Origin of the sequence: Thermoactinomyces sp. CICC 10521 (assembly GCF_016055135.1) — a bacterium.
In the GTDB taxonomy this organism is placed as follows: Bacteria; Bacillota; Bacilli; order Thermoactinomycetales; family Thermoactinomycetaceae; genus Thermoactinomyces_A; species Thermoactinomyces_A daqus.
Genome location: NZ_JAECVZ010000012.1, coordinates 55,497 through 96,547, shown reverse-complemented (window position 1 = coordinate 96,547; position 41,051 = coordinate 55,497). Strand labels below are relative to the sequence as shown.

Annotated in this window: 39 protein-coding genes and 1 other annotated feature (1 of these 40 only partly in view); of the genes, 3 read left to right on the top strand and 36 right to left on the bottom strand. The window is 41.9% G+C overall.

The features are described from left to right. Window positions 1–196: 196 nt before the first annotated feature. Complete coding sequence (locus I8U17_RS10480; protein ID WP_198059368.1) at window positions 197–328, bottom strand: sporulation protein YjcZ; 132 nt, start codon at window positions 326–328, stop codon at window positions 197–199. A 533-nt stretch (window positions 329–861) separates the two neighbouring features. On the opposite strand from I8U17_RS10480, the gene I8U17_RS10475 reads away from it, so the two are divergent. Further along, window positions 862–1,182: a hypothetical protein gene (locus tag I8U17_RS10475; RefSeq protein WP_198059367.1), complete on the top strand. Its 321-nt coding sequence runs from the start codon at window positions 862–864 to the stop codon at window positions 1,180–1,182. 1,436 nt (window positions 1,183–2,618) lie between these two features. Here the strand turns inward: I8U17_RS10475 and I8U17_RS10470 are convergent. The 12 genes from I8U17_RS10470 to I8U17_RS10415 form a co-directional block, all read right to left on the bottom strand. Further along, window positions 2,619–3,083 carry an SMI1/KNR4 family protein gene (locus I8U17_RS10470; RefSeq protein ID WP_198059366.1) on the bottom strand — a complete coding sequence of 155 codons (465 nt, stop codon included), beginning with the start codon at window positions 3,081–3,083 and terminating at the stop codon, window positions 2,619–2,621. Between the two features lie 35 nt (window positions 3,084–3,118). After that, window positions 3,119–4,774 (bottom strand): HNH endonuclease, encoded by a 1,656-nt coding sequence (locus I8U17_RS10465; RefSeq protein WP_198059365.1) that lies wholly within the window; start codon window positions 4,772–4,774, stop codon window positions 3,119–3,121. 254 nt (window positions 4,775–5,028) lie between these two features. Next, window positions 5,029–5,760, bottom strand: a complete 732-nt coding sequence (locus tag I8U17_RS10460) for a M48 family metallopeptidase (protein ID WP_232331022.1) — start codon at window positions 5,758–5,760, stop codon at window positions 5,029–5,031. A gap of 9 nt (window positions 5,761–5,769) precedes the next feature. Further along, window positions 5,770–8,871, bottom strand: a complete 3,102-nt coding sequence (locus I8U17_RS10455) for a type I restriction endonuclease subunit R (protein WP_198059364.1) — start codon at window positions 8,869–8,871, stop codon at window positions 5,770–5,772. A 35-nt stretch (window positions 8,872–8,906) separates the two neighbouring features. After that, window positions 8,907–10,205 carry a restriction endonuclease subunit S gene (locus I8U17_RS10450; protein WP_198059363.1) on the bottom strand — a complete coding sequence of 433 codons (1,299 nt, stop codon included), beginning with the start codon at window positions 10,203–10,205 and terminating at the stop codon, window positions 8,907–8,909. Window positions 10,206–10,706: 501 nt separating this feature from the next. Continuing rightward, window positions 10,707–12,239, bottom strand: a complete 1,533-nt coding sequence (locus I8U17_RS10445; RefSeq protein WP_198059362.1) for a type I restriction-modification system subunit M — start codon at window positions 12,237–12,239, stop codon at window positions 10,707–10,709. After that, the gene (locus tag I8U17_RS10440; RefSeq protein WP_232331020.1) at window positions 12,236–12,835 is read right to left on the bottom strand and encodes a restriction endonuclease subunit S; all 600 of its coding nucleotides are present in this window, start codon (window positions 12,833–12,835) and stop codon (window positions 12,236–12,238) included. Before I8U17_RS10440 ends, I8U17_RS10445 begins: the two co-directional genes overlap by 4 nt. A 386-nt stretch (window positions 12,836–13,221) precedes the next feature. Further along, window positions 13,222–13,764, bottom strand: a complete 543-nt coding sequence (locus I8U17_RS10435) for a GNAT family N-acetyltransferase (protein WP_198059361.1) — start codon at window positions 13,762–13,764, stop codon at window positions 13,222–13,224. Then, entirely contained in the window at window positions 13,721–14,401 is a 681-nt protein-coding gene (locus I8U17_RS10430; RefSeq protein ID WP_198059360.1) for a Type 1 glutamine amidotransferase-like domain-containing protein, read from the bottom strand. The genes I8U17_RS10435 and I8U17_RS10430 overlap by 44 nt, the downstream gene beginning before the upstream one ends. Window positions 14,402–14,624: 223 nt before the next feature. After that, entirely contained in the window at window positions 14,625–14,870 is a 246-nt protein-coding gene (locus I8U17_RS10425; protein WP_198059359.1) for a hypothetical protein, read from the bottom strand. A 144-nt stretch (window positions 14,871–15,014) separates the two neighbouring features. Next, entirely contained in the window at window positions 15,015–15,245 is a 231-nt protein-coding gene (locus tag I8U17_RS10420; RefSeq protein ID WP_198059358.1) for a hypothetical protein, read from the bottom strand. A 107-nt stretch (window positions 15,246–15,352) separates the two neighbouring features. Next, complete coding sequence (locus tag I8U17_RS10415; protein ID WP_198059357.1) at window positions 15,353–15,910, bottom strand: AAA family ATPase; 558 nt, start codon at window positions 15,908–15,910, stop codon at window positions 15,353–15,355. Window positions 15,911–16,246: 336 nt separating this feature from the next. Then, window positions 16,247–16,498 (top strand) — a binding site (T-box leader). Between the two features lie 39 nt (window positions 16,499–16,537). Here I8U17_RS10415 and I8U17_RS10410 point away from each other — a divergent pair. After that, entirely contained in the window at window positions 16,538–19,189 is a 2,652-nt protein-coding gene (locus tag I8U17_RS10410) for a valine--tRNA ligase (RefSeq protein ID WP_198059356.1), read from the top strand. Between the two features lie 245 nt (window positions 19,190–19,434). On the opposite strand, the gene I8U17_RS10405 is transcribed toward I8U17_RS10410, so the two are convergent. The 11 genes from I8U17_RS10405 to I8U17_RS10360 all read right to left on the bottom strand — a co-directional run bounded on the left by I8U17_RS10405 (window position 19,435) and on the right by I8U17_RS10360 (window position 29,586). After that, the gene (locus I8U17_RS10405) at window positions 19,435–20,778 is read right to left on the bottom strand and encodes a UDP-glucose dehydrogenase family protein (RefSeq protein ID WP_198056115.1); all 1,344 of its coding nucleotides are present in this window, start codon (window positions 20,776–20,778) and stop codon (window positions 19,435–19,437) included. Window positions 20,779–20,801: 23 nt separating this feature from the next. After that, window positions 20,802–21,647 carry a sugar phosphate isomerase/epimerase family protein gene (locus I8U17_RS10400; RefSeq protein WP_198059355.1) on the bottom strand — a complete coding sequence of 282 codons (846 nt, stop codon included), beginning with the start codon at window positions 21,645–21,647 and terminating at the stop codon, window positions 20,802–20,804. Window positions 21,648–21,673: 26 nt separating this feature from the next. Next, complete coding sequence (locus I8U17_RS10395) at window positions 21,674–22,570, bottom strand: shikimate dehydrogenase (RefSeq protein ID WP_198056117.1); 897 nt, start codon at window positions 22,568–22,570, stop codon at window positions 21,674–21,676. A 13-nt stretch (window positions 22,571–22,583) separates the two neighbouring features. Then, window positions 22,584–24,116, bottom strand: coding sequence for a hypothetical protein (locus tag I8U17_RS10390; RefSeq protein WP_198056118.1), 1,533 nt, complete (start codon window positions 24,114–24,116; stop codon window positions 22,584–22,586). Between the two features lie 64 nt (window positions 24,117–24,180). After that, a complete protein-coding gene (locus I8U17_RS10385; protein WP_198056119.1) occupies window positions 24,181–25,722 on the bottom strand; it encodes a radical SAM/SPASM domain-containing protein in 1,542 nt (513 codons plus the stop codon). 27 nt (window positions 25,723–25,749) lie between these two features. Next, a complete protein-coding gene (locus I8U17_RS10380) occupies window positions 25,750–26,430 on the bottom strand; it encodes a cyclase family protein (RefSeq protein ID WP_198056120.1) in 681 nt (226 codons plus the stop codon). 109 nt (window positions 26,431–26,539) lie between these two features. Beyond that, window positions 26,540–27,820: a serine--tRNA ligase gene (gene serS / locus I8U17_RS10375; RefSeq protein ID WP_198056121.1), complete on the bottom strand. Its 1,281-nt coding sequence runs from the start codon at window positions 27,818–27,820 to the stop codon at window positions 26,540–26,542. Between the two features lie 294 nt (window positions 27,821–28,114). Beyond that, window positions 28,115–28,312: a VVA0879 family protein gene (locus I8U17_RS18785; RefSeq protein WP_370589238.1), complete on the bottom strand. Its 198-nt coding sequence runs from the start codon at window positions 28,310–28,312 to the stop codon at window positions 28,115–28,117. Continuing rightward, the gene (locus I8U17_RS10370; protein WP_198059354.1) at window positions 28,309–28,572 is read right to left on the bottom strand and encodes a hypothetical protein; all 264 of its coding nucleotides are present in this window, start codon (window positions 28,570–28,572) and stop codon (window positions 28,309–28,311) included. Before I8U17_RS10370 ends, I8U17_RS18785 begins: the two co-directional genes overlap by 4 nt. Window positions 28,573–28,624: 52 nt before the next feature. Then, window positions 28,625–28,936 (bottom strand): hypothetical protein, encoded by a 312-nt coding sequence (locus tag I8U17_RS10365; protein WP_198056123.1) that lies wholly within the window; start codon window positions 28,934–28,936, stop codon window positions 28,625–28,627. Window positions 28,937–29,343: 407 nt separating this feature from the next. Continuing rightward, window positions 29,344–29,586 (bottom strand): hypothetical protein, encoded by a 243-nt coding sequence (locus I8U17_RS10360; protein ID WP_198056124.1) that lies wholly within the window; start codon window positions 29,584–29,586, stop codon window positions 29,344–29,346. Between the two features lie 319 nt (window positions 29,587–29,905). On the opposite strand from I8U17_RS10360, the gene I8U17_RS10355 reads away from it, so the two are divergent. After that, window positions 29,906–31,312: a helix-turn-helix domain-containing protein gene (locus I8U17_RS10355; protein ID WP_198056125.1), complete on the top strand. Its 1,407-nt coding sequence runs from the start codon at window positions 29,906–29,908 to the stop codon at window positions 31,310–31,312. A 142-nt stretch (window positions 31,313–31,454) separates the two neighbouring features. Here the strand turns inward: I8U17_RS10355 and I8U17_RS10350 are convergent, their stop codons facing one another. The 12 genes from I8U17_RS10350 to I8U17_RS10295 form a co-directional block, all read right to left on the bottom strand. Beyond that, a complete protein-coding gene (locus tag I8U17_RS10350; RefSeq protein ID WP_198056126.1) occupies window positions 31,455–32,183 on the bottom strand; it encodes an N-acetylmuramoyl-L-alanine amidase in 729 nt (242 codons plus the stop codon). Further along, complete coding sequence (locus tag I8U17_RS10345) at window positions 32,180–32,599, bottom strand: phage holin family protein (protein ID WP_198056127.1); 420 nt, start codon at window positions 32,597–32,599, stop codon at window positions 32,180–32,182. The genes I8U17_RS10350 and I8U17_RS10345 overlap by 4 nt, the downstream gene beginning before the upstream one ends. 55 nt (window positions 32,600–32,654) lie before the next feature. Continuing rightward, window positions 32,655–33,572 carry a hypothetical protein gene (locus tag I8U17_RS10340; protein ID WP_198056128.1) on the bottom strand — a complete coding sequence of 306 codons (918 nt, stop codon included), beginning with the start codon at window positions 33,570–33,572 and terminating at the stop codon, window positions 32,655–32,657. A 4-nt stretch (window positions 33,573–33,576) separates the two neighbouring features. Next, the gene (locus tag I8U17_RS10335) at window positions 33,577–34,725 is read right to left on the bottom strand and encodes a Gp37-like protein (protein WP_198056129.1); all 1,149 of its coding nucleotides are present in this window, start codon (window positions 34,723–34,725) and stop codon (window positions 33,577–33,579) included. Window position 34,726: 1 nt separating this feature from the next. Further along, entirely contained in the window at window positions 34,727–35,605 is an 879-nt protein-coding gene (locus tag I8U17_RS10330) for a phage distal tail protein (RefSeq protein WP_198056130.1), read from the bottom strand. A gap of 11 nt (window positions 35,606–35,616) precedes the next feature. Further along, window positions 35,617–38,421, bottom strand: coding sequence for a phage tail family protein (locus tag I8U17_RS10325; protein WP_198056131.1), 2,805 nt, complete (start codon window positions 38,419–38,421; stop codon window positions 35,617–35,619). A gap of 53 nt (window positions 38,422–38,474) precedes the next feature. Next, window positions 38,475–38,852 carry a hypothetical protein gene (locus I8U17_RS10320; RefSeq protein ID WP_198056132.1) on the bottom strand — a complete coding sequence of 126 codons (378 nt, stop codon included), beginning with the start codon at window positions 38,850–38,852 and terminating at the stop codon, window positions 38,475–38,477. Between the two features lie 76 nt (window positions 38,853–38,928). After that, window positions 38,929–39,168, bottom strand: a complete 240-nt coding sequence (locus I8U17_RS10315) for a hypothetical protein (protein ID WP_198056133.1) — start codon at window positions 39,166–39,168, stop codon at window positions 38,929–38,931. Window positions 39,169–39,221: 53 nt separating this feature from the next. After that, complete coding sequence (locus I8U17_RS10310) at window positions 39,222–39,716, bottom strand: hypothetical protein (protein ID WP_198056134.1); 495 nt, start codon at window positions 39,714–39,716, stop codon at window positions 39,222–39,224. Window positions 39,717–39,729: 13 nt separating this feature from the next. Further along, window positions 39,730–40,539, bottom strand: a complete 810-nt coding sequence (locus I8U17_RS10305; RefSeq protein ID WP_232331018.1) for a hypothetical protein — start codon at window positions 40,537–40,539, stop codon at window positions 39,730–39,732. Continuing rightward, a complete protein-coding gene (locus tag I8U17_RS10300; protein ID WP_198056135.1) occupies window positions 40,536–40,733 on the bottom strand; it encodes a hypothetical protein in 198 nt (65 codons plus the stop codon). The genes I8U17_RS10305 and I8U17_RS10300 overlap by 4 nt, the downstream gene beginning before the upstream one ends. Before the next feature lie 5 nt (window positions 40,734–40,738). Next, on the bottom strand, window positions 40,739–41,051 hold the 3' portion of the coding sequence (locus I8U17_RS10295) for a hypothetical protein (RefSeq protein WP_198056136.1). Its footprint extends 44 nt past the window's final position; 313 of the gene's 357 nt are visible here — the last part of the coding sequence; its start codon lies off the right edge, out of view; it ends in the stop codon at window positions 40,739–40,741.

Genomic DNA, 41,051 nt, shown 5'->3' with positions numbered 1-41,051 from the left:
CTCAGCAGTCCATTTTCGCCGCCCCATAAAAAACGACCCCTTTCTTGCTTCCTTCCATTATACTTTATCTTTCGTCTGGAAGCGTATGGGGTCATTATAGTTTTTATGGTGGGGTGAAGCCAGCCGATGTAAAAAAGATGTTCAAATGGGTGCATCACAAAACGGGTCGGTTTCGGGCAACTCAGTCGCTATTCAGTTAAAAACCAAATCCTCCGCCGATAAAGACGAAGATGGTAGCGATCACCAAGAGAAAGATTAAAAGACTTCTCCAACCGAATCCAAAACCGAAGCAGCTTCCGCCGAAACCACCAAAACAACTAAATCCCATTTTTCCACCTCCCAGATCAAAGTCTGTATATCCTATTCGCGGATAAAGAAAGGGAAAGTGCTTTTATCCTATCTGCATTAATCTTCTTAGGTCGTCTTTCTATCTTGACATGAATAATGTCTGAAAAGAAGTTCATCATACATACCAGTTGATTGAATAATTCTTGCTCAACAAAAGAGTCATCCTCTGGGTGGTTCTTTTGTTTATTGCGAGCAAAAAAACCATCCTTAAGGACGGCTGATGAACATCAAGGGGCTCATTAAAAATCTTTGTATCACCGTTACCGATGACCTAATTTCATCATATGATGTTTTCGACAAAAGGGGATAACAGCGCTTTTGAAAATAGGACTGGAAGCCAACCTTGTTCGTTAGGCCCAAGCCCTGTCATCATCCTCCACACTCAATATAATGAAGGGAAGATCATTCAGGAAAGGATGAGTAACTAATGGATCAACTAACGCCTTTTGATTCACATCTCTTCATTGTACTAAATAAAGGATTGAGTTATAGATCGCAGAGGATGGTGAGAAAGTGTACAACTTAAAAATATGTTCTGTAGTAGATGGGGAAAATCTTTATGAACGGTGGATTCCAAGTGAGATCATTCCAAGAGAAGAAGAGTATATTGGTATCTTTGAAAATGATGGGGCTTCTGTATTCAAAGTGATGAGAGTGCTCTATGCTTTTCATCCTGAAAAATCGCCAAAGGACCATTATGTAACGATTAAAGTACAACCCGTTAAGATCAATGACCAAGATGGGTTAAAAGTATCAACTAGCCATAAAGAGTTATTAAACAAATATAAGCAATTAGCACAAAAAACAAGAAAACAAAAAGTGAGTACCCAGTAGGGTGCTTTTTTAATAAAGACAAATCCGTGTAGCGCAACTACAACATCATTACCGATGACTATGTAGCTTGACCACATTTTGACCACATCCAGCCCAAAGATCCCTGATAGCATCATAAAGCGGCGTTTCCCTTGGTACTCTAGCGTTTTCTAATGCCATCTACTTACCTCAAGTGTGTGGTCAAAATGTGGTCAAACGGCCATTTTGGACCCGATTCCATTTCCTTACAAACGCGAAAACCCCCGGAATGCCGAGGGTTTGGTTGGTGGAGCATAGCGGGCTCGAACCGCTGACCTCTACACTGCCAGTGTAAGGCGATGGGGAAAATAAGGGGAAATAAGAGATAAAAGGCTAGATAAATCAAGAGTTTAAGTAATATCAAGAAACTAGAAAAAAATGCAGTTCGTTTGCAGCTATGTTTGCAATTATGTTTGCAGTTTTGTCTGATGTGTTTGCATGCGGTAGCTCTTTTCTTTGATGTAATTTCAAGAGCACATACGATATAAAACTGCTATTTCATTATTCCGTTCAAGGGATCAGGACTATGGCAGTTTTCAAGAATGTTAACAAGTTCATTTTGTTTTTCTTCCATTTTCTCGTAATGTTCCATGATCTTCTTAATATAGTCCCTGAATTTATCCATCTTACCACTCACTTGCTTACCGGTACGATGAATTCACCCACACTTGACATGGAGCCTCTACAGGCATGATTTTTTTACGAAGCGGCCACCATCAAGTAGGCGCAATGGCACGCCTATCATGCCCGTCTCTCCATGTAAAGTGCTAATTATTTTGCTAAAAACTGGGAATTCGCGTCAGAGGAAACAGTCTTCATAAAAATGAACTGGATGGTCATAGGATATCACCGTGTAACCAAACAAAAGGAGTGGATTTTATGGAACGCAAGCCGCCGATTCATCCTATGCCTCCGATGTTATATCCCTGTACCTCCCATGTTTCACTATCCACATCATTACCCGAAACACCATCACAAAAAAATTCATCATCATTCCTTATACAAAACGTACCGACACAGCAAAAAAGCCACGAAGATCTTAAAGCATCTGTTGCACCACTGTCATTCCTGGGATCACTGGGACCATTCCTCCAGCAATTCGCATTGGCACGACAGTAGCTCTTCCTCCAACTCTCATTGGCACTATAGCAGTAGCTCCTCCTCTGGCTGTCATTGTCACAATACCAATTCCTAATTCGTCACACCTACCAAAAAACACATGAAAAGGAAGTGAACAAATTGCATTTTCGTTATCCTTATTCCCCCGATCTACATGCAATTTCAGTTGATCAGACAGAAAAGATGGAACCAGGAATCCGGGAACAAATGATCACGAAACATATGCACATTGCAGAAGAAGTCCGCCGGCCACATTCCTTAAAATGTGATCCCTATGTGCCATTACTATGAGTGAATAATTAATAATCCGTTCTTGTATATAAATCGTTGATAAAATCAGTAAAAGTTGTTCTTACGATTTTAACCCGATCCAAGTTAAGTTCTTTTCCATCAAAAATCTCTGAAAGAGTATCATCTGAAGAAAACCAAATGATAATCGGGTTTTCGTTACCTTGAGAATAATAAAAACAGTAACGTTCCAATGCTGAATCAAATCCGAAAGGCACGATCAATCCCCATTCCTTGTACTCTTCTTCGCCTACATACAATTCCTCTACCTCATCAACTATTTCCTCTAAATCAAAGAAGTCATCAAAATGATAGGGTTCATCATTAATAAGAATATGAGCATGTCCACTTTTGGGTCGGCTATATCGCTTGAACCAATTTTTATAATCCTGTGGAAAACGTATGCCAATTTTTGCTTCAACCTGAGCAAAATCCTCTAAAGCTATTTCTTCATCTCTTTTTATCCATTCTACCATGTAACAATCCCCCTTTTTTTTCAGCTTTTATATTGTTAATCTACGCGTTGTTCACCCCAAATTTTGTGTCCACCTGTATGTTTGAACGTATTATTCAAATCATAAGGTACTAAAACCATTTTACCCGTATCCTGATGATGATGCCATGTGAGCTTCGCGCTTTTATCTCTTCCGATCGATCCATCTCCTTTATCAATAGATTCAATCTGATCTTCTGTAAATCCTTCATTCCTTAATTCTTCTTTCCATCTATCCCCATATCGCTTTATATATCTTTCTTTTAGCAATATCGTTGCAAATCGAGTTTGGTCGCTACTTCTACCTACAATCGCATCAGATGGTAATTGGATTATAATAGGATTTCCGTCTTTATCTTTCTTTGCATAAGGCAGGAAATTTGGGAATCCCTCTTCATCATACCGAACCGTATATGTATTACCTTGTTTTGTTGTTTTAGTAATAGAACCTCTATAATAATATTTATTCCAAATTGTTCGCCCATCACTCGTTCTTATATAATGTTTCCCATCTTGTTCAAAGACAGAATAACTAAAATTCGGATTTCCTGGTCTTAGTCCTGAAGGTTTGCGAGGATGATTTATTTGTGGTTCATCATGAAAACAATTAGGAAACTGTATATTAGCAAAATACCCCTGTGGTTGCTGTTGATATGTAAAACAGTCGCTAACCTCTTTCCCCACCGGCTTTAACTTCGACACTAGCGGTAATTCATTTTTCTCAGCTGCCACTATTATTTTATTAAACACCTGAACAACTGCCTCAGGATCGAGGGCGATAAGACCAGCGGTAATGCTTACAACGGTAATGACCGAAGCGGCGACTTTATTCCCAAGGATCATCTTTCGTAATGTGGAAAGGGAGCCTCTCACTTTGGAGACAGTTTGCGGAATACGGAGTTTTTGCAATCCTCCCTGTACCCGGTTGATCCCTCTTCCGATTCGGCCCAATTGACCCATTTTAGAAGCTCTGCTCACCTTAGAGACTTTACTCAGCATAGCAACTTTACTCAATTTACCGAGTTTATCTACCCCTTTTGCCCCAACAAGGGAACCTACCACATATCCCGCCCATTCGGCCCTGCTGCTTGCATCTCCATTGATAACATCCCTTTTAAACGACTCGGAAATGAATTTCCATACGGCCTTTCCTGTTTCAACAGGGTGCGAGAAAGCCTCGATAATTCCTTCGATCGTTTTAATGGGATGAAGAATCATGTAGCCAATCCCTTTGACTGTATCCCTCAGACCTCTAAGTACTCCAACAGAAAAACTTGTTTTTACTACCTGAACCAAGAGAATAATCGCTAAGATGCCAGCCAGCCAATCACCTTTCTTAGCTTTTTCCCAAGCCCTGTGCTCAAGGTTTTCTACCCACTTCCGATTGTCGTAGAGTTTTTTCTTATACCAATTCAACGCATCTTTACAGGTGGCAGTAAACCGATCCCAAAGGCCGGGCTTGGTGTTCTTTGACGGAGCCGGATTGATCTGCGTTTCCTTCGTCGGTGCCGGGCCTTGTTGAACCTTTTCGAAATGATCATTCACGTGGGGAACGTTAAAGCTGCTCCCACTCGCAAAAGCTTGGCCACTCCCCAAAATACTTATGTCAACAAATGCGAAGAGAAAAACGATGATGAAGAGTTGAAAAACTTTACTTACATCAAATCTCCTCAAATTTCTCTCACCGTCCGGTTATGTATTTTTTATAGAAATATATTATGTCAAGCGGGAATTGATGGAAAGTGGGGTTCATTGCTTATCACAAAAAGTTCTAATCTCTTTATGGTGTTATCCATTCAGCAACAGAGAGTTTGTTAAATCTTTTCGTAAAATTCCTCCGTTGAGCAAATATCGTTGAAATGTCTTTCAGTTGTGCAAAAAAAACAGCCGAATTCTCCGTTCGGCTGCAAATCTTCAATCAATACAATTTACAACTCCCTTACAACCTCTTCATCCAACATCGCTTTGCGCTGCTTCCAGTCTGGCATCAAAGCAGCTAAGAAGCTGTAGAACTGATCGTCGTGATTCTTATGGACAAAGTGGATAAGTTCATGAAGGATCACATACTCAATACAGTATTTTGGCGCCTTGATCAATTCGAAGTTCAGCAAGATCGCGTTGGAATTCTTCAGACAAGATCCCCATCTGGCTTTCATAGTCCTGATTCGGATTTCCGGTTTGGACACCCCATATTTCTGAAGGGGTGGATACACTTTGTCCAGCGCCTCTTCAAACACTTCCGCCGTCTGCTTTCTCATCCACTCTTTGAAGAGAGATTCCTTTCTCTTCTCATTATTTTTGTCCCTAACATATAAGTATATATACCCGGGCATATATTTTACCTGCTCTAGGTCAGATTCGGCCACTTTGAGCCGATGTTGCCTGCCTAAATAACGGACAGACTCTCCACTTACTAACTCGATATCTCCCTGGTTCTCCGGTCGGGCATCCTCAAAATACCGCGAGTGTTTAAGAATCCAGGAGGCTTTTTCCTGAATAAAATTCTCAATAAAATCAATAGGAACCCGTTCATGAGCCGACACAACAACTGTTCCATCAGGTCTGACTGTGAGATTTACATGCTTGACATTCTTTCTCTTTAGTATAAACTCGATGATCTTCCCCCTATGCTTGATATGATGTATTTCAGCCATAAACATAACCACCCGTCAAAAACGTCTAAGTGCTACCGTTTTCACCGTTTCAATAATCTGATCGATTTGATCTAAATTCAGCTCCAGTTTATATTCTTTTCCAAAATCATACAACAGGTCATCTAAATCCTGTTCAATTCGCTTGTGTACTTCAATGTTGTAATGCCAGTCCACCTTGCTGTGCATTCTAATGATCTCTTCAATCTTTAAGGAAAGCTCACCAATTAGCTCTTCTTTCCCTGACAGCTCATGGGATTTCCCGATAATCTCCACCACTTCACCATAGAAAGCCTGGGCATGGGGATTTTGACGAATGTTAACAGGATAACGAATGCCGGAAGTGCCGGAACGAAAGTTTTTGAGAATCTCTTTCATTTTCTTTAGGTAATCCTTCTCACTGATCCTCTTTTCTTTGTACGCCTTCAGAACTGACTCGATTCGTTCGGAAAACTTCCGGTAGTAGGCCGGATTCTCATCATACTTCGTTTCAATCCGCTTCGATATCCGGGTCCTGATGGCATCGGCCTTTGCTCGAGGAGTTTTCAGGCGATCCAACTCTTCCTCAAACGCTTTCTCATCCATAATGTCGACAGGATTGGTGATGCGGATGATGTCTTCGGCGGATATGTATTGATCCATCAATTTCTGCATCTTTGGTTCAAACTCTTTGTGATCGATTGAATCGCTGTAGCGAAGTTTCACACTTCGCCGGAGTTCCTGATAAAATTTGAAATCATTCTTGTACCGCGTTAGTTCCTTATCTCCTAAAGCATTGTAAATTTGCTCAGAGGAAAGGGCAATTCCCAGATGCCTTCCAAAGCGACTGAGTGTGGCATAAAACTCCTCGCGCAAGCTCTCTTCTGCCAATAGAACTTCATATTCTTCGGAATCGGATTTGTTATGAACGTCTTTAAAAATATCTGACAGTCGAGAATGACCCTGCCGAAGATCCCCAATCACAGTCATTACATCATATAAAACGCCTTTTAGATCCTTTGGATCAAAGTTCTCCAGCCCTGCACCAGAGTACATTTCCAACGCTTCATCCAGCTTATCGAGGAGACCACGGTAATCAACAACCAGGCCATAGTCTTTTCCTTCATACAGTCGGTTGACACGGGCGATCGCTTGCAGAAGATTGTGCTCTTTCATAGGTTTATCGATATAGAGAACCGTAGCCCGCGGTGCATCAAAGCCAGTCAAGAGTTTATCCACCACAACCAGCAGATCAAGCTCATCACCGTCGACAAATTCACTTTTGATGGATTCCTCGTAGTTTTCCTCATCTCCGTATCGCTCCATCATCTTTTGCCAAAATCTTTGCACCAGATCCCTAGCACCCTCGTCAACCTCATGATGTCCTTCTCTCTGATCCGGAGGAGAAATTACCACGGCACAGTTCAAATCTCCTAGCTCTTCAAATGCATTTAAATAGCGAATCGCCTCTACCCTGCTATTGGCCGCCAGCATAGCTTTATAAGGTGAACCCTGCAACTTATAGTTGTCTAAGAAGTGCTTGTTGATATCAAAGGCGATCATGTTGATTCGTTGATCAGACGATGCGATTCGTTCAAACTGGCTCCATTTTCGCATCACTTCTTCCTTTTGCTTAGGCGTGAGGTTGCGAGTGATCATCTCTAGCCGGTTGTCAATGGCCTTCCTGTTGACCGTCTGTTCTACCATCTTTCCCTCATAGAGCAGCGGTACAATCGCCTTGTCCTCTATCCCGTCTGCAATCGTGTAAGTGTGGATCAGTTTGCCAAACTTGACCATTGTGTTCTTTTCTTTTTTCATCAGTGGAGTCCCAGTAAAGCCGAGGTAACACGCATTTGGGAACACCTTGCGCATTCTAAGATGCAACTCTCCATATTGAGTTCGATGTGACTCATCCACCAGCAGGAAAATATCTCTAGATGTTACTGGCTCCTGATGATCCGCGGCCTGCTTGAACTTATGTACTAACGTGGTCATCACTTTTATGTTGGGATCGTTGATCAGCTTGACCAGGTGTTTGCCCGACCTCGCCCGGCTCGCACTAGTCCGGGTATAACGGAATGTACGGTGAATCTGTTTGTCCAGATCCACACGGTCGGTGACGACCACTACCTTGGGAGAACCATCGGCTAGATCGGACAGAAGCACCCGAGCCAGCATTACCATGGTGAGCGACTTGCCGGACCCTTGCGTGTGCCAGATCACCCCACCCTCGCGGTTTCCATTCTCATCCGACTGGCTCACCGTTTTCATGATCTCCTTAATGGCAAAGTATTGCTGATAACGGGCGATTTTTTTGACATCCTTATCATACAGGGTGAAAAAACGAGTCAGTTCCAGCAACCGCTGTGGGTGAAACAGGGAGATGATGGTACGATCCTGATTGGTGGGCACTCGATCCTGCACAGCGTGGTTCAGTTGCTCCTCCAACCACGTTGTATGTTCCTCTTTCCAGACAGACCAGAACATTGCCGGGGTGCCGCACGTAGCGTATTTGCTTTCATTCTTGTTGGTGGCCATCACAATCTGCACGAACTTGAACAGATCAGGAATATATCCTTTCCCTTGGTTGCGGATGATCTGACTGATCCCTTCTTTAACGGAGATCGATGACTTCTTGCACTCAATCACTGCAAAAGGGATACCGTTAACAAACAGGACCAAGTCTGGCCGAATCGTTCCTTGCCCATCCTCCCGCTCCATCACAAACTCTTCCGTTACGTGAAAAATATTGTTCTCCACTCGATCCCAGTCGATGAAGCGGAAGGGAAACGATCGACGCGAGCCATCCGGCAGCATTTCGGTATAATTCTTTCCCGACAGCAGTAGTTCATAGATTTTCTCGCTGGTTTTCACCAACCCGTGAATGCGCGGCTCGTCCAGATCATGGATCGCCTGTCGGATGTTCGCATCACTAAACTGGTAAACCTTCCCCTTATATTGGTAGCAGTTCAGCTTTTTCAGCCGATCTTCCATGACCTTCCGAAGGAGAACCAGATGCCATCCACCTCGTAATGCTTGCGCCTGTTTTGGAGAAAGATATTCATACCCCAACTTTTTAAGCACTTCGATTGCCGGTTGCTGACTAACGAATCGCTCCCCGTTGTCTTTCTCTCTGACCACATTGATCCCTCCGGATATGATGTTCCTTCTCATGTCTATGGAACAAGAGAATTTTCAGCATTCACTCTTTCCAGTTCGTGCACCCTAACCATTCCGGTAAGCAACAACTGCATCAGGCCTTTTTTCTGTTGTTTCAGGTATTTTATCTCTTTTTCAAGGAGATGGATTTCTGTATCTGCACACCTCAAAATCTCTGCTATTGCTTTTTGTTCATTTATATCCCTCGGAATTTTAACTTTGATTACTTTGAAGTTCTCGTATTTTAGGTTGAGATTGTCATCAACCAACCCTTGTGAATATCTTCTGAACAAATTAATAATCAAAGGCAACTTGAATAGATAACCAATAAAACCAGCATCAACTTTATCGGTTGGTTTAAGGATGGTATAGGCCGGACTAACAATCCCCTCATATTTGGAGACCCCAGATACTCCTTGCCACATCCTCATCGTGTTGTATCCAATATCTCCTGGCAAAATCCTCTTATACTTGCTTTTGTCCTCACTTGACGTATCTTTAATATCAACTTCGCTCCGTCTGACCACACCTTTACCAGAAGTGATTGCAAGTAACTCAAGGTGACTGTAACCAATCTCTTTTCGTTCTTTTAATAAATCTCCCAGCCTCACTTGTTCCCAGTCAGATGTGTATCCAGGGAGTCTCATTTTCCCCGTCAGCAAAAGCTGCATCAAGCCTTTTTTTCGTAGCTTTTTCTGCCCGATTAACCTTTCCTTAAGATCGATAAATCTATCCCAAACAGTCAATACTTGTGCAATTTCTTGTTGTTCATTTAAATCAGGTAAAGAAATATTTATATTACTTATTATGGATAGATTCAAACCTCCCCTACCACCATCTCCGGCAGATAACCTCCGTAACTCTAAATATTTGTTGTCTAGATAATGAAACAAGAACTCATAATTGACTAGTTTGTTTGGAATGATAGCTGCCAGTGATTGATTGGTACACAACTCAATCTTATTTATGGCAACCTTCCCTCTCGTTTTACCTTGGCCAGCAAGAGCAACCAAAACTGAATTTTTCGGAAGCAATTTTGTGCTAGTGTTTTCATATCCTTTTTGCGTGATAAATTTCTCAGTGCTATGAATAAATCTTTTATTTATTTCCCCTGAGCTCATCCACGGAATATTTCCATTCCAGTATTCCAATACATCGGTTTTCGGAGTAGCACCTGCAACGATATCAACACTGATATCTTTAATTTTTAAGACACTCCATTCCTCTGGAATCACCCCCAGCTTCGTGCGCTTGTACCCAACAGGAACTTCTCCCAGTCGAATTTGCTTGATCCGTTCCTTAATTTCCGATCTCATTGCGTCTCCTCCTGAAAACAAGCTCTCAAATACCTCGGGATATCAAGGCGTTTTTCCTGTTCTCTCTTCCAGTTTCCCATATACTCTGAATCGACGACCACCCTGAATTGTTTGACGGAAATACCTCAGATCCCGTTTGTTGTTAAGCCCCTGGCAGTCTACCACCAGTTCATATTACAACAGAACTACTTCGCTCTTTCGCAGTTCTTCTTGTCCGCATAACAGCCCGATCGATTTCTTCTTTTCTTTCCATAATAATGTTTACGATCTTCTCGATTTTGTCCAGCATGAACTGGAAAGCCACAGTTGGTGGGTCCTTTGGCTTCCATTTCCTTTGAACAGGTACTTAATGTAAATTTGATATTCCCAAAATCCATCGTGATTGAATAAGCCCCAAGTCCCCTAGCTCAATAATTGCCGGCCTAACCTTCACTGATCAGGAAGGAGCATAACACCGAAATAAAAGTCTGCTTTCCGTACTGCACCACCGGTGTATCTATCCTACAGTCCCAGCTGTTCTAAGTATCTCGCCATCTGTACTTCTACTTCCCGAAGCTCCTGCTGGATCTGGGCGATGTTTTTTTTCACAGCATCCAGATCGACTAGCTCTTTTTCTTCAAATGTGTCCACGTAGCGCGGAATATTGAGATTATAGTTGTTCTCCTCGATCTCCTCGCGAGTAGCGACGTAGGCGTACTTATCGACGGTCTGGTACTTTTCGTACGTCTCCACAATTTTTTGGATATCCTGCTCCCGCAAGCGATTCTGATTTTTACCTTTTTCGTAATGTTCTTTTCCAGAGGCGTCGATGAACAGCACATCAGTGCGCGTTCGGTTCTTTTTGAAGACCAGGACGCAAGCTGGAATGCCTGTACCATAAAATAACCCTTCAGGCAGGCCGATCACCGCGTCAAGCAAATTGTGTTTGATAATCTCTTTCCGGATCTTTGCTTCACTGGCTCCACGGAATAATACGCCGTGTGGGAGGACCACTGCCATTCGACCATTTTCGGCTAATGAATGAAGCATATGCAACACAAAGGCATAATCACCCTTAGAAGACGGAGGAACACCCCATTCGAAGCGTTTGTACGGGTCCAGATGACTTTCCATCTTGAATTTCTTGTCACTTGCCTGGCCATGACCAGCAAAACCCATCGCCCATTTATCTAATGAAAATGGAGGATTAGCGACGATCACTTGGAATTTCATGAGTTTGTCGTCTTCCGTGTGAGCTGGGTTGGAAAGTGTGTCCCCCCACTCAATCCGGGCATCATCGATCTTATGCAGAAACATGTTCATCCGACACAGTGCGTAGGTTTGTCCGTTGCGCTCCTGCCCATAGATCGCCACCTTCCGGCTGGGTACCTGGTTGACCACCCTAATGAGCAACGATCCGGAACCGCAGGTCGGATCATAAATCCGGTCATTTTCCTGTGGCTTAACCAACCTGGCCAACAGTTCTGAGACCATTGCCGGCGTGAAGAACTCGCCACCTTTCTTACCCGCGTCGCTTGCAAATTTCTCAATCATATACTGATAGGCATTACCGATGATGTCTTCGTCTTCCAATCGGGATGGGCGAAGATCAAGTGATTCGAAATCTTCTAGTAAGTGCTTCAACATGGCGTTCCGTTCTTTCGTTTTTCCTAGAGCAAACTCGGAATTGAAATCAATGTTACGAAACACTTCTTTTAACTTACCGGCATTGATCTCTTCAAGCTTTTCCAATGCTTTGTTGATAATAGACCCGATCTTGAGGTCATTCCTATTTTTATATAAGTAATCAAACGTGCAAATTTTCTCCAGGACGAACGGCTCCCGGCTGAGAGCACGTTTAATCCGTTCTTGGTCATTGTCGTACTTTTCCTCAAGCTCCTCGACTTTCTCTTTATAAGCGTCACTTAGATACTTGACGAACAACATCACCAAGATGTAGTCCTTGTAAACACCCGAATCTACCTTGCCGCGAAAGGTGTCACACGCATCCCAGAGAACCTGGTTGATTTTCTGCTGAGTGGTTTTTTCATTCATCTCTCTTTCCTCCTCTGAATGTCACGCATCATTTGTCGAGTCATAGCCGCCATAAATTGTTCCCTCTCCCTGATGAGCCGCTGGTAAAGCTGCTTTTCTTTCCAGATCAGCTTGGCAAGCTCGACAATCGCTTTCTGTTTACCCAGTGGCAATTCGGGAATGACAATCTGCTCAAGCGTGCGTTTATTGGTAACAGGCATCATAGTGCCCGATTGAAAGCGGAGTAAATGGTTTTTCACTTCTTCCGAATTGAGGTACCATGCTAAAAATTCCGGTAAAACGCTCTGATCCGAAATTCTTATGACTGCAAACATTGAAGGAACTAATAAACCCGCGTGTTCTTCGCCAATAAACACTGCTGTATTGGGATAGTTGAGCCGAAACAATACATCATCTGGTTCAGTAAAATACTGCTGATCCAATTTTTCGTGACTATGAAAGAGCTCAAACGGTTCGTCATTAAAAAAGCCGTCGCTATCTATGTTTTTCAATGTAATGGTTGGGTATGTAGCCTTGATATGAAATTCAAACTCAGCTTTTTTTCGAGTAAGAACCAGCCCCGTCTTGAATTGTGCAATATCACCAAGCCGCATCATCACCATACCTTTTGTCAAATATGAAATTTGACATTTGATCAGATAGAATTAAATATATCCTTCTTTAATCTATTAGTCAATGGTGTTTGGTTATCTGTCAGAAGGACTGAATGAGAGTAAACCATCCTTAAATTATAAAACTATAGCGCTGCAACTAGAATGCAGCGCTATAGACACGATTAATATGGGATACTCAAAGATTTTTGGAGATAAAGTCTCCAAAGAGCGATGGACATTTTGAAACCAGTTCTCGAGTGGCCACGATAGCTTGCATTCTCCTCTTACCGACCCCTTGATATTCTAGAAAGCTGAGGATTTGGTTCTAGTTTGGTTCCTTGTTTATGTATGATTCCGTGACGATCAGGTGCATTCATCCAATCGCACCCTTATCTTTGACTTTGCCACTCCCTTCGCAGAATGCCGAAGCAGGCAAGATCATCAAATCTTGCCCATCGACAGGCATGTTGACGCAATATTCCTTCTCTTTTCATTCCCAGTTTTTCTAATACTCTCATCGAAGCAGGATTTCGGGTTAACGCGCAGCCCTCTATTTTATTGAGAGCGAGTTCTTCAAAGCCAAAGCGGATCATTTCTGCCGCCGCTTCTGATGCATAGCCTTGCCCCCAAAAATCTTTCCCGATCCAATAACCCACTTCTCCACGATGTGCTTCTTTCGTAACCTGTAAAGCCACCGCACCAATGAGCAACTTTGATTCCTTTAAGCAAATGGCCAGAGTATACAAATTCCCCTCTTTAAAACCTTGTTTATGTGAATGAATCCATTCCACCGCCATTTCCAAGGAGTAGGGATGAGGAATCGTGGCGGTCGTATTGGCTACTTCCCACTCGCCTGCCAATTTTTGAACCCGTTCGGCATCGTCCATACTAAAAGGACGCAACATCAATCGCTTGGTGTGGAATGACACCATCGGTATCGATCACCTTTCTCCTTTTTCTCAAATCAAAAAGGACCACGTTACTCACTACTTGGATCGCGGTTCCTTTCACAATCAGAGCAGACCCGTCCGGAATTGCATAAATCGGTTGGACTTTTGCAAGGGGAATCAGTTCAGAATCGATCCGGGGCCTGTAATGAACTTCAATCATTTCCGGAAACAGACCGAGCCCCCGTCTCAAAAATGTTTCGGGATAATCGTCATCTTTCGTGATGAGGCACTGCTCACATAAGGCCAGGGCTCCCGCGCTATACCCAATGATGATCCCGTTAAACGCTTGAAAAGCCGGAAGCAGCTTCAAACGATCGATTTGATCCAAAAGACGGTCAGGCCGGCCTCCCGTCAAAAAGAGAATGTCGGCTGAATCGATCTTCTGTTTCATATTCTGAGTGTTGTCTTCGTTCATGAGTTCAAACTCTTTTACACCTAAAAGTGAATAGTGGTTCTTTACTTGATCAAACCACTTCTCAACTTTTTGTGGTTCAGCAGCAAACGGGATGATCAGCATTCTCTCTTTACCTCGGAGGATCGGAGCAATCGCAGCGTTGACAGAATCTAGTTCTGAAGTGTTGTGCCGGCCACCGCCTATAAGAATAAGGATTTGATTCAAGCAGATTCCCCCTGGTTTCATTCATTTTTGAATACGGAAAATGAACTCCCCAATGGTTTATTTCCATCCAACAATCACATGGATGGTCACATGATCTTCAAAGGAGCCATTTGGATTGATGTCTTGTAAAAGCTGTCGTGCCTCTTGATCAAATGCTTCGAATTTGTCCTTAAATAAGGACTTGGCTGCAAATGATGTTGAGTACAGATACCCCATGATTTGTTCAATGTCCCAATATAGAACGATTGGGAATGGACGGGTTTCCAATCTTAAGCCCCGCTTCCTGTACCATTTCCTGATGGGAAGGATGTTGTTTGATCATTGTTTCTCCATGGCGTTTGGAACCAAGGTACTTTTTTATGAGTTCAATGAGAGCAGCCTGCCATTTTTCTCTTTGGGCCCAGAAGCTTCCCATCCCCCAAATCGCGATGCCCCCTCCCGATTGAATCAGAGGAAACATTTTTCTCATGACCTGTCTCCTCTCCATCCAATGAAAAGAAGAAACACAGGTAACAACTTGAAATGTGCCAAGCGTTAAATCGATCTCCTCCGCTCTCTGTGGTAAAAATGAACGTGATCACATTTTCTCAATCCCCGTTGATGCTTCGCTGTTTCAATCATCTCTGCATTCGATCGATGCCAATGACCTCTTTAAAGCGATACTCATATCAAGGGTAACCGTGCCCGGACCACAACCAGCATCCAACAATCTCCCTTGCCCATCGGCTTGAAACCAATTCAATACCTGATCAATAAAATCTTTTGGATACCGTGGTCGATACTTCACGTATTCATTAACAACTCCAGAAAATAACGAGGAAGGTTCCTTGGAATAATTGGTCACTACACTTGTCCCCCTCCTGGTTCGTTATTTGACGATAAACAACTGCTGGCGACTTTCTCCTTAGATCTTGCTCAAGCAATATCACACCGGTTTCCGGGAAAATCCTTCTATAATCGAAACTTGTCTTTAATGATTTTAGCAACTTCTCCAGCAGCTAAATTTGTATTATTTATTCTAATGTAGTTTTCCTTTCTGATTTCCCCCTCCAGGGAGTTTAATCGGTGCTTTTCTACTGTGTGTTTTAAATTTTGTTCAGACTGCTCGATGTTTCTTTTTGAAGGCTTATGTTCAAGTCTATGGGGGCTTTTGTTACGATCAAGTCTTGCTTCGAAATCCGCTTCAAGTTCTACAAAGTAAACAGCTCCGCCCTTTGATTCGAAAATTGAACAAATATGATCAACATAATCCCAGTCGCGTTGCTGATCAAATGCCCATACATAAGTGAAAATCATTCCGTATAAATCGCTTTTGGACACTGCCTCAAATATTTCTTGGCGAAATAGATTTGATAATCTCCATGTTTCAGGACCAAATCCGAAAAAAAGATAAAGTAACTCAAGTGTCATGTGATTATGAAAAAGCTTCAACTCTGTTATTTTTTCCAGTTCTTGCCCAACGGTCATTTTACCAACTGCCTGAGGCCCAAATATTAAAACAAATTTCATAAATCCCTTCTCCTAATCATGGTAATCGCACTTCAAATGAGGACTCCTTCAGTCATCCTATTGCGCTCAATGTTCAATAGAAAATCCATCTGTTTTAAATTGAAGTTTTCAGTAGCACTAAGTTGGTTCTTATCATATGCTAATGAGTAATCACTCCAAAGTTGATAATATGGATTTAGCTTTGTTCTAGAAATTCCCCTCCATTTTTATCCTTCACTGTGATCAAATGGATAGTACAAATATTGACACAGATTCAGCCTGACTTGTAGAATGGTATTAATCCAACTGATATTGGTCAAAATGTGAGTGAACGGTTAATTAGTTGCATAGTTAGCCAAAACAACTATGACGGAGAAGAGTAAACAGGGAAAACCCTCAGAGAGAAGAATCTGCCAAATTGTAGAGATTGGCAGCTGTGAGATTCTTCGGGTGGAATCTGTTGAAGGTAGCTCCTGAGTTGTTCCTGCCAACGCCTGCGCCTTGGTCAGTAGTGGGAAACGTATTCCAGCGTTAATGGAAATGAGTGAGTGGAGAAATCCATGGTTTCTTCACTAACAAAGGTGGTACCGCGAGCCCTTCGTCCTTTGAGATGAAGGGCTTTTTCGTATTGGAAGGAGGATGAAACAGATGCCAAAAGAAATTCAAATGTCCACAAAGTATGATCCAAAAGCAGTGGAAAGCAAGAGATATCAATTTTGGATGGACCATGATTTGTTCAGACCTTCGGAAGATCAAAATAGCGAGCCTTACAGTATTGTGATGCCCCCACCAAATGTAACTGGGATGTTGCATATGGGTCATGCATTAGATTTTACGTTGCAAGATGTCCTTATTCGAATGAAACGGATGCAGGGATATGACACCTTATGGCTTCCGGGTATGGATCACGCTGGGATCGCGACCCAAGCGAAGTTGGAGGAGAAACTTCGAGAAGAAGGAGTCAACCGTCATGACCTTGGCCGGGAAAAGTTTTTAGAGAAAGCATGGGAATGGAAAGAGCACTTTGCATCCATCATCCATGAACAATGGAAGAAAATGGGCTTCTCCATTGATTACTCACGGGAACGCTTTACCATGGATGAAGGCTTGTCTAAAGCCGTTCGGAAGGTATTTGTCGATCTGTACAACAAAGGATTGATTTATCGCGGCAAATACATTATTAACTGGGACCCGGTTGCACGAACGGCCATCTCGGACATCGAAGTCATTTATAAAGAAGTCAAAGGTGCGCTTTATCATATGCGGTATCCGTTAAAGGACGGTTCTGGGTATATTCAAGTCGCCACCACTCGTCCAGAAACAATGCTGGGGGATACCGCAGTCGCTGTCCATCCGGAGGATGAACGTTACCAAGGAATGATCGGTAAAACGGTGATTCTGCCAATTGTGGAACGAGAAATCCCCATCATTGCCGATGAATATGTGGACAAAGAATTTGGAACAGGTGCGGTAAAAATCACACCCGCCCACGATCCCAACGATTTTGAAATCGGTCTTCGCCATGATTTACCGCAAATTATTGTCATGGACGAAACCGGAAAAATGAATGAGAATGCCGGCAAATATCAGGGACTTGATCGTTTTGAAGCACGGAAGCAAATCGTCAAGGATCTCCAGGAAGCTGGTATCATGGTAAACATTGAGGAGCATGTTCATTCAGTCGGTCACAGCGAACGGAGTGGTGCAGTGGTAGAACCTTATTTGTCCACTCAATGGTTTGTTAAAATGAAACCTCTGGCTGAAAAAGCCATTGAACTCCAAAAGAGTGAGGATAAGGTAAGGTTTGTCCCCGATCGATTTGAAAAGCTCTATGTCGATTGGATTGAAAATATCCGTGATTGGTGCATCTCACGTCAGTTGTGGTGGGGTCATCGTATTCCAGCCTGGCATTGTGCAGATTGTGGAGAAATCACTGTATCCATGGAAGATCCAGCTTCCTGTTCCAAATGCGGAAGCACGAACATCATGCAGGATGAAGACGTATTGGATACATGGTTTAGCTCTGGTTTATGGCCGTTTTCCACAATGGGTTGGCCCGAGCAAACCCCCGATTTAAAACGGTACTATCCCAACAACGTCTTGATTACAGGGCATGACATCATCTATCCTTGGGTAGCGCGTATGATCTTCACCGCCATCGAGTTTACGGGTACAAAGCCATTTCAAGATGTTATCATCCACGGGTTAGTTCGTGACTCGGAAGGGGTCAAAATGTCCAAGTCCCTTGGAAATGGGGTTGATCCCTTGGAAGTCATTGACCAGTATGGCGCGGATGCCATGCGGTTTATGATTTCAACTGGTACAACACCAGGTCAAGACCTGCGCTTCCGATGGGAACGTCTGGAATCGGCACGAAATTTCATTAATAAAATTTGGAACGCTTCCCGCTTTGTACTCATGAACATTGATGACTTCGGGATCGACGATATCGCTCTCTCTGGTTCATTGAATACAGCGGACCAATGGATTCTAACCCGCTTGCAGGAAACCATTAACTATGTCACCCATCAATTGGAAGAGTATCACTTCAACGAAGTTGGCCGGGCTTTGTATGAATTTGTATGGGATGAATTCTGTGACTGGTACATTGAATTTGCGAAATTATCCCTGTACGGGGAGGATGAAGAAGCGAAGAAAACCACACGTTCCGTTCTCTGTTACGTTCTTGACCAAATTCTTCGCTTACTCCATCCATTCATGCCATTTGTGACAGAAGAAATCTGGCAAAATCTCCCCCACAAAGGAATAAGCATCATGGTTAGCAAGTGGCCGGAGCCCGACAATCGTCTCCAATTCCCTGAAGCAGTCGAACAAATGAAGCTTTACATGGAAGTCATTCGTAGCGTTCGCAATATCCGTGCGGAAGTGAATGTACCAGTAAGCAAAAAAGTCGATATCTACATTCGGCCAGATAATGAAAAAACATTACAATACCTGCGCCTTGGCGAGAAGTGGATTCGCCAGCAATGCAATCCAGAAAAACTCAGCATCAACTCTGATCTCTCTATTTCGGAAAAAACCATGAGTTCTGTGGTAACAGGAACTGAAATCTTACTGCCACTCGCAGGGTTAATCGATATCGATCAAGAAATCGAACGCTTGAAAAAAGAGCTCAAAACACTGAATGCAGAAGTTGAGCGGGTGCATAAGAAACTATCAAATCAAGGGTTTATCAGCAAAGCACCTACCCATGTTGTCGAAGAAGAACGAAGAAAAGAAAAAGATTATCTGGAGAAACGCGAGAAAGTGAAAGCACGTTTAGCCGAACTGCAAAGCTAACGTTAAAAGGGATGGACTCTGGCAGAAGGTCCATCCACATTCATGATAATGATGTGAAGTAGTTCGTTAAAAATAAAACTGCCGGCAGTCTTTCACTTTAGATACTGACAGCAATATGGACATCGGTTTTCTTTTTTATTCATAGCCAATCACTATATAATTAAAAATTTTTTGTTAATGATTTTAGCAGTTTCTTCTGCATTTCAAATTAGTATTATTTTTATTCTCTAAGGTAGTTTTTCTTTTTAATTTGTCCATCTGAGCTTAGCTTTTTCACATCTTGTAGATAGTGCAGATCTACCGATTGAATAGTAAGCGATTTTGTATTTTTCCATTTCCTTTGAATCTAAAACATTCCGACCATCAATTATTAATGGTTCATTCATTAGTGCAAAAATCTTGCTGAAATCAAATTTCTTAATATGATCCCATGCCGTTAAGATTAGGACTGCATCGGATCCCTTGATTGCTTCCTCAATATCCACATAGTAATTAAGTGATGGAAAAATCCTTTTTACCTCTGAAATCGCAACAGGGTCATAAGCATTCACAGTACCGCCTAATTCCAAAATTTCTTTGATTATACGTAGTGACGGAGAATTTCTGATATCACTAGTGTTTGGTTTAAATGTTAAACCTAAAACAGAGATTAATTTCCCTGATAAGCTTGGTTCTTCTAATACCTCCAAAAGCAATTTGACAGGCTTAAGCATTTGTTTTTCATTTACATTTACTGCTGATTTAAGTATTTCAAAATCATATCCTAGAGTTTGGGCTAACTTAACAGTTGCAACTGTATCCTTCGGTAAGCATGATCCTCCATAACCAATTCCCGCTTGTAAGTAACTCATTCCAATACGAGAATCAAGCCCAATTCCTAAAGCTACTTTTGTCACATCCGCACCACATTTTTCAGAGATGTTGGCTATCTCATTAATAAATGAAATTTTAGTAGCCAAAAACGCATTCGAAGCCAGTTTAATTAGCTCAGCCGTTTCCCAATTCGTCTTTACAAAGTTTTTACTGAAAGGAGAGTAAAGTTGTTCAATCAACTCAGCCACATAAGGTTCATTTGTGCCTATTACAACTCGTTCCATATTAAACGTATCAGAAATGGCCGATCCCTCCCGCAAAAATTCAGGGCAGGAGACAACTGAACATCTATAAGGGGTTGAATTACTTGAGCTAATCACTTCTTGTACATGACGATTAGTACCAACTGGAACAGTACTTTTTATTACAATTGTCTTCTCTCCATTAATTAAATGTCCTATCTGTTTAGCTAATAACTCTATCTGTGCGACATCCAAACTACCATCAGGAAGTGAAGGAGTACCAACGGTGATGAAAATGATGTCTCCATAACTAACACATTCATCTAAACTGTTCGTAAACTTAATCTGACCTTTCTCAAGATTTTCTTCTAATAGCTCGTCCAAACCAGGTTCGTAAAATGGTAGTTTCCCCTTTTTCAGATCATTTATTTTTTGTTCATTACAATCAAGGCAAATAATTTTATGACCTATTTCAGCAAAACAGACAGCTGTAACCACCCCTACATAGCCACATCCAATGATTCCTAATCTCACTGAATCCCTCTTTTCTGATAAAATCAACTGATATTCAGTGTATCAAATACATCTTTCACATATTTAATTGATCTTTCCGTCGCCACTTTCTTTTCTTCCCTCACATGTGTTTCCAATGATATTGGTAGTTGTCTCAAATTCACAAATCGGGATAACTCCTGAAAATATTCTTTAACATCAACATCTCCGTCCCCCACCGTGACATATTGACCTAAGTCAATACTATAATCTTTTATGTGTAAGTATCGAATAAATGGTGCCAGCCTTTTCAGATCATCATAGTCTACATGATGTCCCATTTCGTAAAGATTTCCTACATCAACCAATGCACATACTCGTGGGCTGTTTATCAGCGTAACAAATTCATAGAGCTTTCCAAGCTTATCAATATTACACACAGGTTCATTTTCAATTAAAAGCGTTTTATCGTACTGACAAGCTAAATGAATAAGCAATTCGACGTCTGACATTAAATCATCAACTTGAAATCCTGGATACATTAAATATGAAAATATCCTTATAAATTGAGTTTGAAATAGATCGGCAATTTCAAATGCCTTCTGATAGACATCCAACTTAGGAGCTTTGTTGTATTTAAATGAATGAAATCTAGCATTCTCTATTTTTAATCCCTCTATATGATCAGGATGCCATTTTAATAGTGGAGATGCCAAACATGATACACACAGATTATGATTTTTAATTTTTTTCGCTATGTCCTTCAGTTCATCCATTGGAAAATCAAGTAAATTCCTCTTGTTTGCTGTTCTTAATTCAATTAAATTGATGCCTGCTTCAACGGCAAAAGTAATAGCTTCATCAATTGAATCGCTATATTCATCAGTGATGAATGACAAATTATCCATCATAAAAAATCCTCTCCAATAAAAATATATTATTCTAATATTTTGTATTGGTTATTTATTGCTTGATTCAACTTACTTTCGATGACCGCGAAATCTGCATGTGAAACATCAAAACCAGTCCACAGATTAAATGCATCCACAGCTTGATAAATCATCATCCAAATACCTGAACAAGTAGGAAATCCAAATTTCTCGGCATATTGTAATAACAAGGTTTTATAAGGATTGAATACTGCGTCAAAAACATGAAACGTTTTTACATCCCGTTCTAAACTCAATCGATTAAACAAATCCTCAGATACCAATGATTCAGTTATCTTTGGATACATCCCCACAGGTGTTGCTTGAACCAGGAAGTCAGCATCCTTCAATACTGGATAAAGGTTTTCTTCATCCAACGATTGGATCATGATAGGAGCACGTTCCGAACAGGAAAAATCTATAGAAATTTTTTCTGCCTCTTCCTTATCCCTAGCTAATATAGTAATTTGATCCGTCACTTTATAGAGTTCATAAATAATCGCCCTAGCCGCCCCACCGGAGCCAAGGACTACAATCTTATCGTTTGAAGTTACTCCTCTCAATTGTTCAGTTATTGCACGAAAAGCCCCCACTCCATCTGTATTTGTCCCCAATAAAAGATCATTTTCAAAAATAATAGTATTGACTGCTCCAATCGCTTTCGTCCTTTCATCCACTTCGTTTAAATATGGAATCACTGATAACTTGTAAGGAAGGGTTACATTTGCTCCAACACAACCAATTAACTGCAATGTACGTAAATACGCTGGTAACTCTCTCTCATACAATACACAGAGCTTAAGGTGGTCATAATTTTCGATTCCACATAAGTCTGCGAATTCTTTAAACAAAAGAGGTGAAACACTGTGATCAACAGGATTTCCAAGAAGGGCAGAATAAATCATATTGATCCCTCCACTAAAGGAATAGGTTCTCATATTTCCAATATTCAATTTCAAATTGAGTATCTAACGGCCATTCAGCTTCTTTTTGAGTGATAAATCCCTTTTGTAAAAATATTGATTGAAAATGACGAAATGTTTCCCAACACAATTGAATAAATTTCCCAGGTTCATTCAGAACTATATTTGCAAACTCATTTTCACTCACAATATCCCACAAATAACTATTCGTTCTTGAATAAAGATGCAAAATACTCTCGCCACTTATTTCTTCCATTGGCATAAAATCATTTACCAGACGAAATGCTATTTCAAGTAGATAATCAATCACTTGAATGCTGTACCAAATATAAAGAAATTTATCGTTTCTTTTTAATGCCTTTTCCACAACCCTAATCTTTCTCCACACAATAAAGTTGTAATAACGAAATCTCTTTCTTTGAATATTGTTATTTTCATCAATCATATAATGGGGAATTTGATGGTTTTGTTTATTCATCAAATATCTAAAACGATCAGATATACGCATTGCAATATCATAGTTGTAACCTGGACGTTTAAAATGAAAGTACCCAATCTCAGTTGGATAAAGTAATCTTTTTCCTGCGAAGATTAACGATTTAAGTTCTTTAAATCGTTTTTTATTAATCACTGTATCTTCAATCAAATAGATAACTCGTTGATCTGATTCTATTTTGACTAATCCCTTCTCCAAAACAGATATGCCCTGATTATTCGATCGGGAATCAATCTCATTTTCTAAATATTCAATTAACCATTCGATTTTATTAAGACAATTAACAAAGTCTCGCTTCAAAATTGCCTCCAAGACTTGATCGATATACCACAAGATTGGATTATGGCGATATTGTTTTTTTAACAATGTAGCTAATCGGTATTTCCACTTGGGATGTGGAGTATATGAACCGTTACGCCAATAGTAAATATCCAATGTACGAGATAAAATCCTAAACAAAAGCCTTAACGAGTAGTAGGAAAAAACATGGTTTTTCTTTTTTAACAAGTAATAATCAGTCCACATCGAGAGAATAGAAAAATATATTTTGCTCTCTAATATATGTTTTGGATAGAAAAAACATCTCTGTTTAAATCTCTCGGCCAATTTAGCTGGATCGTATATCGTAATTGCATTTAAAAACCAATGTATAAGCCAATCCGTTTGGTACATCCAAGCAACATCATTATCACTGCAATGAAAAATCTTACTTATATCAGATCTTCTCAAACTTTCTAGCTCAAATCTTATTCCCTTGTCACATACACTATAAAATTCCTGTGGAAATTTTATTTGATTGATGGCTTGTTCTAATGGTTCAGCAAATTTCTCATAATCCCGATGATGTTCAAAAATTATAAACATATCTAAATCTGAATATTGATCCGCCACTCCATAGGCAACAGATGAAGTAATATTAACTAAAAAACGTTTTTCTATTTGTGGAAAATCCCGTCTAATCATTGGCAGTACATAATCGTAAAACGCTTGGGTCGCAATCTTTTGAAGTTTGAGAGATAATGATGATTCCATATTTTCCTCCTCTATAAAAAAGTGGAATTCGGTGCCATCAAAAAGACGGCACCTGGTAAAAGCATCAGTCCATGGTTTGATGACCAATTGAATAGCTTAACGTTCGGGGTCTGGCCTTTACATTACCAAGAACCGCTTCCCTTTCCTTTTTTGATGGAACATGCCACCATGAAGATAAATCAAAATCACGAGGTTTAACAATATTGAACAAATCTTCAATAAATAACTCATGGAATCTTTTCGTATACTCACAGCTTCGTATATCAATTGCCATATCATCACCTGAATGAATTTGTGCATCATATGCGCAACCATTTCCGCACATTCCCCGAGCCGAACAATCATTACAATAGGAGTAATAAATAGGAGATCTTTTCCGCCATTGCGAAATAACTGTTGAGCGATATGAATCAGAATCCAAATCTTTCAAGGCTAACTGATCCATCACTAAAAAAGACTTGCAAGGTCCAACATTACCTTTTGCATCGACGTTTAGATTTGTACCTCCGGCAGCCCCACAATCATGAAATCTGTATCTCTGCTCTACAAAAGGTTGCAATTTACGATAAACCAGTTCCAAAAACAGTCCCTTGTTACGAAACGACTTGTGAATTCCATACATTGTATCCGCATATAAATTTGGATCAATGAGATATTCATAGTCTTTTTGGTCTGGGGTCGGAGGTTTCATAAAATTAACCCCCAAACCAGTAGGCTCGTACTCCTCCAAAAACCAATCGATGATTGAATAGGCTTCATTAATTGTGTGCTTTCCCAAAACCATCGAAATCGATACTTCAACGCCGACTTCTTTCAATTTTTTTATTCCACGATCCACTGCTTCCCAAGAACCTTGTCCACCTCTGGTCCCTCTCAATTGATCGTGAATTTCTGCAGGTCCATCCATAGATACAATACACTTAACATCTTTTTCGGCCAAATAGCGAGCTCTTTCATCATCGATTCTGGTTGCATTGGTTCCCATTACAATCCAAATATGCTCGTTTGGCCTTTGATATTTTTCTTTCAAATCTATAATCAACCTTACTGAGTCCCAAAATAACGTCGGTTCTCCACCAGTAATATGGATAATCTTGTTACGTTTAGGATCAGAGTTATTAAAGAAAAATTGGATCACTTGTTCTAATCGGTTTGAAGAAGTTGGTGTAGTTAGAGGAGATGCAACGTTCTGAACAACCTTGCAGTATGAACACGCGAGATTACAAATATCCGTAAGCAGAATTCTCAGCAATGTAAATGATATTGAAATATCCTTTTTTTGATCTTCTTGCTTCATCAAGCGACGATGTTCACGATCTGGAGAAACTCCTGGCGGAACGAGAAATCCTTTATCAAACATTGCTTGTAGAAGACGTTCTTCAACCAAATGGGCTTTTTCATCTAATACATTGTAATAGGCCTCTTTCAAAACTTGACCACCAAAGATTTGCTCAAGTCGTAGTGCGTGATTTAAGCAGTATGCTCCTTTCCCTAAGTCAATAAGCTGGACATTCGTTTCAAACTGAGGATATTCCTTTACAACCCCCGAAGGGAGGTCTTCAGCACTTGCATACACTTTGGTCGGGATATAACTCTTCTCAGACATTAAAATCTCCTCCCCAGTTCCCTTAATTCAGTCATTTAAGACAGCCACTGCACGAATCGGTGAACCTGTTGCACCCTTGATTTTCAATGGCAATCCAATAAAGGTAAAAGTCTGATTTGCAACAATGTGGAGATTTATTAAATTTTCTATTAAATAGATATTGCTTTTGAGCATACGCATATGCACAGGCCGTTGCATATTCCCCACTTCATCCGCAATAGGCAGATCAACCCCAACAGCTTTCACTTTTTTACTTTGTAACCACGCTGCCGCATCATCATTGATTCCTTGCCATTCAAAGAAGTTATCTTCTCCCCAAGAGCCTGGAAAAGTCCGGATCAAGACTATAGATTCTTGTTCAATATTGAGATAATTCTCTTGGCAAACCCTTTCTAACATGGCTGAATCAACTACATCATTCTTTTCCTTGTTTGAAACATCGATACAAACTGCTTTACCAATCAGCTTCTCAATAGGTATTTTGGCTGCACATTCACCTCCTTCAACATAGTGATTCTGTGCATCTACATGGGTACCGGCGTGATCTGAGAATATTAACATTTTAGATGCAAAACCTTTACATGGGTCAATGTATCTTGGCGCCGTAAATTCATGAGTAACATGATTTAGTACCACCATTCTTGGATGTGAAGAAAATGTTTGAAGACCATCTTCCATTTCTAAAGTCAAATCAATAATTTTCCCCACTATTTCCTCATCCTTCCTAAGTATGAAATAAAAAATCATCCTCACCAAAACCGCAACAATATCCTAAGGTTCACTTGCTGTAAAGGTAAGGATGATTAATTCCCCGAATTTATTCATTCTCCAGTTCAAATTTTTCGACTCCATCAAGATAAGGCCGTAGTGCTTTTGGGATATAGATTGATCCGTCTGCTTGTTGATGATTTTCTAAAAGTGGAATTAGGATTCGTGGGGACGCGATAGCAGTATTGTTTAATGTGTAGCAGAATTTCGATCTTCCCGTTTCATCTTTATATTTAATTCCAGAACGCCGGGCCTGAAAATCAAAGAAGGATGAACAGGAATGAGTCTCACTATATTTCTCCCTACTCGGCATCCACGTCTCAATATCATGCTTTTTAACCTGCCCTTGTCCCATATCACCAGTGCAAACTTCAACCACTCGGTAAGGCAGTTCCAACAACTTAAGAATCTCTTCAGCATTGGAAAGCAACTCATAATGAATTTGCTCAGAAATGACAGGATCTGCCGGAGCAATTACTACCTGCTCTACTTTTGTGAATTGATGGACACGATACAGCCCGCGCGTATCTTTACCTGCTGAACCAACTTCTCTTCTAAAGCAATCGGAAACTCCAGCCATTCGAATAGGCAGCTGAGAAACGTCCAAAACTTCATCTGAGTAATAAGAGACTAAGGGGACTTCCGCCGTACCGACAAAGTTCATTGGTGTATCATCTAGCGTTACGTAGGTTTGTTCTTTTCCTAATGGAAAATACCCAGTTCCATACATAGCTTTTTCATGAACCATTACTGGAACAACCATTGGTGTGAAGTTACGTTTTGCCAAGAAGTCAAGGGTCAACTGAATCACTGCACGATGCAGCATTGCTCCTTTTCCCTTAAGAAAATACATGCGACTTCCGGCGATTTTTACCCCTCGAGGGATATCGATCATGTCATGCATCTCACCCAAAGTCACATGATCTTTAATAGGAAAATCAAACTCTGGGATAATGCCTTCTTTACGAATCTCCACATTATCCTCATCCGTTTCCCCGACTGGAACATCATCTAATGGTACCGAAGGAACAAGTAACATTAAATCATTGAATCGTTTGTTTACTTCTTCAAATTGAGCTTCCAACTCACTTAGCTTTACATTGACCTCTTTTACTCGCTGAATGGCTAATTTTTTCTCATCGCCTTTTAATTTAGGCACTTCTTTTGAGACTTTATTCCGTTCCGCCCGCAACGTGTCAATTTCCTGAATAAACTCACGCCTCTTTTGATCATAATCCAACAATTCAGAAACGCTGATCGCTATTCCTTTGTTGTCAGCAGCCTGTTGCACTTTGTCAGGATTATGCCTGATAAAGTTGATGTCAAGCATAAAATAGCCTCCCAAGTCAAATATATAAATACACTAACACATTATATCTTAAACCGCTACTTTTAAACTAAGATCAATAGCACATCTTACTACTTGATGCAGGAAGCTAATTATTCCCATTTTTACGTCAATATCCATTTCTACATCAATTCTCATTATCCTGCCGAAAACATAAGAAAACATAAGAATAATAAAAATATCAAACATAAATTTTAGATAAAATCAAACACTTTGATTTTATCATTATTCCTTGTAACAACAATCCTCATTTTGCCGAGTGAACAATTATCATCATCAACAGAAAAAGAACAACCTTCTTCGTTTACATATCGCCCCATACTTATAAGCTCTAGTTACATCGAGATTGAGATTGAGAAAATCCTCAATCGACTGAACATGGCCGCACTGTGGACATTCAAAGGTCGCTTTTCTTAAGTTTGGAAATCGCTGACTCATTTCGTGCAACCACTCATCTTCCGTTTGCTTAATCATGTTTTCACCCTTTTTGCATAGTAAAAAGTCATCATTGTGTTTGCAATTCCAATAATGAGAAGGACATCAAGGAGATAAAGCTGAATGACAGTACTCTTTCCAACTAAAAACATCAAGACCGTAGCCAAGAGCAAAAAGTAATCAAAAAGTGAGGTTTTATCCGCAATTTCATATATAAGATGGTCTTTTCTTTTCCTCAGTAAAAAAATCATTTTCCAAACCGCACATAAAATCGCAATCACACCTAAGCCAACCATCATGAGCGTTACCTCCTGGTGCATCTGCACAGAATCGTCAAAACCCAATCCATTTTTACTCCTTCAGTAGACCAGATACAGCCTTTCCTGTTACTGAAATGGTATCTCCTTCCCGAATAACGTGCCCACTCAACAAATGAAAGTTTAAATACTTCCCATCCTTGGTTTGAAATGTAACGGAAATCGGTTCGTTGATTTCACTCAGCGGGATATGTCGAAAATGGCAAAGAATCTGTACCTCACCTTGTGCCAATTCATCATCTTCGTAAGGGACGGATGTAGCCAATACTTTATGTTGCGGAAGGATGGAGAAATCCTTCAAAAATGCTCTTACTTTCTCTTCTGGTCCCTCTACCGTTATTCGCAACACTTTCAACACCCTTTAACGGACTGGATACTCGGATCTATACACCGAGTATCCAAGCCTTTTGTATGTGTTTACCGCTTACCCGTCGTTACAATCCGTTTTCCTACCACCAAAATTTCCTGAACAGTCCTAGATGATCAAAATCGCATCTGACACCCTTGCACTCTTCCAATGTGACCCGATGCACTTGCAAAAAACGTTCGATTCTTCTCGGATTTTTAATCCTTTTTCGTTTATTTCTGGAAGGACAAACAACGATAAGTTCTCGTTCTGATTCATCCCACCAGTAAATGATTTTTCTACTCTTCATTTAGGAACCTCTTTGATCTGGTTCCCTCCATCTCCCATCCATGATATAATTAGGTAAATAACTCTGCTTTGTATGAGCCATTTTTCTGGCTCTTTTTTTATCCAGAAAAAATGTCAAATGATTTACCTGCAAGAATTGTTTTCCCTTCCTCGATTTCTGCAACAACCAAATCAAGCAGAGGCATTGTGATAATAACTTTTCCCTCTCTCAAAAACTCAACAACTTTTACTCTACGAGATGGTTGTAGATCAATATCGCAAGTAATACAAACATGATCTTCATCCGTTTGTGTCTCTTTTTGATGGAAATTAATCTTCGAATGATGATTAAGGTCAGTCATGAACGGTCCCACCTGATGCACTTTACCTTCAACTCTCAATTTCAGCAATGATCTTCACCCTCCCTATAAAATTTTTAGATTCTCATCCATTCTCCCAATATTCGTGTTATTATTAAAATAACACCAACATTCTGATTTTCTTACTGGATGATTGATTACTTACATTATAAAACACAGGCAAATGTATTAGAATATTTATAATTTCGGTTCATTTTAACTCACGAATTAAAAAAACGTGGTTATTTACCCTTACAATAAGAAATCCCCTTTATTGCCGTACTACTTTTTTAAAGAAGTGATTAAAAAACGGGAGGTAACTATGAAACGAGAGCAAGACGATATATCTTTAACCCCAGAACAGTTACGTAAGGTCGGATCGGTTTTACAAAGACTTCGTCTAAAGGGTGGTCACAAATTACAAGTTTTAGCCACAATGGGTAATATATCTGTAGCAACCCTTTCAAACATCGAAAACGGAAAAGATCATGTCACCGTTGAAAAGATTGAAGTCTATTGCAAATTGCTGAATACCTCTTTGCAGTATGTCTTAGAACTCATTGAAACAGATGAAACGCTTAACTCGAAAGACTTACGCTATCTAAACCATGTTGAACGATTAATCGAACTCCATAGTCCTAATCGTGCAGAAGAAAAACTAATTCAACTTACATTCGACCCATATGACCCTCTTTATGTCGTTCAACAATTAATCTTAGGAAAATGTCACATCTATCGTAGGAATTGGAATTCTGCTCGAAAAAAATTTGAGTATGTGCTTAATCAATTAAACAGACATTTCGAATTTGATAAGAGCAATTTAGCTGCTGTTTGCCATTTGTACTTAGCCAAAATAGCATTTTTTAAAGACAAAAACCTTATTAAGGCGTTGGACCATATACGTTTAGGAAAAGAAGTTTATCAACAAGATGGCGATAGAGCTGGTATTATATACAATTTATTGATTAGCGAGGTTATCTATTTGGAAAAACTTGATGAAGACGAGGATGCCTTAATAATTGTTCGGAAAATGCAAGAGGAAATTGGTTTAATCGATCATATTGACACCAAGTTACAAGTCTATGCCTTACACATTCTACTCCTCTTCAAAAAACGGCAATTTAAAGAAGCTCGTTCCTATGCAAATGAAGCTTTAGAAATTACACGAACCTGTAACCGTCCAGAACAAGCCTTAGAAATATATACTCTGCTTGGCGCGATCTACAAAGAGTGCGGCGATTTATTTGAAGCAGAAGAATACTACCTTTATGCTCTTGACTTAGAAGAGTTAGTTAGTAATGAACATTTACTGGCTACCCCCTATATGCGTTTAGGCGAACTTTACTCTTTGAAAGAAGACTGGAACAGAGCAAAAAAAATGCTTGATAAGGCTGAAAAAATTAGCCGAGAAACGGAAGATCCATTCCGTCACATGGAAGTATTGGAATTGTACGGCGATTATTACATCCGTCGAAATGAATTACGAGAAGCTATCCCTTACTATGAACAAGTTTGGGATTATGAAGAAAGATTACATCCGGAACAGCCCTTACCTGAGGTTCGAGAAAAACTAGCCTTTTGTTATCGGGCTGTAAATGATCCTAAATTTCATAAAATCGTGGCAAGGATGCTTGAACTTGATGTACAATTGAAACTGAAAATTACAAAAGGGGTGAATAACATGCCACACCATTCAATGAAATTAGCTGGGGACCCACCGAATGACTAAGCCATATTTAAATTCCGACCTAATTCTTACATATATTGTCGGAATCGATTTGTACTATTCACTTGAACCAGATGGCATCATTTTTATAAAGAAGGGGAGGGTATTTCCACACCCCTCCCTTTTATTTATTCTATACGCTTATCTATAACTTTTTAAGGAGAATAACTTCTGCCTGCTTTCCTGTTGCTTCTAATACTATACCTACAATTTTCTCCTCATAAGCCGTGTCATAAATCACCTCCCCGTCCACCGTCACCCTATACATCGGTTTCGGCCTGTCCACTTTCTCTTTCAATCCAAAAGCAACTGCCACTCCCTTAACGATGGCTCCAGCCAACCCATCCAAGAACCTCTTATCCCGCAACAGCTTATTTTCCCTTGGATTATCTATAAACAGGCATTCCAACAAAACCGCACTCATCCTCGTGTCACGCAAAACGGCGATCCGGGAATGAGCTCCTTGTGTATCATTTTTTGCTGCATTCCCATGTGGATCAATCCCATATCCTTTCAGATATCCCAACACGCTTTCATTGATTGCCTTTTGAATCCGTTGCGTTTTGGCGGGAGCTCCTTTAGCAATATAAGACTCAAAGCCAGAACCACCTCCGGAATTGCAATGCAAAGACAAGAAAAGATCCGCGCTCTTGCTGTTGGCATAGTTAATCCGTTTATAGAGTCCCTCTGGCGGCCCAGGATAAGAAGACGACGTGTTCCGGTTCCTCGTAAAAGTAACCACGACCTCATACTTTCCAAAGTAGTCTCCAACCATTTCTGCTAATTGTAACGCCACATCGGCTTCTTTCAGACCGAAGCCGGTTGCACCGGAATCCGGCCCTCCATGTCCAGGATCAAGGATGATGGTCTTCATTTTTTCTTCTCCTTTCCTCCACGCAAGATTTCAATTCCTTTTTTCAGTTCTGACGGAATCGGCAAACCCATGCGTCCTGAATTCTCCACAATAGACAAGGCTTCGTTCGCCAAATAAAAAAACACCGCCCCGTCCCGGAGCAGGTGTCCATCTCCCAATAATGTGTCAATCACATGAGCCACAGCGATAATCGCAAAGATCATCACCTTTCTCATGATTCCAAAAAAACCCGTCGTACTCGAAAGTCTCCCTTCTTTTCGGGCTGCCAGAAAGCCGGTGACATAATCGATCGTCATAAAAATCAGTAAAGCTTTTAAAGCATCGGACCATCCCCCAAAAAGTTGGGCGGTGATCCCTCCCAGTACACCAACAGTAAACTTGAGCAAAAATTCTCCCCATTCGTCGGTGGTCAACATTTGGCTCTACACCTCCGTAAACAAAAAACCGCTTTGCCACATATCCGCAAAACGGTTAAAGTCCCTTGGATTCCCCCAATTTCATGCACCAGAAAACCGGAGAATATAACCCTGATGCCTTAATGTTCAACGTCGCTCCACTGTCATTGTAGGCTGTTACGTATAGATAATCGTCTTTTTGCAGGTCAATGACCCTGCGCGCGGAAACACCCACATCCACACCGACAACCCCCGCTCCACGACTCGAACCGTGCGCGATCGCATCGATCGTTCCCCCACGGTTCCGAAAAAGAATAATCCGCCTCAAGTTATCCGAATTAGCCACCGTTTCCCATACGGTTGAACAGCCCACTTCATAAACTCCATCTTCCCGAATCGTGATCCGGTCACTAACCAGATGCATTCCAACTGGATTCAGTTCTTCCGTATCCCATGAGAGGGTGGCATTGGTTCCGGTCGCCAAACTTTTACCGGTGGAGTTTCGCAAAATACAAATCGGACGAAATCCCGCGTGGTTCGATGTCATCCTCCGATCCTTAATATCCGCCAAAGAAATGCTGCTGGCATTGTTTTGAACCGTTACTTCGGCCAGCGGAAGATCCCAGGTTGTGGAATTGTTAATGGGAACCGCATTCGGTCCTTGGATGACGGTATACGTCATGAAATTGTTCGTAAAGTCAGCCCGAAGTACAATCAAATCGGTTCTTGAAGATCCCGATGTATTTGCATTGATCGGCAAGTAAACATAGTCCGCGGTGTGTTTCCACATGTGCCCTTTGACCCAGGCTTTTCCCGGAGCGACTTTCACTTGCAAACCCGTTCCCGGAGAGACCGCACAATCCCCGGTTGATCCATCCATGATTGGTCCCTGAACAATAATCCCGGTGGATCGCATATTTTCCATCATGTCGCGCCAATCCGCTTCATAACTTGGCGTATCATCCCAAGGAAAGGAGTTCACGATGGCTGGCATAGACTCACCTTCTTTCCAAATTTCCTACTCTTGCTTCGAGATTCCGGTACTGGTCAAACAGTCGAAATTGAGTCCCGACATTCGGCGTTCCCACCGTTGGAACAATTTTTTCACCGTCTTTTCCCAAGGTAATATTGATGACCCGGATCACATCCTGAATGATTTCCCCTTCCACTTCAACGGTACACCGATCTCCCAGATCATAGTTCTCCAAATAACGGGTGGGGTGAACATCGAGAGGGGAAATTTCCAGGCTGGTCTTCTCCGTGTTTTCCACCAGTGCATTGTTTAGTGCTTGCAGAAGTTCATTGTTATCTGTATTGCTACGTTGATCGACAAACATTTCAATCGTCCCGTACAAGGTCCGGCTCGGTTCATCCCCGCTATACATAAACGTTCGCGCTTCCCCTTCTCCCCCTCCCCCGACAATCACATAATTGGCTGCCGGAGCTTCCACGGAATACCGATAGGAACCCAAGTTCCCCCGCTTTCGTGAAAAAACAAGATCCTGCGCACGATCTTGAGGGATATATACCTGAAAAATCATGAAGTTGTTCAGGAACTGCAACACCCGAAAGCCAAGGTTCCCGTCTGCCAATGCCGCTTCTTGCAATTTGTCAATCAAGGGGTCCAATCGCGAACGAATGGTCACCGTTTTCCCTTGCTTCATGTCAATATCTGTGTATAACCCCGGAATCCTTCGATAGGCCGAGGCCAGTTCCGCACAGTTCCGCTGAACAAGATGGTAGAGGGCACTTTCGGCAGGACCTGTGAAAACGTCATATCCGTATCCGGTTCCGGCAATCGCATAATAAGGCGGCGGAAGCGCCAGACGTGTCCCTAACAAACCATTGTCATCCGTGCCATAGAAGGTATATCCACTATTTGAACTAAGGTCGTTATTGACTTCCACATTTCGAATCGGGCCAGAAAAAATGGGATTCCCGTCTCTGGTGACAAGAATCCCTCCAATCCCACCCCCTTGTTTCCGAACCTCTAACAGCATTCCCACATCAGGTGAGTCCAGCGGTAAATCCAATGTCCATTTCCCTACATCATTAAATTTCATGGTCAATTCCAATTGCCGAAAAGTCGTGATCGAACCCACGAGATTGAGTTCCCGATCTCTCACCCAAATTTCATAAAGCGCCATGCTATACCCCCAAATATCGCTCCCGATACCAAACGACGATTTTTGAATCCGAAGAAGCGCCGTCCATCTCCATATGGACAATATTGACCCCGGCATTTAATCTCCATAAGGTCGAACCAATGCTCAGTTCCGGATAAAGATTGGTTCCGTCATTCTTTTCAATGATGCGCTTTTGGGTATCGATGGTCACAAATTCATTCACATCCAAAGACAGATTCTCAAACATCAGGTAATAGCCGGTCGTAAGATTGAGAAGCATAGGATTTTGACCTGGCCCGTAGATGGTCCAAACCGGAAAGGTTTCAATATCCCCTTGATTATCCAACTGAATCTCGGTGCTAATAGCCTCTCCTCCTAATCTTAACGGGAAAAGGGGAAACCATTTTGGGGGATTGGTATTGAGTTGATACGTATTGGTAAAAACCTGGGTGGAATAAAAAAACGGATCAAAAGCCCGAAACGTCAGCACCATTTTTTTATATCGGTCCCCTGACTCCCCCGTCTTTTCCCGTCCCTCCATCCCGCTTTTATACCGGCAAACCAATTCCCTTTCTACACCATCGGCTGTAAGTACGCACAGCTTTCCGTCTCCGCGTAAAGGATTAAACAACCTCTTAAACCAACGAACGTTCCGCTGCAAATCGGCGGAATCGTTCCCACGAAACATGACTGCCATATCCACTTCCCGCGGTTCCACTTGGATATCTTGAAGAACAGAACCATATTGAAGCGGGATTTTTTCTTCTGCAAAAGAAAAAGAAGGCATTTCAAAGCCTTCTCGGTCATATAAAAGAAGAATGGTATTTTCCACACCCGGTTGATAAGAAAGAACGGTTTCGACTCCGTTTTGATCCACCCAGGTTATCCTTTCACCCGGCACGATTTCACCTCCTACCGCAGCCAATCCATTCGCCGGAGATAGCGGATTAAGCGCTCTTCGGTTAAAGGAGCCTCCTGCGCATAGATATGGACTTCATTGTGGACTTGTTGAACTGATGATTCACTGGTGGAAGCGGAAACGATTCCCGCTCTTTGCAGAGTTCCCCCGAGATTTAACACAGTAATGGCATTTAACTGCTCTGCGGCATCAAGCACGGCGGCCCGCAAATGAGGAACCCGGATACGGATGGAATTTTCCAGCATCTCCATTAAGTTCACAAACCATTTGTCTGCATCGGCTCCGGGGCCTTTTTCGGCGGGACTGTGAAATCCAAGGTAAGCGGCTACTGTTGATGCCGCATCTTTCACGACCTTAACCAAGGCGGAGAACCGGCTTTTGATCCCGCTAACAAAGTTATTAAGCAAATTCCTTCCCCAAGCAGCAGCCTGATTCGCCAGTCCGGACAACATCGATTTAATCGAGTTCCAGATGCTTGTCACCGTTGATTTAACGGAATTGAAAGCGGAGGAGGTGGCCGCTTTGATACTGTTCCAAGCCGAAGTGACCACGGCTCTGAGGCCGCTGACCACACTGGAAATCACACTTCTGATGCCATTCCATACGGAAGTGGCAACCGATCGGAGACTATTCCAGACGCTCACCAGCCAAGGCTTTACCGTATTCCAAACGGCCAGGATCACCGACTTCATGCCATTCCAGGTGGAAGAGGCGATGGATCGCAACTGATTCCATGCACTTGTCAAAAAAGAAGTGATGGCATTCCATGTGTTTATCGTCCACTGTTTCGCGATATTCCAAGCAGCCACAATGGTATCGACCAGCGCCTGGAAATAGTAATTGTGATTGTACATCCACGTAAATGCGGTCACAATGGCCGAAGTAATCGCATTCCAGACCACCGTGGCGATTCCCATCAACCCATTCCACAGCCCGGTCAAAAAGGTTACCAAGCTCGTCCAAATAGAAGTAGCAAATGAAACGATCCCGTTCCAGACCCCGACAAAGAACGAAACGATTTCTCCCCAAATCGCGGAGGCGGTGCTAAGAATCCGGTTCCATAGTCTAGTCAAAAGAGAAGAAATCGCGCTCCATACTGAAGCAAAGATGGTCAAGAGAATCTGAAAACTGGTCGAGATGGTGGAAGCAAGGATGGTCACGATACGTTCAACGATGTTTTGCAGATTCTGCCATGCGGCTTCCCAGTTTCCAGCAAGCAAATTGGAGAACAGCTTTAACACATTTAAAATGATGCTTAGTGCATTAGAAATGACAGTCTTGATATATATCCAGAACGGCTGAATCACCGAAATAACCGTCGGGTTGGAGAAGATTGCTTCAATCGCCGTCCAAGCGATCTTGATCTCGGTCCCCCAAACCATCACGGCCACTTTGATAATCTGGCCGATGAGCTGAAAGGCTTGCCCAATAATCTGCACGATTTGCCCCATAATCGGTTTTAAAAAGGCCAAGAAGGAGGCAAAATTCCTTCTCCATTCCTTAATGATTGAATTGGCCTTGTTTCCCTGTATTCCAGAAAAGAGCCCCTCAAGATAGTGAACCGTTTGTTCAATAAAAGGTTGTAATGCCTGAAATCCTTTGGTCAGTCCGTCGACGATTCCCCCCAAAACGATTGAGATGACTTGCAAAGCACCTTGAAGGAGTGGAACGCCGACTTGAACGATGGCATGAATCACCCGACCAATCGAGTCTCCAAGGCTTTTCCAAAAGTCCCCGACCGTAAGTCCGCCGCCCGTGAACGCATTCAGTAACTGGACAAAAGCACTCCACAAGCGCTGGAGGCTTGGGATCAGGGGTTGAACTGCACTCATTACTGCATTTTTAATTGCGTTCCAGCCTTGAATGATGGCGTTTCTAAAGACCTCGGAATTTTGCCAGAGGCGAATGAGAATCCCACCCAGAATGACTAATGCAGCGGAAATAAGGGAAGCCATACCTGCAACCCGTAAGAAACCTAGGATTAGCGGTTTGAAGGTATTAAAGAGAACCGTAAATGCCGCCCGCATTCCAAGCGCTCGACCAATCCCGATCGCCATTGGCGAAAGAAAAAGCGTAATTGCCGTAAAGAGATAAAGGAACATTCCCGCCATCTTGGTAATAGCCGGGTTGATCTGGTTCAACCGTTCAATAAACCGCCCGATGGCCGTTCCCGCTTGAATCACTTTCAGAGCAAAGTCGGTCCAAATTTGGGCAAATGGCTTCAATGCGGAAAGCCAAACCCGTTTGAACGCCTGCACTGCTGGTACAAGACGGCCATCGACGGTATTGGAGAGTTTCACCATGCCTGTGGTAAACAGACCCAATACGATGGCGGACGTTGTGGCTAATGCTTGCATCCGGGCCAGCCCTTGGTTAATGAGCTTGATCCGATCCAGAATCTCTTTTAAACTGGCGTTTCTCCCTAACATCGTGATCGCTAAGTTCGCCGCCGTTCCCTGTTTGGCCATCTGCTCAAGCCGATCTCCAATGCCAAGAAAAAAGCGATCGATCCGCTGAATGCTACTGGTCTCCGGCAAAATATCCATCATTTTTTTGGACTGTGTCGCCTTCGCATTCATCTGATCGATCGCCGCTAAAAAACGGGACTTATATCTCTCAAGGAACTGGGTCGATTGATTAGCCCCTTGTTCGATGGTTTCAAAAGGATTCATCCTTTGCATGGCTTGTCCGATTCGCTGGCCGGTGTTTTCCAAATCTCGAAAAAAGCTGCTGATGGTTCGCCGTGCCTGACGGTCGGTTGCGGTAATCTCAATGTTGGATCTGCCTACTGTGGTCATGATTTTCACCTACTAAAAAGAGCTATGACCGGTTAGCCATAGCCCATAAAACTCTATAAGTTTATTAATGAATCGAACTTCTTTGTTTTGTACATCTCTAAGACTTGATCATTCAATAAATTGATTCTCACATTTAGTTCATTCACTTTTCTTGCTTTTTCATCTAATTGACTGTGTATCTCTTGTTTAATAAGCTCAGGAAATTTCTTGGATTCATAGTAACCAAAAACAGTGAATCCAATGCCGGCAACTGCTCCAACCATCGCAAGGAAAGTAAGCATATAGTTCATTCCGGCTATTTGATTTGCGACAACATTTTCACCTAGGTGTTTATATATTGGAAGTAACGGTATAGCATAAACACCAAAAATTAATATCAAAAATACAAAGATACTTAGAATCCATACAATTGCTTTGAAAAGCTTCGCCAAAGTTTTTCACCTCAACAATAATTTATTTCTGTTTAGTATTAGAAATATGGCAAAGCTTCTCCCTCAACAAATTCTATTATTCCTTTTTATACTTCCACCACATCGTTTCAATATAGGGATTATCGGCCTGACTTAAATTTCTTTCCTCCTCATATAAAGACGGTAAAATTTGATCTGCTTCCCGTCCTTGATTAAAGGCAAGATCAATGAAGAGAGCCAAGCCTTTAAAATTCTCTACAATCCGTATGCGGTGTTCATCAATCTTTTCTTGGGCTGCCTGCCTGCTCTTCCGCGCCAACCATTCCGGTGTATGCATCAGCACATATTCCTCGGTGTACCCATAGTGGGAGGCCACAAAGCCGATCTGCTCTATCCAGCGCTCGATGATTTCGGACCAGCTTGTGCGCCGTTCTCTTCTACTGGCGGAAACAAAAAGCCCAGAAGCGTCTGAAGATCGGGAATGTCTCTGCCCGACATTTTCTTCATCAGCTTCTGGACTTGGGTAAAAGTTTGGGATAGGTTGGTCTTCTCCGCATAGACCAGTAGGACTTCAAGCATCTCATTCAAATCCAATTGAAGGGCTGTTTGGTCATCCACATCAAGCAGAATGGAGAGAATACGGACGAATTGCTCTTCCTTCAATTGCTCCAATACCAAGGCGATTTTCTCCAGATCCGATTGCGTATCATCCAACAATACCTCCCGCAACTGATCGTAAATCCGGACTCCATCCACGCCAAGAAACTTTACGATCCGGATAATCTTCTGCAAAGACAACTTGGGAACGTCCAGTTTGGTTCCATTACTCAGCGTTACTTGCCCGATCACATTTTCAATATCGAGGGATCTTAAAGCTTGTTCCATTCGTCTCATCCTTTCACCGGACTTGTTCGATTTCGTAATACACGTTTTCGTCTTGGGACAGGTTGTCTTCCGGGAACGCCTGTAACTTTAGCGGCAAAACCCGTTTCTCCTTGCTGTAGGTCTGCTCTTTTTCATCTCCAGCTACTTTCGCTTTGCAAATAACACACATGTAAAGCGTTCCGTCTTTCTTTTGGCTAATCAGGGCATAGGTCATAAAGGGAACATCCGAAACCGTTCCATAACCAATTCGTCTTGTCCCCAACTCCGTTACCGGGCTCACATCGGTATTGGCCGGATAATCTGAACCAATCGGTTCCTTTAGATAGAGGGAGGTTCCAGCCACTTTTGAAAGAGGCAGGGTTTCCGAACCGATTTTTAACCAACCACCCTCTTTAAAATCGGTGCTTGCCGAAGAGAGGGTTAAGATCGTTGCTCCTTTGGTCACCGCATTGGATATCGGAACCGCAGTCCCAAGTGTTGGGGGAGAATCGATAATCATTCCTCCGATCAATGCCAATTGCCGATTTTCCAAAGAGTTCTCCGCCAAATTTGTCTCCAGCGTATGCTCCCATTTGGATATGGTCGTATCAATGGGGCCACGCTGGTCGACTTCAAAATCATCGGTATCAAAGCTTCGTGAAGTCTTGATTCCTTCCGTGGTCGCTCCCAAATCCCGCCAACCCGGTTTCAAATCATAGGGAGGAAATAAATCCATGACCTCGCTAATCTTTTGCGGAAAAATGCCATCATACGGTTTGACGACCAGTCGCCCAGGCCCGCCGACGATTTTGGAAGAGTCGACTTTGTAAATATCCGCCATCATTCACTCACCTCTTTAAAGATCCATGTCTTCATGGAAAGAAGAAGTCTTGCCTCATCATCCGACAATTCTTTCCCTATCGTTAAAACCTGCCCAGGAACAATATCAAGCGTACCCATTCGTAAAACAACCACTCCACTTGTTGGTTCAACCGGACCCACACAACGGATTCGTCTGACCTTTTCAACTTTCGCCATTCCCCTCACCCTTCCACGTGCTCCAGCCTCATGTAACACCAAGCCTCCGGTGTTCCGGTATCCTGGTCTACAGAGGGAAACGGATTACTTTCCCGCCCACACCAAGTAACCCGGATGCCTTGGATTTGATTCGCGTACTGCTCCAACAGCATCATGGTTTGAATGAGCAACTCCATCGCTTCAAAATCTTTCTCGGCCCTGGCTAATAACTGGATACGAGAAAACCCCGCTCCCCCTGCACTTTTGACGATCAATGCAGGCAAAACGGGGTTCTTCGCGATGTTGCCATAAACCGAAATCCTATTCAACCGAACGGAA

What these genes read in the sequence shown, in the direction of transcription:
- I8U17_RS10480 (WP_198059368.1), bottom strand. Translation starts at nt 328, where the DNA reads ATGGGATTTAGTTGTTTTGGTGGTTTCGGCGGAAGCTGCTTCGGTTTT.
- I8U17_RS10470 (WP_198059366.1), bottom strand. Translation starts at nt 3,083, where the DNA reads ATGGTAGAATGGATAAAAAGAGATGAAGAAATAGCTTTAGAGGATTTT.
- I8U17_RS10460 (WP_232331022.1), bottom strand. Translation starts at nt 5,760, where the DNA reads ATGTTTATGGCTGAAATACATCATATCAAGCATAGGGGGAAGATCATC.
- I8U17_RS10450 (WP_198059363.1), bottom strand. Translation starts at nt 10,205, where the DNA reads ATGAGATCGGAAATTAAGGAACGGATCAAGCAAATTCGACTGGGAGAA.
- I8U17_RS10445 (WP_198059362.1), bottom strand. Translation starts at nt 12,239, where the DNA reads ATGAATGAAAAAACCACTCAGCAGAAAATCAACCAGGTTCTCTGGGAT.
- I8U17_RS10440 (WP_232331020.1), bottom strand. Translation starts at nt 12,835, where the DNA reads ATGATGCGGCTTGGTGATATTGCACAATTCAAGACGGGGCTGGTTCTT.
- I8U17_RS10435 (WP_198059361.1), bottom strand. Translation starts at nt 13,764, where the DNA reads ATGGTGTCATTCCACACCAAGCGATTGATGTTGCGTCCTTTTAGTATG.
- I8U17_RS10425 (WP_198059359.1), bottom strand. Translation starts at nt 14,870, where the DNA reads ATGAGAAAAATGTTTCCTCTGATTCAATCGGGAGGGGGCATCGCGATT.
- I8U17_RS10415 (WP_198059357.1), bottom strand. Translation starts at nt 15,910, where the DNA reads ATGAAATTTGTTTTAATATTTGGGCCTCAGGCAGTTGGTAAAATGACC.
- I8U17_RS10410 (WP_198059356.1), top strand. Translation starts at nt 16,538, where the DNA reads ATGCCAAAAGAAATTCAAATGTCCACAAAGTATGATCCAAAAGCAGTG.
- I8U17_RS10400 (WP_198059355.1), bottom strand. Translation starts at nt 21,647, where the DNA reads ATGATGGATAATTTGTCATTCATCACTGATGAATATAGCGATTCAATT.
- I8U17_RS10395 (WP_198056117.1), bottom strand. Translation starts at nt 22,570, where the DNA reads ATGATTTATTCTGCCCTTCTTGGAAATCCTGTTGATCACAGTGTTTCA.
- I8U17_RS10390 (WP_198056118.1), bottom strand. Translation starts at nt 24,116, where the DNA reads ATGGAATCATCATTATCTCTCAAACTTCAAAAGATTGCGACCCAAGCG.
- I8U17_RS10385 (WP_198056119.1), bottom strand. Translation starts at nt 25,722, where the DNA reads ATGTCTGAGAAGAGTTATATCCCGACCAAAGTGTATGCAAGTGCTGAA.
- serS (WP_198056121.1), bottom strand. Translation starts at nt 27,820, where the DNA reads ATGCTTGACATCAACTTTATCAGGCATAATCCTGACAAAGTGCAACAG.
- I8U17_RS18785 (WP_370589238.1), bottom strand. Translation starts at nt 28,312, where the DNA reads ATGATTAAGCAAACGGAAGATGAGTGGTTGCACGAAATGAGTCAGCGA.
- I8U17_RS10370 (WP_198059354.1), bottom strand. Translation starts at nt 28,572, where the DNA reads ATGATGGTTGGCTTAGGTGTGATTGCGATTTTATGTGCGGTTTGGAAA.
- I8U17_RS10360 (WP_198056124.1), bottom strand. Translation starts at nt 29,586, where the DNA reads ATGACTGACCTTAATCATCATTCGAAGATTAATTTCCATCAAAAAGAG.
- I8U17_RS10355 (WP_198056125.1), top strand. Translation starts at nt 29,906, where the DNA reads ATGAAACGAGAGCAAGACGATATATCTTTAACCCCAGAACAGTTACGT.
- I8U17_RS10350 (WP_198056126.1), bottom strand. Translation starts at nt 32,183, where the DNA reads ATGAAGACCATCATCCTTGATCCTGGACATGGAGGGCCGGATTCCGGT.
- I8U17_RS10345 (WP_198056127.1), bottom strand. Translation starts at nt 32,599, where the DNA reads ATGTTGACCACCGACGAATGGGGAGAATTTTTGCTCAAGTTTACTGTT.
- I8U17_RS10340 (WP_198056128.1), bottom strand. Translation starts at nt 33,572, where the DNA reads ATGCCAGCCATCGTGAACTCCTTTCCTTGGGATGATACGCCAAGTTAT.
- I8U17_RS10335 (WP_198056129.1), bottom strand. Translation starts at nt 34,725, where the DNA reads ATGGCGCTTTATGAAATTTGGGTGAGAGATCGGGAACTCAATCTCGTG.
- I8U17_RS10325 (WP_198056131.1), bottom strand. Translation starts at nt 38,421, where the DNA reads ATGACCACAGTAGGCAGATCCAACATTGAGATTACCGCAACCGACCGT.
- I8U17_RS10315 (WP_198056133.1), bottom strand. Translation starts at nt 39,168, where the DNA reads ATGCATACACCGGAATGGTTGGCGCGGAAGAGCAGGCAGGCAGCCCAA.
- I8U17_RS10310 (WP_198056134.1), bottom strand. Translation starts at nt 39,716, where the DNA reads ATGGAACAAGCTTTAAGATCCCTCGATATTGAAAATGTGATCGGGCAA.
- I8U17_RS10305 (WP_232331018.1), bottom strand. Translation starts at nt 40,539, where the DNA reads ATGATGGCGGATATTTACAAAGTCGACTCTTCCAAAATCGTCGGCGGG.
- I8U17_RS10300 (WP_198056135.1), bottom strand. Translation starts at nt 40,733, where the DNA reads ATGGCGAAAGTTGAAAAGGTCAGACGAATCCGTTGTGTGGGTCCGGTT.